Genomic DNA, 47,689 nt, shown 5'->3' with positions numbered 1-47,689 from the left:
GCGATGAGCGGGGCATTCGTCGTTCGAGCTCAGCTGTGTCTGGCCGCGCGAAGTCCGTTGACGTAAGCGGCGACAATTCGCAGATCACCTTCGGACAACCCGGAGAGATCGACGATTCCCTCGGTGGATTGCGGCCGAACCTGCTCCGTCTCGATCGGATCCAGCCCCGCCTGTGTCAGCAGCGGTTCGGCATCGAGACCGACCGCCGCCGCCATGGCCTGCAAGGTCTCGGCCGTGGTGCTGGCGGGGACCTTCTGTCCGCGCTTGTACTGGGTCCCGTTCTCGACCTGTGTCCACAGGCTCGTACTGATCCGTGCTGCTTTCGCGGCGCGGTCCATCGACATCTCGCGCTCCTTGCGAGCAAGTCGCAGGGTGGCGCTGACCTCGGCGGGGACCACCGCGCTCCGTTGTCTCACCATGCATCGAGGGTAGCAGATTGTTTGCACTGATGCATGAAGTGTATGTAGTCATCGGCTGCGAATTTGCGAATCGAAATCCTGCACCGGATGTAGACCGTAACAGCGAATGGCGAGTTTGTTTGTGGTGGTACGTGACTGGGTACAGCACTCTGCCGCCTCGGCTTGACAGACGCGTTGCAACAACGTTGCATACAACGGGTGTCCGATTGTGGGTCCCAGTAGGAGCCACTCCTGGACACCGCCCGGGGGCGCGCCACTCGATTTCGGCCGCGTAGCAGGGTACGACCGGGGCTCCGGCCCGCTATCGACCGAAGGAGCAAGTACATGGGCCCATACGATGCCGTCACGGCGTCGAACCGCATTCGTGAGGATTCATGCGGCGTGACCCCCCTGGACAGGTGGGCCGATGACAACCACCTGTACCTGGATCGGGAAGCCGCGCGGGATCTGGCCCGGATGCTCGGGGACATCCCCGACCTGGCCGAGGACCTGTCGGACGCGCGCACGCGCCAGACCCGCTTCGGCGCGGTGGACTACCGCACGCGCAATGGCTCACGGGAACAGCGACTTCCGTTCAATCCCGTCGCTGCTCGCGCGGCCGACCACCTCCAGTCGGTCTTGGTGGCCTGGGTTCGGTTGGTCTGCGAACAGCGCGGCATCGACTACACCGGGGTCGCGACCACCAGCGGCATGGCGGAATGGTTGCAGCGCAACATCGTCGCGCTGGCGATGACGGAAGGTGTGGAGGCCGCGCCCGCCGAGTTCGCCGCGGCGATCGAGGCCGCGGAAGCGGTGGTGTGTCCGCCGGTCGATCTCGCTCCCGCCGATGCGGCTCTGGTCCTGCGCGCCAGGGCGGTTCGCCTCCATGCGGCCGCGATCGGCAAACTCGCCGAAGAGTTGGGTGACGGTTTCCGCAACCTCACCGCTCGGCGGGTGCGCACACTGCGCAAGGCCGGTCTGATCAGTCCCGTCCCGGGGCCCTGGTCGCCGGACTGGCCGGAGCTCTTCATCGTGGGTGAGGTTTTGGATGCGCACCGTGCCCTTCCGGCGCGGCACCGGGCGAAAGATGCATAGCGAACAGAGTGACCCAGCGGGGCGTCGGCAGATTGTTGCCGGCGCCCCGCTGGCGTTGTGGGGACCCGAAACGGCTGGATCCGGGTGCCCGAAGTGCTTAGGCCGCATGAAGTTCGGGCTCATCTCGTCGCGTCGGTGTATCGAAATACCCACGCCTACCTGGGATTTGGCATCGTGTGAAAGTCGGTGTTGACAAGTTGTGGCCGATGACGCAAACTAGTGCCAGCGGGATTCGTCGTGCCCAAAATAATTTCGGCACACCGCGATTCGATGTCAGCGAGCGCTGATCCCGCAGATCCTGACCGGGACTCGGTTCACGTCAACGCTAGAATGGGCGCGTGCTCTCGACCGAGAGTCTCGACATTTCGGCTGCTGGGTGAGGTTCTACTTGTGTCAGGTGCATTCGATGCATTTACTCCCGATGAATCCGGTAAGCCGACCGGTGAGAGACCTACTCGCGAAGGCGAGTCCCTCTATCGAGTAGACGACTCGATACCAGGTCGAAGGAACCGTGTCGGCCATGTCGATCTCTCCGACATCTGCGTAGAAGACCTCCAGGTTGTCGCTGGTGCGGTGGATCGCTGGCGCTCGCTCCGGGCGCCGACCACGGTGACGCGTACCACCTCTCGGTGACCTGACACACGGCATCTGACACCGTCTCCGGTGGTGATGATGCGACGGGTCGTGGTCAGTTCCGAGTTGTGAGAGTTGTGTATTGCCATGGGTGATGAAGGTGAGTCGGATGCCTCGATGCCGGACCGACAAGATATCGCGGTGCAGCGCAATGGGTTCAACGCCCAAGAATCTGCGTTCAACCAGGGAATCCGGGTCGATTCGGCCGTGGTCTTCGACTTCGTGTCGTATTGGTCGGTAGTCGACCGCGCAGTCCTTATCCAGGCCGACCTGTCCGGTCATGTACGAAACGAAGTCATCGCCCACGCCGTCGCCCACATCGAGATGGCCGAATCACGCGAACTGGCAGCAGCACTCGACGGCGAGCGATGGCGGGGCCGGATCGAGATGCAGGTGCACGATGTGGTGGCACAACGCCTCATTCCCGTCGCCCACCTGCGTGACGCGCTGGAGGTGGGCGACAACCTCACCGATGTCTCCGCGCTCCTCGGGGTCACCGAGTTCCTGCTCGGTTGGCGATTGCAACACCTGGCGAACGAGGAGTTCGCGGTGATCCCGGTGCACCTGCTGAACCGCCTGGGCTGGCTGCCCGGGATGCCCTCCGAATACCCCTATCGGTGCTTGTGGCCGACATCCAGCTCAGGCGAGATGCTTCGCCAGCTGGCACCCGGCCGACACCACCGGTAGCCACCGTCTTCCTCAGCCCTCGTTCCGTGAAAACGGCACGGGGGCTTTGTCGTTGGCGCTCGCCGCCGATTCAGAACTCATGCGGCAGGCCCCCGGACACGAACACCTCGAGCCAGCGGGTTCAGAGCCCGCCGCATGCCCGCCCCTGACGCGCCCGTCTCCCGCAGCTCGCTGTGGTCGAAAGGTGTTGTCGCAGCGCAGGGGCGCATCGGTCCCGCTCCGGCGGAGCACTCCGTCGGAGCGGGACCTCCACTCACGTCCCAGAGAGGTACGAACATGTCACTGTGGTCTCCGAAAGGATCGCCCCGCACGATCGATGTACTCGTGGTCGGCGGAACCTGGAATCCTGGCGGCGACGGCGTCACAGCTGCCTTCACCGACGCGCTGAACAAGTCGATGTTCACCCCTCGGATGGTCCCGTATCCCGCCGACTACGGGTCGCAGGTGAGCTACGCCGAGAGTGTTGCCGAAGGCAAGCGCGCGCTCCTGGCGGCTGTCGACCGGTCGCCGAACCCTGTCGTGCTGGCCGGATATTCGCAGGGTGCGGCGGTTGCCGGTGACCTCGCGGCGGAGATCGGCCGCGGTGAGCATCCGGGCCGTGCGGTGATCGCCTGCGCGTTGATCGCCGATCCGCGCAGACCGGCGGGCAAGTACCTCGGCGACACCGACCCCGGCGGCTACGGCGTTGTCGGTGAGCGGCCCATCGACGGTATCCCCGCCTATTGGGCCGCGGCGCCCGGCGATCCCATCACCGCACTGCCCGCCGGCAACCCCTTGCGGACCATCGCGGATCTGAGCGCCTTCTTCAGCTTCGCCAGCGCGAACTCGGCAGTGCGCTGGGCACAGCGGATGCTCGACACCGCCACCCGAAATCAACTGCAGCGCTGGTGGTCACCGTCCAATTGGAGCCACTGGACCGGCGCCATCGCCTATGCCCGCGGCTACCTGTTCGACGGCAGGCACACCAGTGACTACGTCCGATACGGCCACGCCCGCGCACTCGCCCAGGCACTGAACCGCGATGTCGCCGAAGGGCGCATCTGAGACCCGCGAAAACCTGTGGGAAGGAACACATCATGAGAATCAGCAAAACCCCAGAGCCCGCGCTGGTCCGGTCGGTGCTCGTCGCTGTGACGGGTGTCCTCGCCTATCTGCTCGGTCGCGAGATCGATACGGCATGGATCGAAACACTGCTCACCCTGTACGGATTGGCGACGCCGCTGATCGCGGGCGTGCTCATCAGGCCCGCCGTTACCCCGCTGACCGGATCGGTGGGTGAACCGGATGGCATCGTGGTTAAGCCCTGAACTCGTACAAGCGGCAGGGATGGCCCTTGCGACAGTCATCGGCGCGGTGACAGCATGGCAGGCCCGCGAGGTCGCCAAGTTGCGTGAGCGGGTGGTCGCGCTCGAGGAACAGGCCGCCGACGATCACCTCCGATTCCGCGACGCGATCCGGCTGATCCGCGCACTGCAGCGACACATCGACGAACTGCTCGGCTTCCTGCGCCTGCACGTCCCTGGCATGGAGCCCCCGGTGGCGGACTACAAGATCCCCGCCACCCTCCAAGAAGAAATCTGACGGCGACCCCGCCGTTCCCGAACTGCATGCGGTCGGCCCCCGGAGAACACTCGATACGGTGCGGGATTCGAGCCCGCCGCATGCCGCGCTCCTGACGCGCCCGTCTCCCGCAGGTGGTCTGCGGTCGTAGACGTCGCCGCTGCGTCAGGAGTGACGGTCCCGCCCTCGGCGCTTCCCCTCGTCCACGAGGGCGGGACCCCGAACCTTCACTCACACAAGGAGATACCCATGGCCTGGACAGGCGACCCGGTATGGCTGGCCGATGTGCTGCGCGCTGCAGGGCTGGACGTCATCGAACACGAGGGCTGGCGCGACCGGGGCCACGGCGACTTCCGTGACCTGCGCGGCGTGCTCTGCCACCACACCGCGGGCGGCGGCAAGAACGACTGGCGCATCGTCCAGGACGGCCGCGCCGACCTCCCCGGCCCGCTGGCCCAGCTGGTCCTCGAACGCGACGGCACCTTCCGCGTGATCGCCGCAGGCGTGTGCTGGCACGCGGGCCGCGGCTCCTGGCCTGGCTGGCCCACCGACAACGCCAACTACCACGTGATCGGCATCGAAGCCGTCTCCCGCGGCGACGGAACCGACTGGACCCCAGCCCAACTCGACGCCTACAAGCGCGGCTGCGCGGCCATCCTGGCCCGCATCGGGCGCGACGCCGAGGACTGCGTGGCCCACCGCGAGTACTCCCACGAAGGAAAAATCGACCCCGCCGGCATCGACATGGACGAGTTCCGTCGCGAAGTGCAGGCATTCATCGACGGAGAGGACGCTCCGATGAGCGCATCCGAAGTAACCCAGATCCAGGATTTCATCACCGCGTTCTGCGGCCCGATCGGCACCGATGTCAAAGACATCCGCGAGCAGCTGTGCGGTAGCCAGCAGCGGGATGCGGGCATGTTCGCGGGCTGGGACCAGCTCGACGGGATGACCGTGGTCGACGTCCTCGCCGACATCCTGGACCGCCTGAAGGCCCTCGAAACGCCCGCATCCGAGGGGAGGTGAATCCATTGCTTCCCATCCTTCTCGAACTGCTCGAGCTGGCCATTGTGCTCGCGCCGGTAGTCCTGCCGCTGCTCGGCCTCTGACCCCACAACGGACCGCCTCGATGGCCCGCACCGCCACATCGCGAATGCGGTTGATTCCCAGCGGCATCCGTTCCCAACTCCCGGAGATCACCATGACGGAATTGACTACGTTCGCCGCGAGTTCCGCGCTCGGCGCTGAGGAAGCCACCGCGTCGGAGCCATCGGAATCCTCGACGGGCGTACTTCACGCCGCTGTCGAGATCGCCCCGGCACTCGACGACGGTGTCGCATGACCAGCCCATACGCCGGGCAGTTCCCGGACTTCGAGCAGTTCATGATCGGGCTGCTCACACCTATCGCACCGACCGTGAGTTTCCTGCCTGCGCTGGCGAGCCAAATCACGCTGCCGCTGATCTGGGTTCGTACGACGGGCGGCACGCTCGATCACAACGCGATCACCTACCAGGCGAAGGTGCGGGCGGCCGTTTTTCACAGCAGCAGGCAGCAGGCGCAGACCATGGCGATTCAGGTGCGCGATGCCTTTCTGAACGCCTCGGCCGCACGCTTCAACGGCGTGCTGGTCGATTACGTGGAGGAAATCGCTGCTGCTGAACCGCGTTTCAGTGCCCCGAATCTGCGTCGCAGCCGCGGGACGAGCGAATTCCCAGACCTCGACCCGCTGCACCAGATGGTCGAGCTCGCCTTCGCCATCGACGCTCGCCGTCAGTAGACGGCATATCACCGGCACCCACGCACATATTCGATCGCGTGGGTGCCCTTCCTTGTCCAGCCCGTTTCACCGGGCACATGAATGGAGATTGTCTTGCCTCCCATCTCGTCCACCCCGTTGACCACGCTGAAGGCCGCCCAGCGCCAGCTGCTGCTCAAGCCGCTGGATGCTGCGGTGTTCCTGGCCCCGTGGCCGAACTCGACCCCCGTCACCCCGGGCAGCATGACCGACGCCACCGGCAACCTGCTCGCGCTGCCCGCGTCGTACCAGTCGGTCGGCCTGATCGACAAGAAGTCCGGTGTCAACTTCGCGCGCGCCGTGACGGCATCGCCGATCGAGGCGTACGGCGAGATGCAGCCGGTCCGCGACGACATCACCAGCGATATCACCACCATCGAGTTCGAGCCGCAGCAGACCAACCTGCTGAATCTGGCGCTGACCAGCAACACCAACCTGGCGTCCACCCAGGCCGCGGCCAACGGTGAGGTCGGCTTCTGGCAGCCCGCGACCCCGCAGATCAACTACTATTCCGCGGTCGTGATCGGCAAGGACGGCACCGACGCCAGCCCGATCTACATCTTCAAGATCATGCCGAAGGTCGCCGTCACAAAGTGGGGTGGTGAGCAGTGGACCCCCACCAACCTGATGGGCGAGAAGCTCACCCTCACCGCCTTCAAGGACGACACCCTCGGTTACGCCGTCGCCCACGGCTTCGGCGGCACCGGCTGGCAGAAGCTGCTGTCGGCGACCGGCATCAAGTACACCGTCTCGGCGATCACGCCCGCGCCGATCAGCGTGACCCGTGGCACCACCACGTCCGCGCCGATCGTGGTGACCGACCAGTTCGGCGGCATCCTGCCGAACGCCAATTGCGCCTTCACCCCGGCCGGTGGTTCGAACATCACCGTGTCGGCGTCCGGTTTCGTGACCGCCGCCGCGAACGCCACCGTGGGCAACACCACCGTCGGCATCGTGTACACCCCGACCGGTGGCACCGCGTTGGCCTCGGTCAACTGCGTCGTCACCGTTGCGTAGTCGACGCCCATGAAACGTGGTCGCGTGCCGTGCTTCTCCGGTCGCGGCACGCGGCCACTTCTTGTCAGCTTCCGGAGAGAAAGCGGGGCTATCCCGTGTCCTTTATCCCCACCCAGTTCCCGGTCACGATGACCGATGGCACCCACGATTACCAGGTGTTCGACGCCTCGGCGTTCGGTGACGCCATGTTCGGTCTCGGCCACCGCGTCAAGGAAGACGTCAAGCAGGCCGTCGCCGCGGCCAAGCCCGCCAAGTAACTACGTTCCACCACTACGAAACCGGAGATCCCCTGATGGCAGCACCCCGCAAAACGTCAACGGCTACGAAGGTGGCCGGCGGTGACGAAGGCCGCTTCTACGAGATCCAGCGCGAGCTTGCAGCCAAGCGACGCGGCCCCTACCACCTGACCGCCGACATCGCGATCCAGCCACTGACCCGCCGTCAGGCGCGCATACTGGCCGAAACCGACGACGAAGAAGACCAGCTGCGGATCCTGCTGGGTGACGTCTACGAGGCGGTCGACGACTTGTTCGCCGACCGCCCCATCGACGAATGGGTCGCCTTCCAGAACGATCTGTACGCCCACTTCTACGGCGAAGGCGCCATGGAGCTGCCGGGGGGATCCGAGGGCTCGTAGAGTTCTGGGACAAGTTCGGTGCCGCGCTCGAATACGACCTACTCGAGCGCGGCATCGACGTCCGAGACTGCTTCGGGCCCATCGAGTTCCGCACCCGCGACTGGCGAACCATCTGGCGCTTCAAGGACCGCCTACCCCGCGGGTCGCACTACAAGACGGCCTTGGCGTTGGACCGTGAACTCGCCGAGTACTGGCTCGACATGGAGGAATCCGACCCCGATCCCGACGCCGAAGAGCCACCGACCCCGGAGGGCTACACCCTCGACACGTATCTGCTCCTGTCGATCATCGACGGGTTGCAGGGCGTCCAAGCGGCCGTGATCGCGGCAGCCGGCGCGGATCCACCCCAGGTGAAGCCGATGCCGCGTCCGCAGACAGCAATGGACGTAGTCCGCGAGGAACGGCGCCTGTCCACGATGAACAGCATCGTCGACATCTTCAAACCGGCCGCCGGCTAGTCCCGCGCCAGCGGTCGATCAGAACGCCCCGCCGGAGAAGCACTTGACGACCGGCGGCTGACCGCTGGCGTCCGCGTCCGGCATCGGAGCGCTGCTGCCGGTACTGCCACCGACCACCCCGCCGATGATCGCGCCGGGAAATGCTCCGATAGCCGAACCTGCGACAAACCCGCCGATGGCGCCCAGGCCCATGCCGATCAAGCCGTTCGTGGTGATGTTCTGGCAGTAGGCCCGTTGCTCGGGCGTCAGCGCGATCGGTGCAGCCTGAACCGGGCTGCTGGTGACTGCGCTGCGATCGAATCCAGGTGCCGGCGCGGCGTGCGCAGTACTGGCGAACGCCGCTGTTGCCGCGATCGCAAGACAGGTCGCGGCAATAAACTTCTTCAATTTTCTCGAACTCCCAGAGAGATAGCCATCAAACATTTTGTCTCCCAAAACATCTCAGCCTTGAGAGCACACGAAGCTTAAGCTGATACGGCCGCGCCGACACAACAACGTCGATCAATTGTGGGGCTCATCACGTTTACTGTGAATTATCCTCGCTACCAGCCAGTTTCGTTGTGATGCTGATGATTCAGTCGAGCGATCGTCCACGCGACCCCTGGCTGATTCCATGATGTGAGGTCGCGGCGCGGGCCACGCCAGCGCAAACCCGCGAAGTTGCACGCGGACAGTGCCTACGACATCGCCGAGTTGCGCCGCTGGGTCGCCGACCCGCAGTATCGGAGTCCGTTTCGCCCGCAGGTGAATCGAGCGTAGTGACCGCCTCGGCCGACACTGGTGGGTCGTGGAACGCACCTTCTCCTGGCTGACCGGCTACCACCGGCGCACCCTGCACTACGACCGCAAAGCCGAACACTTCTTCGGATTCCTGACCCTCGCCGCCGCGCTCACCTGCTTCAAGAAGCTAGCTAAGCCCGATCAGCGACATGAGACGCGATCTAAGGCTCCTGGTGAAGATCATCAGGCACCGAGCCAACGCGCTGAATGACCCTCAATTCTGATGTCGCCAACGCTGCCCTTCACAGGAAGTAGTATCCAATCATGCAAGTTGACGTCGCCGGTGCCATCCGTGTCGCTCGCCTAGCTGTAGATTTTGGCTGGAGCTGGACAACGGAAGATGTGCATCGCTTTTGCGATACCGCTGGCTGGCAACTGGAGCCTTTCGGCTATGACAGTGCTGACCTACGGACCAACCTCGGAACGGCGCAACCCATAGGCCGCGTCTATCGCGATCTTGAATTCTTCGAAGACGAAGGTCTTCCCGAGCAGGAAATCACGCAGATTTTGGTGCGTGTGGCTGATGATGGACCCCGTCACGCTAGTCCCGAATCGCGGGCGGACCTGTCGGATCTTTTCGCCGAACTTGCTGATGGATTCACTGGGCATTTAGGGGATCCAGCAAGGCGGTTTTCTGGCGGCACTCCAATGATAGCTTGGGAGAGGCCGGACGTTGTCATTGTTTTGCGCGCCGTGACGGAATCGATTTCGCTAAGAATTATCAATCCCATCTACCAGGCTTCTGCAAAACAATTAAGACGTGGTAGTGATGGTGAGAAGCTAGAACAACCGGTGCGGACGGTTCGCCCTTCCCAGGATAATTGGCTTGATTTCTCCACTGCATTGGCTTCGACGCTTGTTCGCATGGCTAGCGGTGGAAAGCTTCTGTTAGGTGTGCCTGAAGGGCGCGGTGCGCTTTTTTCGATGGGCTGGTTTGATTTGGAGTGCCAAATTGCTCTTGGCGAAGATTTGGCGGTGGCGAAAACAAATTTTGTCCAGCAGCGAATGAATATGACTGAGCAAGGGTGGGAGTCTCCACCTGGCACGAGTTGGTTTCGGTCAATTCGATGGCCGTCGAAATACCAAGAATATGAGTCGATGTCTGATCACGCGATAGATGCCCTTCGAGCGGTGCTTCAGGTGGCTCATCCCCATGATCTTGAAATCAGCGCCTGGCAGGAGTCGCTAGATTCTCCAAGTTCAGTTCCTGACATTACGGCATTTCGCGGCAACTGACGCAGACAATTCCAATTTCTCGTTTGTGTCAGATTGTCAATTGATCTGGCGGAGCGGTTCTCGTCGGCGTCGCGCTCGATTCCAGTAACTTCCTGGGAGATTACGCTCTGCTGGGGAATTCCCCGCTAACGACTATTAGGAGCGTGTTTCATGTGGCGGTCCGTGCCTTGGCAAGATTCTTGTAGCAGGTCAGCGTTGCTGCCAGCGTAAGGAACCCGCAGTAGTGAGTGTCCTTGCGGTCGTAGCGAATCGAGAGCCGGTGATAACCGCCGAGCCGGGCGATGGTGTGTTCGATGACCCACCGGGTTCGGCCAAGGTTTTGGCCGGACTCGATTCCTTTGCGGGCGATACGGACACCGATTCTCCGATCACGCACCCAGCTCCGCAACTTGCGGTGGCCATAGGCCTTGTCCGCGTGCAACTTTCCCGGTTCACGCCGGCGTGGACCACGCCGCGGGGATTGTGCGTACCAACGGTCGAAGGGCCTCGGCGTCGGGGGTGTTCGCGGCCGATACCGCGACCGTGATGGGTATGCCCGAACGGTCGGATAGGACGTGCAGTTTCGAGCCCGACTTGCCTCTATCGACCGGATTCGCCCCGGCTATCGGGCCTCCCTTTGCTTCGAACCTGACGCACCGTCGACCACGACGCGCGACCAGTCGAGCAACCCCTGACTGCCGAGCTCGTCGAGCACGGCGCACTGTAGTCGTCGCCATAGGCCCGCTTCGGTCCATTTCGTGAACCGGCGATGGCAGCATCCGCCACGCACATCCGCTGGTCAGCACGTACACGACTGCGGTGAACGCGGCCCGCTCGTCAGTCGGTGCGGTCCCGCCGCCCTGGCGGCGCGGTGAGAACGCCGGTGACAACGGCTCGACCAGGTCCCACAGCTCATCGGGGACCAACCGTAACGACAATTTGTCAGTCACGACCGAACATCATGCACCACAGCCGATTACAGTCAGGCCGCGACTACCCGGCTACGACGTGAGACATCCTCTAGGTGTTGTGTGCTGTGCTCGCAGATTTGATCTGCCGAGACTCTTGGACACGCAGTTGGGCCGGTAATTGCCGAAGCATCGGTTATGCGGTGGATCCCTACCGTGGGGAGCCGAGAAAGGCGCGCGATTATGCCAGCCCGGCGTTCAGATTGCGCCTTTCACCTTCGGGGTGAGACGCACGTCCCTATACCGCACACCCAATTTGGGTGAATTGCGCAATGTGATTCATAGCGCACCGCATTTGGACAAATATTGCCCGTAATTCAGTATGTAAACTATTTGCTTGTCTCGCATTCCCGCGAGACAGTGCCTGAATCGCGAATAATTGCTGACTCAAGGTATCGAGTGCATCCGCAAATAGTTCGTCGGTTTGAATGCGACGCTGCGAGCTGATCAGTTCTGGAACCTGTACAGGTCATGCGTAGGGGTCGTTGACACGGGCTTCGACTGCCTGCAATGACGGTAACGAGGCGATTCATGAATAATCCTAAACAAGATTTTCCTAGGCCAAAAAAGGCCGATAAGATCACACCTGTTGACAGAAAGGCCAACAAGGGTGATCCGGAAGAATTTGAACTCGATCCCGAGGAGGAGGAGCGGCTAAACCAGCAGATTCAAAAGAACGACAGGCGTGCAAGTGTCGCGAATAGCGAAGAGAGGCAAGACGCCCTCGCTTCCAGAGCTGGTGAGCTCAATATAAAATGGGATGCCCTGAAGGGCGTGAAGGAAAATGGAAAGGTTGATGACAAAGGCTATAGAAATACGCTTCGCGATGCGCTGATTAGGGCGCACCGGGCAGACGGCAGCACTCCGCCCGAGAACCAGGAGTTGAAGCGTTCCTGGAGAGGTAAAGATCGAGATTGGATCGCCGACACCCTCGATCTTGACGAGAATGATGGTCCAAATGTGGCAGCCGTCAAAAAATATGGACGTTCTTTCCTTAAAAACAGGGATGATAAAAATGCCAGGGCGACGGGAGGCGATCTCGTTGGTACGAGGATTGCGGAACTCTATCTTGAGAAGCTGATAAAAGATGCTGGTGGCGGCGCAATTGTTGCCACTGGCGCTCGCGGGAATGAGACCTTGGACGTTGTTGCCGTCGTTGGGACCGCAGCTACGGGCTACAAACTTGTCGTTATTGAAGCAAAAGCTGGCTCCAGTCAACTTCAACGGGCCAATGTTCACGATGACCGGGGAAGGTGGTACAAGGTCTGGCAAGGTACCCGTATCTACTTACGTTTCAAGCTTCGTCGGGATCAAGAGCTTCTACATAACCTCAAAACGAAGAATAATGGAGAGTTTAAGCATCTCTACGATGCGCTAGTTGGTGGGAAATCTGTTCCTCTCGAATATAGGCTTCTGGAGGCGCGGTATAACGACGATCGAACATTGGCGACGCCCAGCGTGTCACGATTTAATATCGGTACGAGGCTTTCCCTGATCAAGCGACCTGCCTCGATATATGCAGCGCCCAAAGGACGTCCTCGTAGTGGTGGCGGTCGTTCGCGTACGGGGGCCGTCGTTGGCGTCGTTGGCGTCGCTGGAGCGGCAGTGGCTCTGCATGCGGCTGCTTCGTTCGTCGCCCCATCTCCAGCTAACGCTGCACCCGTGGCTACCCCTCCTGAACGGACGTCATTCGAGCCGTCGACAGATTCTTTGACGGCGTTTTCTGAAATATACGTAAGTGGTTCAGTTGAAGACTCTGTCGACAATGTGATCGTCGCTGGATTGAAGGCAAGTATTGGCGAATTGTCGCGGATGGCAACGTCGTTTACCAATTATGTTCAGAGTGGTTTGAACGAGTTGGTGACAATGGTCGGGGCCGCTGTTTCGGTCGTGTCCGGTTTTGTTTCTGACGTTGTTGATTCGGTCGGAGCGCAGGCGATTATCGATAAGATTTCCGATGACTGGGCATTTGCGCAAGAGCTGTTGAATATTGCGATGTTGTTTTCGCCGGTGGGTACGGTGGCTGCGGCTATTTCGGCTGCAGTGCCGATTATTCAGTTGATCGTTGAGCATTGGGATCAGATTCGGGCCGCGTTCGATTGGGTGTTGAAGAATGTTTTGACGCCGGTGGCTGAGTACTTCATGACGGCGTTCAAGGTTTATATGACGCCGTACCGCGCGGCTTTCAACGCGGTGATGGCTGGGTTCAATGGGATGGGTGGGGTTGTCGGTACCGCAGTTGGGACGGTGCGGTCGACGGTCGTGGGAATTGTGAAGGCGATCGGCCAGATTTTCCAGCGGCTCGAGGTCAAGATCCCAGCCGTGGGGTCATTCGGGTTGAAGAGTGTCGGTGACGTGATGGTTGCTTGGGCTTCCGAGCGGATGGCCGACGGCGGCCTGGTGGGTGGGCGACGTGGGTCCGCGCCGCGTAGGACATCCGGTATCGAGGTGATGGCCGTGATTGATCGGTCGGTGCTGCGTGCCGCCCAGGCTGAGGATCGCAAGATCGGGTACGTGTATCGGCCGCCGTTCCTGCACGACGGTGCGTTGCCTCGCACGGATAGCGGGCCTGGTCCGCGCACATTTGATGTCCGGGTCGCTGATGTCGATGCGGCGTTCGCGCAGATTCGAATGTTGCAGGCCGTGCAGGATGCGCGGTTCAGTCCGGTTGGCGTGTAGCCGGGTGATGGCTATTCGGCTGACTCGGTATTGACAGTAGACGTCGGTAATTCACAAGAGATCGGAAGGTTGGAAACGATGAGTGATCCGAAACCGGAGGGTGTTCCGGACCCGTTGGCCGGCTTCGACATCGAGATCCATCCGGTCTCTTTGGACGGGCTCAACGATTCAACGGATCAGAGGCCGAAAAAGGCGGACAATACCAAGGAGCCGAGCAAGAGCAGGAGTCCTTGGCGTCGGCCTTCCGCGTCCAGACCCGCTCGGCAGCAGAAGAATCCGCCCAAGGTCGATGATCACCCCAAGGGCACAAGCCCCACGGCTCGGCCGCCGAAGAAGCCGATTCAGCCGCGTGAGAGCGGCAAGCGAGAGCGTGGCGCTGCGCCGAAGTCGCCACGCGGAGGTGGTCCGGGCGCGAACCCGCCCGGTGTCGACCGGAAGCAGCCGGCCAAGAGCCAGAAACCGGCATCCGCGAGACCGGAAAGGCCTGCGGCGCCGCCGAATAGGAGCAAGCCGGTTGACCTGGCGAAACGTCCGCCTGCTAAAACTCCGGCGGCTGGTAAGCCAGGAAGCCCGAAGGGAAGCAAACCCAAGGGCGGCAAGGTCGACACCAAAGGGCTCAAGGATGAGGCGACCGCCCTCAAGAACCTCGGCGGCGCGTTCAAGGACAACCTCGCGGCCATCAAGGATCACACGGGCGCCGGCAAGAAGATGGTCGGCAAGGTAGGCGGCGTCGCCAAGAACCTGAAGAAGTTGACCGGCGCGATTCGCACCGCGTCAACTGTGCAGAAGATCATCGGTGGGGCGTCCAAGCTGTGGTCGGTGGCGCAGACCGCGTTGAACCTGGTGTGGAACGCGTCGCCGGTCGGCTGGTTCACCCTCGCCCTGGGCGCCGCGATTCTCGCGATCACGCTCATCGTCGAGCACTGGGACGAGATCAAGGCGGCGTTCAGTGTCGTCAAGGAGAAGGTGCTCGATCCGGTCGGTAGATTCTTCCAGGACCAGTTCGGCGAGGTCCTGAAACCGTTCACCCACATCAGTACGGCCGTCTCCGGCGCGTTCAAGGCGTTGTGTTCGACCGTGGGTGGGGTGTTCCAGAAGATGGTTCACTACATCGCCGTGGTCGTCGGCAAGGTCGCCGATCTCCTCGGCAAGTTTCGGTGGTTCCCAGGCGTGGACGGCATCGCCGACGCCATGTCCCAGTGGGCGCAGGCGCATATGGCAGACGGTGGTCTTGTCGGTGCGAGCCGTGCCAAGGCACCGGCCGGCTCGACCGATGAGGTCGTCGTTGACGCCGGGAGCCCGAAGCGGACGGTGATGGCCGCGGTCGACAGTGATCACCTGCGGGTAGCCGGCACCGATACCGGCCGGTCAGCGCTGACCAAGAGTCCGCATATCGCCCCACTGCGCGGCGTGCGGCGGAGCGGCGCGACAGTTCGCGCGATCGACCATTCGACCACCATCGCGCTGAACCGAGGGAACGACACCAGTTACGCGCGGTCGCGCGCCGTGCACGCGCAACGCGCGCTCACCTACGCGGGTGGGTCGCGCTAGCCCAACCTTTCAGACACCTCAGGGAGTGGTTAGAACGATGAGCAGTAAAGGCGACGCGCAGTTCGACGCCGCATTGCGCGCGGCGCTGGCCGCGAGCGATCCACTCGATGCCGTCGACAAGAGCAGGGGTGGCGCGGCCAAGGCCGATGCGCGGGGTTCGGGGGAGTCCTCGAAAGCTGACGGGGCGCACGACCACCCGAAGGTCAGTTCGAGGGCCGAACAGCCTTCTGGCGCAGCGCAATATGAGAAAGAGCACCGCCCGGCTCCGGTCGAACCACCCAGGGGTGCGCGACCAACGACCTCACCGCCGAGCCGGTCGGTCAAGCCGCGCAGGCCATCGAGGTCGCAGGGCAGACCTCGGGGCGGGCTCGGCTCGAAGGTGCGCGGCGGCGCCGGCCTGGCCGGTGGTCTGGCGATGGGCGCGCTGGCATCGGGAGTTGACTGGCGCCAGGCCGTCGCCGACCCGAAAGCCGCGCTGAGCGGGCTCGGTAGCGCCGCCCTCGCCCAGGGCAAGGACTATCTCGCCGGAATGGCTGATCCGGCGAATCTGTCGGACGCCGTCTCGCAGGTCAGGGACACGGCGGGTGGGGCGAGGGATAAAGCGTCGCCGGGCAAGTCGAATGACGCCAAACCGATCACCGATGAGACAAAGGCGCTCAAGGATCGAACCTCAGCGCTGCGCGGCGACGTCAAGAACCTCGGCACGCACGCGGCGACCAGCCAGAAGATGACCGAGAACGTCGACAAATCGTCGAAGGGTTTCGACGATCTCGCCAAGGCGCACAAGGACTCAGCGGGTGCCCAGAAGAATGTCGAAGCCGCGTCGAACAAGTGGGACAAGTCCCAGGGCAAGCTCAACAAGGCTGTCGGCAAATCGGTGATCGGCAAGATCGTCGCGGCGATCGAGGTCGCGATTGTCGTGATCGGGCTGCTCATCGAGCATTGGGACTCCGTGAAGAAGGCCTTCGACACGGTGAAGAAGAACGTGCTCGAGCCAGTCGGCGACTACTTCAAGAAGGTGTTCGCCGCGTGCCTCGCGCCGTTCACCACGGTGATCGACGAGGTGAAAGACGCGCTCGGCAGCTTGGGGAGCGGGATCGGTGGCCTGTTCGCCGGGGTGGTCAACCAGGTGGCGGACATCGTCGCCGTGATCGGCTCGGTGGTCGCCAAGATCGAGTTCAGTCTTCCCGGTTGGCTCGGTGGCGCGACGCTCAGCCTGGCTGGGCTCGGAGGGGCGATGACGTCGTGGGCGGCGTCGGCACGGATGGCCGATGGCGGCGTGGTGCGGGGGCCAGGTGGTCCGCGCGAGGACCGGGTGCCGGTGCTGGCGTCCAACGGCGAGTTCGTGGTCAACGCCGCGGCGACGGCGCGCTACGGGCCGCTGTTGGAATCGATCAACAAAGACACCCTCAATATCGGCGGTCGGGATGCGCAAGTTGTTGCCTCGCTAGGCCGTTCGCGTGTCAAACCGGCGCAGGCGCTGCCCGATGTGGCGACCACACACCGATTCGATCGGTCAACCACGATCAACCTCACGACGACCCAGCACGACGGCGCCTACCTGCGCGCGAAAGCCGTGGCCGCGCAGCGAGATATCACCTACGAGGCCGGACGGCGGTAGCCCACGGCGACGCATGACCAAGGAGTAGACGATGGACCGATCCCTGCCCGAAGACGACCTCGACGTGGACGAAGAAGAACTCGACGATCTCGATCCCGAGGAAGACGAACTCGATGACGACGGCGACGCCGCGGCCGAAGACGAAGAGGGTGTGGCGGCGGCTGGTGGCGTCGCCGGTGCCGCGGCGCTTGCCGCAACGGCACCGATGGGTATGCGGGCGCGTCAACAGCAGTCTCCCGGGGGCGCGGCCAAGTCGACGGCCACACCTGCTCAGCCGGGTGGGAAACCGCGTGCCGCGCGTCCGGCACCGGGGGTCAAACGGCCCGGCGGAAAACAGCCGGCCGGAGCCGGCAAACCGCAAGCCCCGAAGAAGCCGCTCGGCAAGGGTGGCCCCGCGGATAAAGGTAATGGTCAGGGTGACGATGCCAAGGCGATAGCGACCGCGCAGCAGGAACTCGACGCCGCGCAAAAGGCCAGCGATGCCCTCGAGACCCCCCACACCACGGCGACGAAGAAGCTGGTCGACTCGGCGAAGGCCGCCGCGACCGGCATGTCTCCACTCGCGGCCGCGGTCAAGCACTCGAGCGGCGAGCACAAGAACGCCGCGAAGGACCACGGCGAGCACGAGAAGCAGCAAGGCGAGCTGGACAAGGCCCTGAGCGAGGGCGGTCTCGGCATGATCATGAAGATCGTCGACGACCTCAAGCCATGGATCGACAAGATCATGAACTGGCTGAACAAGCTCAAAGACGCACTGGTCAAGGCGTTCGAGAAGGCGCTCAAACCGGTCATCAACTTCTTCGAGAAGGTATGGAGCCAAACGGTTGTCCCGGCGTTCAAGAAGACCGTGCAGGTGGTCTCGGGAGCGTTCAACTCGGTTGGCGATATCGTCGGCAAGGTCTTCAACGCCCTGAAGAAGGCGTGCGCGACCGTACTCAAAGCCGTCGGCGAGGTACTGAAGAAGCTCGACTTCACCATTCCCAGTTGGGTTCCCGTCGTCGGCGGAAACAGCCTCGGCCTGGCCAAGATCGGCGACACCCTGATCGAGTGGTCGACCAAGATGCGCGATGGTGGTCTGGTCCGTGGACCGGGCGGACCGCGCGAGGACGCGGTCCCGGTGCTGATGTCCAACGGCGAGTTCGTCGTCAACGCGGCTGCCACCGCCAAGCACCGCAGTGTGCTCGAGGCGATCAACAACGAATCCAGGTCGACCACCGGGTCCGGCTACGCGGCCACCGCGCGCTCATTGCCGGCGACCGCAGGCGCCCAAGCCCGGGCACTGGCCCTCGCCGACCGCCCTCAACTGGCGATCGTCAGCCCGATCGCGCCGAGCGGCGATCGCCTCGACCGCTCCCTCTCGGTCAACATCAGCGCGCCGACGTCCGGTCACGCGCATACGCACGACACCGCGCTGGCAGCCCGAAAGGCATTGACCTACGCCGCGGTTCGGCGTTGATATCCTTGGTGCGAGCTCAGGATCGCGACGACTCTGGAATTAAGGATTGATATGGAGTTCAAGGCGCTCTGCAACATGGTGCAGGCTTCATATTTTGATGGCGTCGAACGAATTCGCCGACTTCCTACGGAGTCGTATATTCCGACGAAATGCTACAGCGAGGTTCTCGACGCCTACATTGCTGACGGATGGCGTGTCGTATACGGATACGATGGTCCTGATGCGGGTATCGATTACAACCGCACCCACCTGAAGCGCGGAAAGAGCATTCTTAGATTCAGCTGGTGGCCCTATGAAGGAGGTCGAGTGGCCGGCTCCAAGAGTGATATCGAGGAGATTTCCCGGTATATTCGCGACCGCTGAGTCAGTCGCTGTGGGTACGTTGGGCCGTCGGCCCTCTCAACTAGTTCGGGAGTCGTTTCAGTTGGAGAACATGCAGCTTGCCGCTGGGTTGGCCGGAGAGATGGTTGCTCATGCGGTGCAGTGGGTTTCGGAAGGATCGGCGGGTCCGTTCCTGGCCTACCTGGGCAAGGGCGACACCCGAGTGACGTTGATCGATCTGGCGCAGGACGGCCCCGAGTCGCCGCTGGATTACGGTCGTGGGCTCATGATCGTCAGGTCTGCTGCTCGGGCTGTCATCGTGTACGACGGAACCATCTCCAACGATGAGGGCGGTCACTACGATGCGCTGATCGGGGAGGTCTACGAATTCGAGCACTGCGAGGGCGCTTTCGACGTCCTGGTGCCCTACCGCCCGCGTAGTGAGTCGCAGAGTTTCGGTGTTTACGGACTCATCCTCGAGGACCCAGCAAGCGAGCCGGTCGACGAAGAAATTCTCGACGCGTTCCTCGACGGAACCCGCAGGGATGCCGATGTCGGGAAGTTCTGGCGTCAACACCAATTGCGGTAGCGGTCGGCGTGCGGCCCGTGCCGCAACCTATGAGGTGAGGAACTGGGATGGGCAGCTGATATTCCGGATGATCCGTTCTCGATGAAGGGCGTGACGCACACTGAGCAGGCTGCGATGGCGAGGTTTTCGTCGGCTGAGGCTGTGCTCGAGCCGGAGAACGCAACGGTGGCTGATCGGTTCCACCAGCGATGGTGAACAGTTCGATGCCCTGATCGGCGAGGTCCACGAATTCCAGTATGGCGAAAGTGCTTTCGATGTACTCGTGCCGCAACATGATATGAGAGTAGTGACAGATAGGGGGCCGGCGTGGGTCGCGTTCGCAAGGTAAGTAGGGCCAGGCTTCGGCAGCGTGAGAAGGACCAAGGCGTCCCAGAGTGGTTGGAGTGGTTGGTCGGAATGGATGCAGCGCTTGAGACCTTCTTTGCTGTGGATGTCCCGGATATGTCTGTTGAGCCGTTTACCGCGGCTGGGCTGGACCATGCTGAGCGGGCGCTGGTGGACAGGTTTTCCTCTGTTGAGCCGTTGCTTGCAGTCGATAATGCCGGAGTCGTTGACCGTTTTCAACGATTCCTTGGGGAGACATTTATTAGAAGCGGTCTCGGAGGCCACTGGAAAAATGTTCGTATCACCGACGACGACACGGATGTCGTTTTCCGCCGTCGGGGATTCGAACCGGTAGTTTGTCACCCGTTCACTCCTGCCTTTCTTGATGTGGGGTCGCTCGTGCTGGGGGCAGTGGAAGCCCGAACCTTTCACGAATGGTCGTGGGTCTACGGCAATTGTGTTGTGGATTACGGGAACTGGGTGGCTGAAGGACGGCCAAGTATTTCCTGACCGGCTCCTCTGATTTTAACTGAATATATTTTCGAGTAGAACCTCTAAAACAGATAGCCCATCGATGCCAGGCATCGATGGGCTATCTGTTTCTAGGTCCGAGACAAATTCAGGACGGCGATGTGCGCCAGTTTGGATCGGGCGTACCAATTCTTCCGGCGCCCCGGACTGTGAAATGGAGTGCGTACACATGAGTGACGGTAAGGCGTGGCTGGATGAAGATCCAGAAGACGGCCATGAACTATCTGCGACCCAGGAATCGAAATATCAGGACTATCTCAGGAAGGAAAATCCATCCGAGGGGGTCCATAGGGATAGGCGTTCATGGCTGCGTAAGAATCTTTCGTTCCGTTATGCCACGCGTTATGGTGATGACTATCGAGACGGATTGGCGATCACTCGTGGCTGGACCGCCGATAATGGCTGGGAGATTGAACAGCGCGTATCCGCAGGAACGAGCGACCGATACTATGACGCCGGTAATCGGAGAAAACCTTCAGTCGGCCGTGAAATCAAGTACGGAAAGGTCGGCCGTGGTCGTACGCTAGGTGGGCGAAGTCAACTCGCTAAGGACGAGCATGTGGTTAAACTCGGTCGCCGGGTCAACTGGCATGTTTCCGATATTTCGAAGGTGGATAAAAAGGTACTCGCCAAGCTACGCGAACTAGAGAAGAAGTACCCAGGAAGATTCACCGTTGAGCAGGTTGGTACGGCTGAGACCGAGCTTGCTTTGGCTATCGGCAAGGAAATGCGTGAACATCGTGCCGGAAATGGTAGACCATTACCGTCATATTATGCCGCGCAGCGTGAACTTGCAGAGAGGCACGCAGGCAGTATCGCAAAACTGGGCGGGAAAAATTTGGGTGCTGCCAATCGTCATACGATGGACGGTGGAAAGAGTCTTGTAGCCGAGGTCAAGGCGAGAACAAAAGCGCTCAGAGGTAAGGAATCGGCTCTCAAAGAGAGCATGAAGGCACTCCGGGATCATGCCACCGCTCACGCGAAAATGGTCGGGGGATGGGCGAAGGCGCCTAAGGGGCTCACGAATCTGACCAAGGCGATGAAGAATTCATCGACCGCGCAGAAGAATGTGCAAGGTGCCACCAAGTCGTGGATCGGCGCCCACGGCAAGATCAACGCTTCGATGATGAAGTCCCCGTTGGGCATGATCGCGCTGGGGATTACGGCGCTGATCGGCGTGGTGACGCTGATCATCGGTAATTGGGGCACGATCGAGAAAGTTTTCGAGGCCGTGCGTAAGAACACGCTCGAACCGGTGGGCAAATTCTTCCAGGACGTCTTCGCCTCGGCGACCGCTGGGCTGAGCAACGTGACGAAGGGTATCTCGGACTCGTTCAGCGGCTTGGGCTCGGGGGTCGAAGGCGTGTTCAAGACGGTGATCCACTATGTCGCGGTCGTCGTGAACGCGATCGGGTCGGTGCTCGAGCGCCTCAATATTCCGCTGCCGGACTGGCTCGGCGGCGGCAGCATCGGATACGGGTTCATCGGTGACGCGATGGTCGAATGGGCTGCGGCGCATATGGCCACCGGTGGTGTCGTGCGTGGTCCGGGTGGTCCGCGCGATGACCAGGTGCCGATTATGGCGTCCAACGGTGAGTTCGTGGTGAATGCCGCGTCTACCAGTCGGCATATCGCCTTGCTGGAAGCGATCAATAGTGACTCGCTCACCATCGGTGGTCGGGACGCGCAGGTGATCGCGGTACGGCAAGGCGCCTTCGCGGTCCCGTCCCGGGCGCTGCCGCACGTGGTCAACCGGCATCACTTCGATCACTCGACCACGGTCAACCTCACGACCAATCACCTCGACAGCGCGCATGTTCGCGCGACAACACTCGCGGCACAACGCGAAGTCGCCGCGTCGTGGGCGTAGCAGCGATGTCGCGACAACAGAGAACGGAAAACACATGATCTATTCGGCAATCCTGCCCGCGCAGGCCGCCGGCGGTGCCGACGTGATCGGCGTCGCCGGGGTGTACAGGTCGGCCTTCTATAGCGGCGACACCGTCACCGACGTAACTCTCGTGGCACCAGCCGGATTCGTCACTGTGACGGGCGCGGCGACCAACAACGCCACCTTCACAGTTCGGCACTTGCGGTCGGGAGTCGTGCAGCAGAGCTTCGCCTCGATCACGCTCACCGCCGGCACCAACCTGGCCGCCGAGATGCCGTTGACCGTGCCGATCACGGTCGCGCCGGTGCTCCAGGCCGATGACGTGATCGACGTGCGAATGCACCAGAACGGAACCGGGCTCGCGGTCGGCGCGGGCGTCATCGCGGCCGTCTATGTCAGCTGACGGCGCAACCACATTCATTGCAGCACAAGGGAAAGAGTTGAGGTGAACCAGTGGGGACTAGTCCTGCGCTGATAACGATCACCGGCGTCGATGGCTCGACGTGGACGATCAGTGGACAAGGTCGCGGCCGGGAAGGCGTCGACCTCGGGACCGCGCCGAGCGGCCTCTACGACGCGCCGGTCACGACGATCTGGAACCAGACCGCGTTCCAGAACGGCGCGACCTACGGCGGATACAGCACCAACCGACGCGAAGTGGTCTTCGGCGTCAACATCTTCGAAATCACCGGTCGCTCGTGGGAATCCGTGGACAGTGCCTGGCGCAAAGCCTGGGCCTACGACGCGGATTCGATCATGACGGTGACCACCGGCTACGGCTCGCGCTCGCTCGCGCTGCGGATGTCGCAGCAGCCCGACTTCAAACCGAACAAGGACCCGCACCTGAACCTGTGGGGTCAGGTCACTATGACCTGCACCGCAGGCCTGCCGTGGTGGGTGGAGGAACCCGCGACGAGCACCTGGGTCTCGACCATCAACACGACTAACGGCACGACCCAATCCGGCACGGTGACCGTCGCCAATCCGACCGATCAGCCGATGTACCTGCAATGGGTGTGCTCGGCGCCGGGACGCTGGACCTTGCCCGACTTCTCCTTCGGCAACAACTACCACAACCGCGCCGAAGAGGACGCGGATCGTGTTGTGGTGCTACCGAACACGGTCGTGGGTCAGGATCTGGTCGTCGACACCGACCCGGCGCGTGAAACTCTCGTCGCGGCCGACCGATCGCAGATGTGGGCGCTCATGGGTGGCCGTGGATTCGAGTACATGATCCCGCCCTACACGCCGGCAACCGTTGTGCCGGTGAAGGTGACCGGCGCGCCAGCGGGCGCCTCGGTCATGGCCGTGCAACCGCGCAGCTGGTCGCGGCCCTGGGGGCTGCAATGACAACGGTGAACGACCTGCCTGTTATCTACAAGAACGCGCTGAAAGACAAGGCGCAGCGTGAGGTGTTACGAACCAAACCGCCGCTCATTCGGTTCTGGGATGGCGACTGGCAGCTGCGCGGAACCTGCGCGGGCGAGATCAGCGCCAATTTCACCTGGATGCTGAATGAATCCGGGACCGGCGTCATCGTGCTGCCCTACGAGCATCATCTTTCGCAGTGGGCGATCTCGCGCACGCGGACCACCCAGAACATCCACATCACCGTTGACAAGGATGGCGCGCGCTGGGACGGCCGTCTGTCGAAAGCCGTTGTCAAACAAGACGAATACGGCGTCACCACGGTCGAGATGTCGTTTCTGCACTCCTATGAGGAGCTCAAGCACATCTGCGTCTGGGCTAACCCGCTGCTCCCTGCCGCCCTGCAGATTCCGCAGCACTTCATCCTGGCTGGGCCATCGGCCTCCTCGTTGAAGCTCGCTCTGTTTTTGAACGTGCTGCGGCTGGAAACCTCATTGTGGGCGCTGCCGGACAACCCGCTCGATGCGTCCGAGTGGTTCAACCTGGATATGTCCAACTGGTCGATCGTGGTGAAACCCCATGATCTGCTGACGGATTCGTCGGTGTGGACGTTGCTCAACTCCCGGTTCAAGATGTTCCACGACCTGGCGAAGGACACCCTGGCCACCGCGCAGTTGATGGTCACCACCCGGCGGTGGCTGGTCGGTGATCCGCCACCGTGGCCGGGGGCGAATCTGCGCAACGGCGCGCTGGTGGTCGACATTGTCGACAAGAGTGGATTCACCACTGGCACGAGCGAGGGCGGCAGCGTCCTGGACGGGCTGGTCTACACCGCTCAGGTGTACACCGAGGATTACCTCGGCACGACGCGGAATGTCCTGCCCGATCCCAATGCCGAGGAGTACCAGCAGCCGGGCTGGTTGGGAACGTTGTCGAAGGCGCCATGGGTGATCTTCCGACCTGACCGGAACACGGGTGTGCAGACGTCGTCGTTCACGATCACGCCGTTCACCGATGTGCAGATCCTCACGGGTGGGCATTCGCCGGAGCAGGTGAACGCCGGCGTGAAGCAGGCCATCACCTCGGCAGGTCAGCTCGCGGGCGGTTTGCTGCAGATCGCCACAGCGGGTCTGGGCGACTGGTCGGCGATCGGCGGTCAACTTGCCGAGACCTGGCTGTATCCCGGGTTCAAGGACACGTTGCTCGCCTGGGTTTCCTACAAGGATCCGATCCGCGCGGCGCAGGCCGGCTGGTCGCACTACTACGAGCATTTCCAGGACGGCGCGGACGACGCTTACAGCTTGAACTCGCTGACCGCGTTGAGCTCGGCGCTGTGGGCGACGAGGTCGTTCTACTCGCACGAACTCACCGTCGCTGATGGCCAGCCGTACTTCATCGGCGATCAGGGCCACGGCCACTTCTTCCTCGGTGATCGAGTGGGGGCCACCGTCCATGGCATGCCCCCGGACGAGATCTACATCGACCAGGTCACTCAGCTGGAACTGGCCTGGGCCCGCGACCAGACACCTGCCTGGCAAATCACCATCGGCACCAATCAGGAAGTCGAAGAGCCGCTGGTGAAGTCGATGCGCAAGATCGACGAAATCAAATCGACCATGCACGACCTCGGCGTGAAAATCAACTTCGACTAGAGACGGCGATTCCCATGTCAATTCCACAGCAGCACGAATGTGATCCGAACAATCCCGAAGAGGCCATTTCCTGGGCGTTCGTCGGTTTGCCCGGTCCGAAGAACGCCCCGATGATCGTTCATCCCATGGTACTCAAGCAGTGGTCGAAACATCTGTGGGACTTGGGGTTCCGGCATCACCCCGATGAGCAGACCAAGGAATACCACCCGCCGATCCGGGGCCACCACCATTGGCTCAACTCCGCGGGCACCTGGGTGGAGAAGGGGACACCGCAGCCCGCCCGGATCACCGCGCCCGATGTGGCGATGTTGACCCAGCAGGAGCGGGCCGACCTGGTCAGCCAGTTGCGTGAGCACGGCGACCTCAACCATCTGCTCACCCGATCCATCCAGGCGGAGGCGACCGAGCATGACCGCGCCTGACCGGAAGGTCCCAGACGGGGCTCAAGTCGTCGGCAGCTTCGGTGGACTCACCGACTCCCGTGACATCGCGTTCAGCGGCAATGAAACCCAGATCAGCAACTACAGCCAGCAAACCTTCCAGGCGATGACCAACGCCGCGGTCTCGAGCGTGGTGCGCAAGGCCGATGCCCAACTGGGTTCGTATGTCGGCGTGGCGATCGACCGCATGCTGGCCAATCTCTGCCGGGCGCTGGCCGGGGTCGAGGTGCTCGGCATCCATCCCTTGGCGTTCCTCAACGACTGGGCCACCCAGCTCGATGCGAAGGCCAGGGAGGCCTTGTCGGGCGTGGACTCGATTTCCAAAGGCATTACGGGCCCGATTACCGGAACGATTTCGGGAAATCCGGATGACGTTCTTCCTGCCATGACCCAGTTGCAGACACGATTTCAACAAATCCTGTTGCAGGGCAATGCCACTGTCATCACCGCCGACCAATATTACACGCCGACAAAGGGAATCCTCTCTCTCGACGTCATCTTGATCGGTGCCGGCGCCGGTGGTGGTGGCGGACGTTGGGACCTGAACGGGCCAGACCGAGGTGCCGGTGGTGGCGGTGGTGGCGGTGGTGAAGTGCACTACAACATCCCGGCGTCGCTGCTTCCTTCCGACGCCGAAAACAACTTCCTGCCGATCCCCATCACCGTCGGGGTCGCCGGAGTGGGCGGCCCGCCGGGCGGCTGGCACGGTTCGAACGGCACGAACACATCATTCGGTTCATGGCTGACGGCAGGCGGCGGCCTCGGCGGCCTCTGCCAGCGCGGGCACAGCGCCGGATCGGGTGGCAGGGGCGGAACCGGGATGATCCCCGGCGGCGATGGCGGGAAATGCGGCGCGAACGGGGTGGACGACCCCAACCCCGGTCCCGGCCGGGGCGGCAATTCGATCTCGTCGCATGATCTCCATGGCGGCGGGGGCGGCGGCGGAGGTGGTGCCGGTTACACCGGCGGATTGGGCCAATCCGGGGGACAGGGCGGGATCTCGCCTGGGGGCGCGGCGGGATATCCCGGGCAGTCTCCGTCGGCGGTCGTCTCGACCGGTGGTGGTGGCGGTGGCGGCGCGGTGACCGGCGCTGACTCGGGTGCTCCGGGTGCGTTTCCCGCAGGCGGTGGCGGTGGTGGCGGTGGCAACGTCGTCAGCGCCGGTAGCGGCGGAAACGGAGCCGCGGGGATCGTGTACTTGATCGAGCGGACGAGCTGATGTTCGTCGCCAACCTCCGCGTCTTCACGGCCTCGGAAACCTGGTATCCGCCGATGAACTTGTTCGCTGTCGAAGTCATCGCACGCGGTGGTGGTGGTGCGGGCAGCTCGACAGTAGGCGGCGGTGGCGGACAGGCGACGCAGACCTCCCGACGGATCCCGCTCGCGCTCCTGACCCAACCGGTGCCTGTTGTTGTCGGGGTCGCTGGCAGCAACGGCGGCGACGGAGGAACCTCGAGCTTCGGCCCCTGGCTGGCTGCGGTTGGCGGCAGCGGTGCGAACAGCGGCGGTGCCGGTGGGGGATTCGGTTTCCAGCGTGGCGGCAATGGTGGCGTGAGCGGTCAACCTGGTGAATCGGTGTCCGGTGGCGCGGTCAGCTTGCTGGCGGGTGGCGGCGGCGGTGCCGGATCCGGATCCACCGGTGGTGCGTCCGGATTGGTGCCCGCCGGTACCACCAATCCTCCCCTGTGGCAGGTGGGCCAGTCCGGCGGCGGCGGAAACTCCGGCGGCAGCGGCGGCTTCCCCGCCGGGGGTGGCGGGGCGGGCGCTGTCGGTGCGGCCGGACTGGTCACCGTCATCGAATATCTCTTCACCTATTGAACGGAATTGTGCGAAATGAACACAGCAACAGCAACTTCCATCGAAGCCACTGGTTTCGCCGGACCCGCACGGCACTACCAACTCTCAGAGCCTCTCGTGGGCAATCACCACGTGATCGTCTGGACGCAGAATGCGTTCGGCCGGCAGGCCGCCGAGGCGGTCATCGTGCCGGCGCGACCTGACGGTTCGGCAGTCACGATGACCAAACTGCCCGGCTCCTATATCCACCCTGACGCGACTCACGAAGGCGCCCTCTGGCTGGCCGGCTACGAAACAAAGGAAATGCCATGACATCACCGGTCGACCCCGGTTATCTGGGGTATCAGCCCACCGTCGAACCTCTCATCCTGACCACCGGCGCGAGCTTCGTGCAGACGATTCAGCCGTCGGGCGGTGCGGTATTTCCCACTGGCACCACCATTTCCATCGGGTTGACCGCACCGAGCGGTGTTCCGCTGGCCGCTTGGTCCGCGACCGTCACCCCGACCGCCGCCTCCTGGGCGGTATCCAGCGCCATCTGCGACGCGATTCCCGCGAATTCGCGGTACACGATGCTCGTGACCTATCCGACCACGCCCGCGACCACTTACGCGTGGTACGTGGGCTCGGTCATTCGGACATAGAGCATCCGCGTCGCTTGAAAAACGTTGAGATGCAATGTCATCTCAACGGCAAACTCACCCTCGAATATCTGAAATTAGGAGCTGTCATGGCTATCGCCGTTGCTACCACTCGCCAGGCTCTCGCCGACGCTTACAAGAACGTCGCGGGCTCGAACACTGTCTACATCAGCGTGCACATCGCCGATCCCGGCACCACTGGCGCCAACGAGGCGAGCGGCGGTTCGCCCGCCTACGCCCGCAAGCAGTCGGCCTGGACCTCCGGCACCGGTGGCGTGGTCACCGGGTCGCAGGTCACCATCGACCTTCCGGCCGGCTCGTACACCTACGTCGGTCTGTGGAAGACCCTCGCCGGTGGCCCCGCGGACTTCATCGACAAGGTCGCGATCAGCTCCACCACTCTGGGCGCCCAGGGCCAGCTGCTGATCACCCCCACTTTCACCCAGAGCTGACGGAGGGCGCCGCATGGCTACGCAACAACCGACGCGGGCCACCCTGCCGGCGCCGTCCACAGCCGCGGTGGGACTGCCCGGTGTCTCCGTCACCACATCGAGGGCGCCGGCGGTGCCGACGGTCGTTCTGCGCGCCGTTGTGCCGATCATCAAGCCGTACATCGTCGCCGGGTATGTCGGACATGGCGGCGTCGCCGCACATCTGGACAAGGTGCGAGCTCAGGTTTCGTTGTCTCCGACCGCGCTCGGTCAGGCCACCGCGGCCATCTCGCCTCGTTCCGAGGCTCTCGGCGCCGCAGGCGCTCTGGGAAAACTGGTCGCCAAGGTTGTGGTCAAATCGGGGAAGGTTCTGCTCGGGGCGGGTCTCACCGGGCTCGGTGGCTCCAGCGCGTCGCTCAACACGCACCTCCCCTTGGCCTTCCGAGCCGAAGGAACCGCAAGTACAGACCTGGTCGTGATCGGCAGCGCGGAAGCGTTGTTCGGTAGTGATGGTCGGTTCTCCGGTCTCAAACCGTTCGATCTCGCGTTCTCCGGCGGCGGCAGCCTGGGAGTCGAGGCGGCGGCAGCCGGGGCTGTGGTCGTGCCCGGCGACACTGCGGGAGAAGGCTGGTTATCGGTGTCGACGGGACAGCCGATCGCGCTCGGCGGCGGTGGGCAGCTCGCGGTATCTCAGGGCGCGCCCGTGGACACCACGGGTTCCGGTGGGCTGGTCGCGGTGACCAGTGCGAAGGCGGGCGTCGACATGGCGCATACCGGTATCGGGCAGCTGTCGATGGTCACGGTGCCGAGTTTCGCTCCCGCGGGGATGACCAAATCGACGCCGGCGTGGACGCAGATGGCCAATGACTGGTTGACGGTGGCCGGGTGGGCAGCCGATACCGGCACCTACCCCGGATCGACGGTCAATACCGACGGCATCGTCGCTCAGGCGGCGAAAGCCGCAGCGACGCTGGCAGCCTCGATCGTTTTCACCGCAGCGGGAGCGGTCACGGTCAATGTCACGTTGCGGCTGACAGTCAACGGAGTCGTTGTCGCGACAGGTACGGCGACGCCCGTTCCCGCCAGCACGTCGGCCACCGTGACTGTCTCGATGGTCCGTTCCATCGCGGCCGGCGATGTGGTCCGGGTCCAGGCAATGGGCAATCAGTTCTTGAATGTGTACAACCCGACAGCGCAGGTGAATTCGGCGTCGTACGTGCGGATCACCTGAGGCCGAGAGTTCTCGGTTGTCGGCCACATTGCTGGTGCTTCGGAAGACGAACTTCGCCGATCGGCCAGCGCCGGCGACATTCCGGCTGCTCTCATTCGACAGAAAGGAATCGAGCAATGTCGAAACTTGTTCGTATCGCAGTGAATTCCAATCCTGAATGGACGACCATTCGGGTGCCTCGGCAGGCTCGGCCGGTTAGGGCGCGGCGTGCCGGTGGCGTGGTCGTCGGCTGGCCGCCGGGCGCTGAACCTACTTCCGATGTCGTCGTTTACAGCACGTACTGGGAGGTTCCGAGTAACGCTCTGGCGGGTGAGGAGACCTATCTGATTCGTCGCGGTATTCTGCCCGACCAAGCGGCCGGCCACCCTGGTGAGCCGCCGAGCGACGAGGTGAGTGAATCCGGGATGTCCGGTGCCACCGCGTTTTTCGCGGAGGACTCCGAGTTCTTCTGGATCTATCGTGACCTGTTCCAGTCCGGTACCGGCTACCCGCCCAACCGCGTCTGACAGATCAGAATCGACAGTTTCGCGACGGAACTGGTGTGCACTGGAATCAGTGCTCGGCCCGCACCCCATGACCGGGGTGCGGGCCGTTTCGTCGTTTCCGCACCTGGAGTCGGGCGGGATCAAGAGCTGAGGTCGGTGGGGGTGGGGACGACGATGCCGTAGAGGTCGGTGATGGTGGCCAGGGCGCTGGTGTGGAGTTGAGCTGCGGGGATGTCGCCCAGGGGGCGGGTGGCGCAGGCGTTGGCGACCACGGTGGGGGTGTTGCCTCGGAGGAAGGCGCCTTCGGTGGTGAAGGTGACGCACATGTGGGTCATGAAGCCGGCGATGATGAGGTTGGTGTTGCCTGCGGCGTCGACCAATTCGGCGAGGTCGGTGTTCACGAAGGCGTTGGGGACGGATTTGACGACGGTGGGTTCGTTCGAGGTTGGGGACAGTTGGGGATGGATTCGGCCGATGTCGGTGGTGATGTCGTAGGGGGTGTCCTTGCCGCCGTCGTTGATGACGTGGATGACGGGGGTGCCCGCCGCCCTGGCCGCGGTGAGGAGTTCGGCGGCCGCGTCGAGGGCTTGCTTCCAGCCGGTCAATTCCATGACGCCCTGGGTGTAGGTGTTCTGGTAGTCGACCAGGACGAGGGTGGAGTTGGTCAGGGAGGCGGGGGTTTCGTCGAAGCCGTTGAGTGCGCGCAGGGTCGTGGAGGTCATGGGATCCACGGTATGGACGCCGCGAGATGTCGGCAATGTCATGTAACCTGCAGATTCGGACATGGAGGTGGTGGGTGGCTGAGCGGCTCGTGGTGATCGTGTTGTTCGATCGGGTGGATCTGCTCGACGTCACGGGGCCGCCGGAGGTGTTCTCGCTGTTGCAGCGGGAGATGGACGAACCGACGGGGTATCGGGTGGTGCTGGCCGCCGAGTCGATGGAGGCGGTGACCACCTCGGCGGGGGTGCGGATTCTGCCGGATGTGACGTTCGCCGAGCTGGGGCGGGTGGACACGGTGGTGGTGCCGGGGGCGGTGGAGACGGACAGTCATCGGCGGGTCAGCGCGGTGGTCGATCCGGGGGTGGTCGCGGCCGTGTCGCGGTTGGCCGAGGGTGCTCGGCGGGTGGCTTCGGTGTGCGTCGGTGCGCATATTCTGGCGGCTGCGGGGCTGCTCGACGGGAAGCGAGCGACCACGCATTGGTCGACCGCGCAGCAATTGGCCGCCGAGCATCCGGAGGTCGTCGTCGACGCGGACCCGATCTACATTCGCGACGAAAATGTCTGGACCGGAGCGGGACTCACCGCGTGCCTGGATCTCACGCTGGCCTTGGTGGCCGACGATTTCGGGGACGAATTGGCGTTGCGGGTTGCTCGCCAGCTGGTGATGTATCTGAAACGGCCGAGTGGGCAGAGTCAGTTCAGTGTGTCGCTCGAGCCGGTGTCGACCACGCGCCGGATCGAGGATCTGCGGCACTACATCGCGCGCAATATCGCGAAACCGCTCACGGTGACCGACCTCGCCGAGCAGGTCCATGTCAGTGAACGTCAGCTCACGCGCATCTTTCGCACCGAGCTCGGGATGACGCCCGCGGCCTATATCGAGTCGGCGCGGGTGGAAGTGGCGCGCCACCGGCTCGAGACGAGCGACGAAACGCTCCAACGGATCGCTGCCGCTTGCGGTTTCAACACCATCGACACGCTCGCTCGCGCTTTCCGTCGCCAGCTCGATACGACCCCCAACGAGTACCGCCGCCGATTTCGTATCGGGTGACTCACTATGATCTCTGTCGGGACGTTTGCCGGTGAGGATATGAGTAACAAGGGGTTTCGAGTATGGGAACGGGTATCGCGGAGGAATGGTCTACGGGCTCGGCTACGCCGGTGTTGTGGGGGTTGACGAACTTGATTCAGCTGGTGGCGGGCCTGTTGGCCTCCTGAGGATTTGTCTTGCCCCCCTTTCATCGGTCTTCTGGCGGGGGTTCCTTCGCTGTTAGACATCTTGTGCGGCGGAAATCCGCGGCAAATCTGAACAACGAGGGGTTCACAATGAGCAAGATTCGTGTCTTCGGTGTGGCTATGGCTGCGGCGGCGAGCATCGCCGTACTCGGTGCGGGTACGGCGTCGGCGGAAGAGCCCGCACCCAGCACCGGGTCGTCGGAGCAGCTGGCCGCGATCCTGGCCTCGCTGACCTCGGGGTCGGGCGAGGAAGCCGAAGACGTTGTCGAGGAAGAGGCCGAGACCGGGTCCGCCGACGGTCTCGCCGCGCTGCTGGAGCAGCTGACGTCCGGGTCGGGCGAGGCTGCCGAGTAACTCCCGAGGATTCGCGGGCCCCTGTCGCTGCGGCGATGGGGGCCTCGCTCTGTTTCACCGCACCGGGATCAGGCGGTACAGCCACCAGGGGCGGCTCGGGAACGCGGGGTCGTAGATGCGCAGCATCATGCGGCGCTCCAGGCCGGTGCTGCGTTCGCGCAGGCGCAGGTGGCGGCGCGCGATGTCCTGTGGGCGAACCTCGCTGGTCCAGATCGGATCCCAGTCGGGGGACTGACCGCACGATTCGGTGATGGCGGTGACGCGCTGGGTGGGGGCGAGGGGGGCGAGCATGCGGAAGGCGTGGACCAGGAGCTGGGCTTCGGTGGTCCAGTCGAGGTAGACCTTCTTCGCCACGGGGTTGAGGAACATCCACTCGAGCACGTTCACGCCGGCGCCGAGACCGGGGAAGAGGCGCTGATAGTCGGAGTTCGCGGCGAGCATGTCCATGGTGGGGAAGCGCGTGAGGCAGGCGGGGTGAGTGAGGCTGGCGAGGTCGGCGAGGTCTTCGGCCGACGGAGCGGTAGGGGCTGCGCCGGATTCGACGGCAGGTAATCCGAGAACCAGGATGGGCTTGCGATACCAGAGTGGCACGTCCAGGCCGTCGAAAAGTCGTTGCAGCATGGCGGGATTCGGGACGAGGGTCCCGGATTCGATCTGGCTGATCAGGAGTGGTGCGAGCTGTGTGCGGTGGGCGAGCTCGGTCCGCGCGAGTCCCGCGGCCAGCCGTCGTTCGCGCAAATACACACTGAGCGCCGTGCTTTCAGCCATCCCAACCCCCGAGCCTCACCCCGACCGACGGTAGATCCCAGGGTACGCCGGGTGGGTCGCCGGACGGCGGTGAACCGGCGTCCGAAGAAGCTGTTCGGTGGCGCGTCCGCCGAGCGCGTCCGCCCGCTGTGTCCGGGTGCTCACCGCGTCGAAAGCGGATTGAGCGGGCATGTTCGCTCGGCGTTCATCTCGTCAAGGTTGTACGTAACCAGCCCGTGATAGGAATGGCCGACCCACTTCGAAGGAGATTTTTCATGGATGGCCTGATGTACTTCCTCACGACGCTCGCGGCACTCGGTAGCGGCTCCGCTTAGAATCGCGCGACACCACCGTCCCGTGAGGGAGACAAAACGGGCCGGAGCTGAATGCTCCGGCCCGTTTTGCGTGGATCAGGTGAGAAACCTCAGAAGGCGGCCTCGTCCAGTTCCATGATGTCGTTGTCCAGGTTGGCGAGGATCGCGCGGGTGGCGGTCAGCTCGGGCAGGACGTTGCGGGCGAAGAACTGCGCCGAGGCGACCTTGCCGGTGTAGAAGGCGACGTCGGAGCCGGTGGCGCCGTTGTCGAGGGCGGCCAGCGCGATCTCGGCCTGGTTCAGCAGCATCCAGCCGATGAACAGGTCGCCGACCGACATCAGGAACCGCACCGAACCCAGGCCGACCTTGTACAGCTCGGTCGGCTGCTCCTGCGCGCCCATCAGGTGGCCGGTCAGGGTGGCGGCCATGGTCTGCACGTCCTCGAGCGCGGTGGCGAGCAGCTTGCGCTCGCCCTTGAGACGCTCGTTGGCCGAGTCGGACTCCAGGAACTTCTGGATCTGGCCCGCCACGTGGGCCAGGGCCACACCGCGGTCACGCGCGATCTTGCGGAAGAAGAAGTCCTGCGCCTGGATGGCGGTGGTGCCCTCGTAGAGGGAGTCGATCTTCGCGTCGCGGATGTACTGCTCGATCGGGTAGTCCTGCAGGAAGCCCGAGCCACCGAAGGTCTGCAGCGAATCGGTCAGGTACTGGTAGGCGCGCTCGGAGCCGACACCCTTCACGATCGGGAGCAGCAGGTCGTTCACGCGGAACGCGACGTCCTTGTCGGCACCCGAGACGACCTCGGCGATTTCCGGGTTCTGGTGCGCGGCGGTGTAGAGGTAGATCGCGCGCAGGCCCTCGGCGTATGCCTTCTGGGTGGCCAGCGAACGACGCACGTCCGGGTGGTGGGTGATGGTCACGCGGGGCGCGGCCTTGTCGGTCATCTGGGTCAGGTCGGCACCCTGGACGCGGGTCTTGGCGTACTCCAGCGCGTTCAGGTAACCGGTCGACAGGGTCGCGATGGCCTTGGTGCCCACCATCATGCGAGCGTTCTCGATGACGTCGAACATCTGCGCGATGCCGTTGTGCACCTCGCCGACCAGCCAGCCCTTGGCGGGCACGCCGTGGCCGCCGAAGGTGACCTCACAGGTGGCCGAGGCCTTGATGCCCATCTTGTGCTCGACGTTGGTGACGAAGACGCCGTTGCGGTCGCCGTAGGTCTCGGTCTCGAAGTCGAAGTGGGTCTTGGGCACGTAGAACAGCGACAGGCCCTTGGTGCCCGGTCCGGCGCCCTCGGGGCGAGCCAGCACCAGGTGCATGATGTTCTCGAACATGTCGTCGGAGTCGCCCGAGGTGATGAAGCGCTTGACACCCTCGATGTGCCAGGTGCCGTCTTCCTGCTTGATCGCCTTGGCGCGGCCGGCGCCGACGTCGGAACCGGCGTCGGGCTCGGTCAGCACCATGGTGGCGCCCCAGTTGCGGTCGGCGATCTTGGCCGCCCACTTCTTCTGCTCTTCGGTGCCGTTGTTGAAGAACACCTGCGCGAAGCCCGCGCCCGCGGCGTACATCTGGATGGGCGGGTTGGCGCCGAGCACCATCTCCGACAGGGCCCACGCGACGGCGGACGGGGCGCCGAGGCCACCGAGCTCCTCGTTCAGCGGGACCTTGGCCCACTCGCCGTCTTCGAGCGCCTTGTAGGACTTCTTGAAGGACTCGGGGATGGCGACGGTGTGGGTGTTCGGGTCGAACACGGGCGGGTTGCGGTCGGCGTCGGCGAAGGACTCGGCCAGCGGGCCCTCGGCCAGGCGGCGGACCTCGGAGAGCATTTCCTTGACGGTGTCGGTGTCCAGGTCGCCGAAGGCGCCTGCGTCGAGCACCTTGTCGATGCCGAGGACCTCGAAGAGGTTGAACTCGAGGTCGCGAACGTTTGCCTTGTAGTGGCCCATGTGAGTACTCACTCTCCATTGAGTTCTGGTGCGGTCGGTGGTGTGCCGTTCCCGCCCGTCGCCGGTTTTCCGCATGCTACTCGCGGGTAACTTATTCACCATATTACCGGTGGGTAATCGTCTCGGCAAAGGGGTGGGCAGCAATGTGATGTGAAAAACACGCGCGGCTGCGGAAACGTTGCTCGCCGCGACCCCGGGGCTACCGTGAGATGTGCGCATCGAGACGACTGTGGGACCGGCCGAGATCGAGCTCGACGAGGTGGGTGATCCGGCGTTCCTGCTGGTGATCACGCACGGAGCCGGTGGCGGTGTCGATGCGAAAGACATTCTGGCCGTGCGTGACTCGGCCGTCGAAGCGGGCGGGGCGGTAGCTCGGGTGGTGCAGCCCTATCGGGTTGCCGGGCGGCGGGCACCGGGGAACGCGGAGAAACAGGACGAGGCCTGGCTCGAGGTCGTCGCGGCTTTGAAGGCCCGGTTCCCTGGGGTACCGGTTGTTCAGGGGGGTCGCAGCAACGGGGCGCGGGTAGCGTGCCGGACGGCCGAGGAGGTCGGCGCACGGGGTGTGATCGCGCTGTCGTTCCCGCTCCATCCGCCGGGCAAGCCCGAGAAGAGCAGGCGCGATGAACTGCTGGCGCCTGGGGACATCGCGGTGGTGGTCATCAACGGGGGTAGCGACCCGTTCGGGGTTCCCGACGCCGCCGACGCCGCCGAAGTGCGCGTGATCCCCAAGCAGGCGCACTCGTTCCGCGCCGGATTCGACGTCATCGCGGCGACCGTTGCCCCCTGGTTCGCCCGCTGGGCGCAGTGATCAGACGGTGGGCTCTGGGACCGGGCGTTCCGCGATGAGCAGGGAATCTATGGCGTCAGGGCCTTCGGTGGGACGGAAGACCTCGTGGGCGACGGTGATGGTGACGTCGTCGCGGGCCAGGTCGTCGCGGAGGTCTTCGGGCGAGAACAGGATCTCCGGTTCCTGCGGGCCGCCGTAGCCGTCGGCGATGTTGCGAGCGGCGTGACCGAGGACCAGGAGCATGCCGCCGGGGGCGAGCATGGCGGACAGCTGGTGCAGCAGAGCGCGGCGCTCGTCGGCGGGGAGGTGGACGAACACCATGAGGATCAGCTCGAACGGGCCGGTGATGTCGGCGGCCTCGAGGTCGGTGATGTCGGCCGTCTGCCAGTGCACCCGGGAGCGGACCGATCGCGACAGGCGAGCCGCGACTGTCCGGCCCTTGTCGATCCCCACCTGGGAGAAGTCGACAGCTGTCACCTGCCACCCATGGGTGGCCAGCCAGAGGGCATGACGACCCTCGCCGCAGGCCAGATCGAGGGCACGGGGAAGCGGCGGCACCACCCCCGACTCGTCGGGCAGCAGAGAGATCCGGCGGTCCAGCCCGTAGACGTGTTCGACAACAGTGCTGTTCGGCGGTGCGCCCCAGACCAATTCACTCCGCGCGTACCGCGCATCCCAATCCGCCGCGTCCATGAGTCGAGTGTAGGACCGGCGAACGCCGTCAGAGGGTGGTGCGCATCAATACGACGTTGTACTGGGTGTGGATGGTGGTCATGAAGTACAGGTCGCGGCCGGTTTGGTACGGGAAGATCGACGGGGCGTACGCGGTGGGGAGTTCACGGGCGTCGATCAGGACTTCGGGAGCGCTCCACGGGCCCGCGGGAGAAGCCGCGCGGCGCATCACGATGGAGTTGAACGGATCGGTGGTGAGGGAGATGAACTGGCCGAGGTACTCGTTGTACATCACCGAGAGTTCGCCGACGCCGCCCATGATGGGGGCTGCCGCGTTCACGTCGTTGAGCTTCCACTCGTGGCCGTCCCAGTACTCGTAGGCGGCGAGGTTTTCGATCTGGGCTTCGGGAACGCGGGCGATGAAGGCCTCGTTGTTGCGGCCGGCGCGGGTGCCGTATTCGTAGACGAAGCCGCCGTCCTTCACGAAGCTGTTCATCTGGAAGTTGGCGTTGCCGCCCTCGTCGGGACGGCGGGTGTGGCCGAGATCGGCCCAGGTCTCCCCGTTGTCGGCCGACGCGGCCAGGCCGGAGAAGCTCGTAGTCCACTCACCGGGGGCGTCCCAGGTCTTCACCGACATCAGCGACATGTACTGCACGCCGTTGGCCGAGATGCCCGCGGTGGGGATGCGGCTGATCTCGAGGAACGGGATCTTGGGGCTGGGGATCAGGTCGCGCGCCTGGCCGATGACATCGCGCACGACACTGTCGAACATGACCCCGTCGGCCGGGTTCTGGTCGTGGCTGCGGACCAGGATGTTCGAACGCCACGCCCAGGTGCTGCCCGCGAGCAGGTTGGGGAAGCCGATGCCCGCGGTGTCGCCGAAGGCGGTGAGCATCTCGCCGCGCCCGTTGTCCCACATGATGCCGAGGTCGGTGCCGAGGACGTTGTAGTTCTGGGTGTTGTTGGGGCTGGCCATGCCCGTGACCTGGAACACCGCCTGGGTGCGCCCGTGCAGGACGGGCAGGCCGTTGGTCCCGTTGAGAACGGGAATCGGGTTGATGGCGTTCGGGTTCGCGACGGCGGGAGGTGCTGTGCTCATCAGCAAGGCCGTAGTACCTGCGAGTGCGGAGAGCAGGATGGATCCGGTCTTGTTCACAGGTGCTCGAGCCTCCGGGTCGGGCCGAAATCCGGGAACGTTCCGGGTTTGCCGTCACGTACCACTCTTCGACTGGTCAGCGATCGAAGCGATGCTAACAGCCGCTAACAGTGATGTGCGGTACATCCGGTGGGTAGCTGACATGAATTCGCAGGTCGATTGCTTGTCAGTCGCTACTACTCAGGGCTTTACGCAGCAGCAATGGCAGTTGGGCCATTCGCTCGGCGGCGAAGGTGGCGCGCGCACTGCGGTGCCACGAACGGTCGAACAGGTGCTTGGCGGCGGCCACGGCGTTGCGGTCGCGGGCGGTGACGCGGTCGGCGAGGGCTTGCGCGGCCTTCACCGGGTCGTCGGCGACATCGGTGATCAGGCCGATGCGCAACGCGTAATCGGCGTCGATCGGGTCGGCCGTCATGGCCAGCAGCATGGCCTGGTCGATGCCGATGAGCTGTGACAATGTGGCGGGGCCTGTCATATCGGGAATCAGGCCGTGGGCGGCTTCCATCACCGAGAATTCGGTCGTGGGGGCGGCGATCCGGAAGTCGGCGGCCAGTGCGATCTGGAGGCCGCCACCGAAGCAGCGCCCATGGACCGCGGCGATCACCGGGACGTCGAGGCGGCGCCAGGCCCAGCAGGCTTCCTGGAAGGTGTTGGTGCCGCGCAACGGCCGCGGAAGGAATTCTCTGACGATAGCCACCGGATTGCGGGTGGCGGCCGCGATATCGAGTCCGCTACTGAAACTCGGGCCGTTCCCGGTGATGATGACGGCGCGGGTTGTCTTGTGGTCGGCCACCTTTCGGGCCGCGTCGACAAGATCGCGGAGCATTTCCAAAGTAAGCCCGTTGTGTTTGCCGGGCCTGTTCAGCTCGACATAGGCGCGGTTGTTGTCGAAGCGGACGGTGATGTGGTCTCCCATATCGCTATCTTACTCGTGAGTCAGTTCGAGTGGGTGGCCACGCGGACGATGGTGCGGCATGATCCGAACCGCATCGCGCGTCGTCGGCGCGCGACGATCGAGAGGACTCACCGAATGCGGATCTGTCTGATGGCCGCGGCGCTGCTCGCGCTGCCCGTGCTGGCGGCCTGTGGCAGTAGCGACGAAGCACCGGCGGTTACTCAGGCCGAGCTGTCGAAATCGTTGCAGGACAAGGGTTTGAGCAATCCCGCGCTGGCCGACTGCGCCGCGCAGGTGTTCCTCGACTCCGGGATGTCGCAGGACGGGCTGCGGGTGATGGTGTCGAACGCGAAGTCCGACGATCCGGCCAAGCTGCTCAGTGAGGGCGACGCGGCCAAGGTGAGTGCGGCGCAGTCGAAGATCGCGGCGGACTGCGTGCGCGTGGGCAGCTGACCCGCGCCCGTATCGATCGCGCCGATTCAAACCCTCGTCGGGGTCGGCTGCCGGTGTTGCACTGGAACAGCCGACGACGAGGAGGAACTGCCCGTGACCACGGAGAGAATCGCCGACCAGGTCTCGTTCGCCTACTGGGTACCCAACGTCAGTGGCGGACTGGTGACCAGCGATATCGAGCAGCGCACCAGCTGGGACTTCGACTACAACAAGAAGCTCGCCCAGACCGCGGAGCGCAACGGTTTCGACTACGCGCTCACCCAGGTGCGCTACACCGCTTCCTACGGTGCCGAGTTCCAGCACGAGTCGACCTCGTTCAGCCTCGCGCTGCTCGCCGCCACCGAGCGGCTCAAGGTGATCGCCGCCATCCACCCCGGGCTGTGGCATCCGGCGGTACTGGCCAAGTTCGGTGCCACGGCCGACCATCTGTCCGGCGGGCGGTTCGCGATCAACGTGGTGTCGGGGTGGTTCGCCGGCGAGTTCAAGGCGCTCGGTGAGCCGTGGCTCGAACACGACGAGCGGTACCGGCGCAGCGCCGAGTTCCTCGAGGTGATCCGCAAGATCTGGACCGAGGACGCGGTGAACTTCGGCGGCGACTTCTACCGGATCCGGGACTTCACCTTGAAGCCGAAGCCGCTCAACACCCCCGAACGCCCCAATCCCGAACTCTTCCAAGGCGGTAACTCGACGGCGGCCCGGCGCAACGGCGGCCGCCATGCCGACTGGTACTTCTCCAACGGCAAGGACTTCGACGGCGTCACCGAGCAATTGGACGATCTGCGCGCGGTGGCCAGGGAAAACGATCGCGAGGTGAAGTTCGGGCTCAACGGGTTCATCATCGCCCGCGACACCGAGAAGGAAGCGCGCGACACCCTGCGCGAGATCGTCGAGAAGGCGAACAAGCCCGCGGTGCAAGGGTTCCGCGACGCGGTGCAGCAGGCAGGCGCGTCCACCGGTGACCGCAAGGGCATGTGGGCCGACTCCACCTTCGAGGACCTGGTCCAGTACAACGACGGATTCCGGACCGGGCTGATCGGCACGCCCGAACAGATCGCCGAGCGGATCGTGGCCTACCGGGCGCTCGGCGTCGACCTGATCCTGGCCGGCTTCCTGCACTTCCAGGAAGAGGTCGAGTACTTCGGCGCCAAGGTGCTGCCACTGGTGCGTGAACTGGAGGCCGCCGCGACGCCGGTCGCGGCGGGACGCTGATGACGGTGGTGACCGCCGAGCGGATCACCACGGCAGACCAGGCGGTGCGGATCGCGACCGAGTTGGCCGAGCTGTTCGCCGCCGGCGCCGCCGAGCGAGATCTCTCGCGTCGGCTGCCGCACGAAGAGCTCGATCAGCTTTCGGCCAGTGGGTTGCTCGCGATCACGGTGCCCGCCGAGTTCGGCGGGGCGGACCTGCCGCCGAGCGTGGTCGCCGAAGTGGTGCGAATCCTGGCCGCGGCCGATCCGAACATCGCGCAGGTGCCGCACAGTCACTTCGTGTATCTGAACCTGTTGCGACTGGCCGGAACTCGGGCCCTGCAACGCGACTACTTCGGCAAGGTGCTCGCGGGTGCGCGGATCGCCAATGCGCAGTCCGAGCGGAGTGGGGCGACGGTGGCCGACATTTCGACGGTGCTGCGGCTGGACGACGAGACGAGCGCGGGCGATGCCGAGTCGTCGCGGGCCGTTGTCACGGGCGGTGCCGATGCGGCGCGTATCGAGGCTCGGCGGTTCGTGGTCGAGGGGACGAAGTACTACTGCACGGGTTCTCTGTTCGCCGACGTGCTCGCCGTATTGACCAGACTCGACGACCCGCAGGGTATTTCGGGGCTGGAGCCCGGGGAGTATGTGGCATTCGTGCCCGCGCTCGAACCAGGGGTGCGGATCGTCGACGACTGGGATGCGCTGGGGCAGCGGACAACCGGCAGTGGGACGGTCGAGTTCGCTGCGGTGAGGGTCGGGCACGAGCAACTGGTTTCGCGGGCATCCGCGGTGAACGCGCCGACCGGATACGGGGCGTTCGCGCAGCTCCTGCACGCCGCGATCGACGCGGGTATCGCGCGCGGTGCGCTGGCGGCAGCGGCCGAGTTCGTGCGCACGCGCAGTAGGCCGTGGTTCGAGGCCGAGGTCGCGCACGCGGCTGACGATCCGCTGGTCGTTCAGCGGTTCGGGGAATTGGCTGTCGCTGTCGCGGCCGCGGAATCGACGTTGATCGTCGCGGGTGCGGCGGTGGACGCGGCGGTCCGGCCGAGGGCGGCGGCAGAAGCGGCGGACGCCCATCCCGATGCTTCCATCGATGGTGGCGCACACGCGTCGATCGCGGTCGCGACGGCCAAGATCCTCGCCGATCGTGCTGCGAACGAGGTGTCCGCGGCGATATTCGAAGTAGGCGGCACCCGCAGCGCCGCGGCCGGCCATCGACTCGACCACTTCTGGCGCAACGCGCGCACCCACACGCTGCACGACCCCGTTCGCTGGAAATACCAGCACATCGGGCGGGCCGTCCTGCACAACCGGCCGCCGCCGTTGCACGGCGTCATCTAGAACCACCATGCGAGACAAGGACAGCCCATGACAGTGACGGTCGTCGTCGGAAACCCGAAACCCGCCTCGCGCACCCTCGCCGCGGCGGTGCAGGTCGCGCGGGCGCTTCGCCCTGATGCCGAGCCGCAGGTGATCGACCTGGTCACCCTCGGGCCCGGCCTGCTCGGCTGGGGTGACCCGGCGGTCGCGGCCGCCGCGCGCAGCGTCGCGTCGTCCGAGCTCGTCGTGTTCGCCAGCCCGACCTTCAAGGCCACCTACACCGGACTGCTGAAACTGTTCCTCGAACAGTTCGACGGCGGCACCGGGCTGGCCGGTGTGGTGACCGTGCCGGTGATGCTCGGCGCGGGTCCGGCCCACGCGCTCGCGCCCGATCTACTGCTCAAGCCCGTGCTGGTGGAAATCGGTGGCACCGCCGCGCTGCCCGGGCTCTATCTGTCCGACCGGACTTTCGGTGAGGACGGCGTCATCGAGGAATACGCCCGGCGATGGGGACCCGTCGTCGCGGCACTGACAGACCCGGCCGTGCGGCCGGTGGAGGCAACGAATCATGCATGAGCTCTTGGACTTTCCCGCCGACGGCAACGGCTTACGCCGCGCCTTCGCCAACTTCCCCAGCGGTGTGGTGGCCGTGTGCGCAGAGATCGACGGCGTACCACACGGTTTGGCGGTGAGCACCTTCGTTCCCGTCTCCCTCGACCCGCCGCTCGTCTCGTTCTGCGTCCAGAACTCGTCGTCGACCTGGCCGAAGCTGGCCGGCGCCGGCCACCTCGGGCTCAGCCTGCTCGGCACCGATCAGCAAGCCGCGGCCAAGGCACTCGGCGCCCGCAACGGCGACCGCTTCCGGGAAACGGCGCTACATCGCGGAACCGGCGAGGCGGTGTTCATCGACGGCGCGACGGCCTGGATCGAAGGGGTGCCGGAAACGCAGGTCAGCGCAGGCGACCATCTCGTGGTGATCCTGCGCGTGAACCGGGTCGCCGCACGTGAGGACATCGACCCGCTGGTGTTCCACGGCAGCAAGTTCCGGACTCTGCACACCGGCTGAACCCGCCGCGACGACGGTGCGGGAGCGAGCCTGATCGGCGCTTGCGAGCACCTCGACCAGACCGACAGAAACAACAAAACCCCCAGGATGACCTGGGGGTTTTGTCGTTGAGCCGATGACGGGAATCGAACCCGCGCCATCTGCTTGGGAAGCAGAAGTTCTACCATTGAACTACATCGGCACTGCGCCACTGGGGGCGTTCGCGACTCTATCAGAAGTCGTGCCGTGCGATGCAAGTGTTGATCGTGCCCGTGCTGGTGGCCGGGGTGACGCGGGAACGGGTCGGGTGTCGTAGGGGTGGGGGTTCTACCTGGGCTGTAGCTGCCTACACTGGGCCGGTGCTGCTCTCCGATCGTGACATCAGGGCCGAGATCGCCGCTGGGCGTCTCGGTGTCGAACCGATGCTCGAGTCGATGGTTCAGCCGTCGAGCATCGACGTGCGCCTCGACGGGCTGTTCCGGGTGTTCGACAACAGCCGCTACACCCATATCGATCCGGCGCAGCAGCAGGACGAGCTGACCAGCCTGGTCGAGCCGAAGCCGGGTGAGCCGTTCGTGCTGCATCCGGGGGAGTTCGTGCTCGGGTCCACGCTCGAGGTGTGCTCGTTGCCCGACGATCTGGCGGGGCGGCTGGAGGGCAAGTCGAGTCTGGGGCGGCTCGGGCTGCTCACGCATTCGACGGCGGGGTTCATCGATCCGGGGTTCAGCGGGCACATCACCCTGGAGCTGTCGAATGTGGCGAATCTGCCGATCACGCTGTGGCCGGGGATGAAGATCGGGCAGCTGTGCCTGATCCGGCTGTCCAGCCCGGCCGAGCACCCGTACGGCAGCGCCAAGGCCGGGTCGAAGTATCAGGGTCAGCGGGGGCCGACGCCGTCGCGGTCGTACCTCAACTTTCCTCTCTCGCCGGATTCCCTGAGCGCGGTCGAGACCCGCTGAGGGCCCGCCGCCACGGCGATGCTCAGCACCAGCGACAGCGCGGGCAGGGTGTCGCCGCCCCCGGACGGCGGCCGCACCCAGTGACAGCCCTCGCGACTCCAGCGGCCCAGGTTGGTCGGCAGCATCACGGCGCTGCCGGTGCCGGGGATATCGATATCGAGCCCCGCGAGCTCGGCGGCCTCTTCCTCGGAGGGCCGGGCGTCGGGTACGGCGAGCACGCTCCAGCGGATCTGACGCGCCAGCACCGGACCCTCACAGCGTTGCTCGCGCAGCGCCATGAGCACCTTCTCGGCGCGTGTGGTCGGTAGATGCACCACGCACAGCCGGTCGGTGATCGGCAGCATCACAAAGCCGCCGCGCTCGCGGACGGGCAGCCGGAATTCACGCTGGTAACACCGCACCCAGTCGTCGACAGTTCTGGCTTCCACGCTTCCAGAATCGCGCACGCACGTGCGCGTGACCACTGCCCCGCACCGCCCTTTCACTGCCTCTGGCAACCGATTCCACGAACTTGTGGCGTGTCTCACTGTCACGCTCGTACTCTGGGGGGAGTTGTCCGTCGGATGAGGTGACGCCGTGGTCGGGGAGTGGACAGGGAGAGAGGCCAGAGCTCTTCGCGATGCCAAACGAATGAGCATCCGGGAGTTCGCGGCTCATCTCGGTGTGCACGAACGATTGGTGTCGAAGTGGGAGGCGGGCGGGGTGCGGGTTCGCCCGCGTCCGGTGAATCAGGCCGCGCTGGATACGTCACTGGCCCGATCCGATGATGTTGTGCGCGCACGATTCTCGACCCTGCTGGCGCCCGCGGGTGATGCCGACCTGCTCGCGTTCGTCGATGCGGGAACTGTCAAAGGTGCTGTGCCCGAGGTGTTGTCGGAGAGGGAGTTGATCATGGCGGCTGCGCACGAGGCCAGCGAACACGCGGCCGCCGCGGAGGGCACCAATGTGGGGGCCACGACGCTGGCCCAGCTCGACGCCGACGTGCGGCGCATCGCCAACGAATACGTCCACGCCGCACCGGCACCGATGATGGTGGAGATGCTGCGGGTGCGCAGGCGGGTGTATCGACTACTCGACGGGCAGCAGAAGCCGGTCGACACCAGCCACCTATACCTGCTGGCGGGGACACTGTCCGGGCTGCTGGCCAACGCGAGCACCGACCTCGGCTACCTCGACGCCGCGGGCGAACAGATCAGGGCCGCTTGGGCTTACGCGGAACTGAGCGGGCACAACGGGTTGCGCGCGTGGACGCGCGGCATGCACGCGCTGATCGAGAACTGGTCCGACCGGCCGCGCAACGCCGTCCAATTAGCGCGCAGCGGTCAGGAATTCGCCGGGCCGGGACTGGGGCGGGTGCGGCTGCTCAATATCGAGGCGAGGGTGTGGGCGCGGCTCGGCAGTGATGCCGAGACCGACCGGTGCCTGCGCGCGGCCGAGGTGGCGGCCGGTGACCGCCGCGACGAACTGCACGACGAGATCGGCGGGGTGTTCGGCTTCGGCCCGCCCAAGGCCGCCTACTACGCGGGCGCCACCTGCATCCAGCTCGGCCGCGCCGAACAGGCACTGGCCGCCACCGAACGCGCGATCACCCTCTACTCGAGCGGCCCGCCGCTGCAACGTTCCTACGGCGCCGAATCGCTGGCCCGCGTCGACAACGCGGCCGCCCACCTGATCAACGGCAGCATCGACGGCGCCGCCGACGCCCTGCGCCCGGTCCTCGACCTGCCCGAGGACAAACGCATCGCCCAGCTCGGCGAACGCCTCGTCGGCCTGCGCCGCCGCATCGCCGCCCCGACCTATCGCGACGCGGTGGAAGCGCGCGGCTTGGACGAACGCATCGAAGAATTCTGTGTGGCGACCGCGGCGCTCGGCAGCCACCCCCGACCGTAGCTGATCACGTAACGCCTGGTCACCCACGAACATGGAAAACTCGCCGGGTACGAGCCGGCTGCCCGTCAGCCGTCAACACGCGTCTCACCGGCCCAGGTCCGGCCGATAGCCGCGGGGAGGCGGAAAGAGTTTGCCCCGGATGGCAACATGGACGCGTGAGTCCTCAATCGCCGCATGTGCCCCCGCGCGTTCTCGAGCAGTCGACGAAACTGCAGAACGTGGTCTACGAGATCCGTGGGCCGGTTCACGCACAGGCAGCACGCCTGGAGGCCGAGGGCCACCGCATTCTCAAGCTCAACATCGGCAATCCCGCCCCGTTCGGGTTCGAGGCCCCCGATGTGATCATGCGCGACATCATCGCCGCGCTGCCGTATGCCCAGGGGTATTCCGAGTCCAAGGGGATCCTGTCGGCGCGGCGTGCCATCGTCACCCGGTACGAGCTGGTGCCGGGCTTCCCCGAGCTCGATGTGGACGACGTCTACCTCGGCAACGGGGTGTCCGAGCTGATCACCGTCACCATGCAGGCGCTGCTCGACAACGGCGACGAGGTGCTGATCCCGGCCCCCGATTACCCGCTGTGGACGGCCATGACCAGCCTGGCCGGCGGTACTCCGGTGCACTACCTGTGCGACGAGGAGAACGGCTGGCAGCCCGATATCGCCGATATCGAATCGAAGATCACCGACAAGACCAAGGCCCTGCTGGTGATCAACCCGAACAATCCGACGGGTGCGGTGTACTCGGCGGAGGTGTTGCAGCAGATCGTCGACCTGGCGCGCAAGCACCGGTTGCTGCTGCTGGCCGACGAGATCTACGACAAGATCCTCTACGACGACGCCAAGCACATCTCGCTGGCTTCGCTCGCTCCCGATCTGCTGTGCCTGACGTTCAACGGTCTGTCGAAGGCGTACCGGGTGGCCGGTTACCGCTCGGGCTGGCTCGCGATCACCGGGCCGAAGGACCACGCGGCCGGTTTCCTGGAGGGGATCGACCTGCTCGCGTCCTCGCGGCTGTGCCCGAACGTGCCCGCCCAGCACGCCATTCAGGTGGCGCTCGGCGGCCATCAGAGCATCGACGATCTGATCCTGCCCGGCGGGCGCTTGCTCGAGCAGCGCGATGTGGCGTGGGAGCGGCTCAACATGATCCCCGGTGTGTCGTGCGTGAAGCCGCGTGGCGCGCTGTACGCGTTCCCGCGGTTGGATCCGAACGTGCACGAGATCCACGACGACGGGAAGCTCGTGCTGGATCTGCTGTTGCAGGAGAAGATCCTGATGGTGCAGGGGACCGGCTTCAACTGGCCTGCGAACGACCATCTGCGAATCGTGACGCTGCCGTGGGCGCGGGATCTGGCCGTGGCGATCGAGCGGTTCGGTAATTTCCTGTCCAGTTACCGGCAGTAGAGTTACAGGCGATGCTCACCTGTCACGGCTTTGACCAGTGAGTTTATGGGCTCTGGGCAGGATGGTCATCCTGGTATGCCAGGAAAAACAGACTGTGAGTTCGGAATGTTGGATGTTTTGAAGATCTACTAGTGCAAAAGTCCATCTTTTGTGTACAGTAGACCTCGGCGCTTCGGCGCCCTGGCCCGGTTGTCTACCCCCCCTGGACAACCGAGAGCCTTAGGTACGCGCGCCTACCCCCCTGGGCGCCTGCCTCCGGCGGCGGAGACACCCCCCTGCTCTCCGCCGCCCACAAACCCGCCTCCCCGGGTCCAGGTCAGACCTGGACCCCGGGAGGCTTTTTTGTGCG

Annotated in this window: 55 protein-coding genes and 1 tRNA gene; 44 read left to right on the top strand and 12 right to left on the bottom strand. The window is 64.3% G+C overall.

The window, feature by feature from the left end:
• Positions 1-29 precede the first annotated feature (29 nt).
• A complete protein-coding gene (locus ACWGCN_RS31505; protein WP_378989183.1) occupies positions 30-419 on the bottom strand; it encodes a helix-turn-helix domain-containing protein in 390 nt (129 codons plus the stop codon).
• A 381-nt stretch (positions 420-800) separates the two neighbouring features.
• Here ACWGCN_RS31505 and ACWGCN_RS31500 point away from each other — a divergent pair, with 381 nt between their 5' ends.
• From ACWGCN_RS31500 to ACWGCN_RS31445, 12 genes are all read left to right on the top strand, one after another.
• Positions 801-1,493, top strand: coding sequence for a hypothetical protein (locus tag ACWGCN_RS31500; protein WP_378989182.1), 693 nt, complete (start codon positions 801-803; stop codon positions 1,491-1,493).
• A gap of 750 nt (positions 1,494-2,243) precedes the next feature.
• Positions 2,244-2,813, top strand: a complete 570-nt coding sequence (locus ACWGCN_RS31495; protein ID WP_379316974.1) for an ImmA/IrrE family metallo-endopeptidase — start codon at positions 2,244-2,246, stop codon at positions 2,811-2,813.
• 276 nt (positions 2,814-3,089) lie between these two features.
• Complete coding sequence (locus tag ACWGCN_RS31490) at positions 3,090-3,857, top strand: alpha/beta fold hydrolase (protein WP_387446140.1); 768 nt, start codon at positions 3,090-3,092, stop codon at positions 3,855-3,857.
• Between the two features lie 32 nt (positions 3,858-3,889).
• Complete coding sequence (locus tag ACWGCN_RS31485; protein WP_449966368.1) at positions 3,890-4,120, top strand: hypothetical protein; 231 nt, start codon at positions 3,890-3,892, stop codon at positions 4,118-4,120.
• Positions 4,121-4,139: 19 nt separating this feature from the next.
• Entirely contained in the window at positions 4,140-4,394 is a 255-nt protein-coding gene (locus ACWGCN_RS31480) for a hypothetical protein (protein WP_063005185.1), read from the top strand.
• Positions 4,395-4,622: 228 nt separating this feature from the next.
• Positions 4,623-5,399, top strand: coding sequence for a peptidoglycan recognition protein family protein (locus ACWGCN_RS31475; RefSeq protein ID WP_452460013.1), 777 nt, complete (start codon positions 4,623-4,625; stop codon positions 5,397-5,399).
• A 175-nt stretch (positions 5,400-5,574) separates the two neighbouring features.
• Positions 5,575-5,715, top strand: a complete 141-nt coding sequence (locus ACWGCN_RS31470; protein ID WP_378870702.1) for a hypothetical protein — start codon at positions 5,575-5,577, stop codon at positions 5,713-5,715.
• Entirely contained in the window at positions 5,712-6,152 is a 441-nt protein-coding gene (locus tag ACWGCN_RS31465) for a hypothetical protein (protein ID WP_378989177.1), read from the top strand. Before ACWGCN_RS31470 ends, ACWGCN_RS31465 begins: the two co-directional genes overlap by 4 nt.
• Before the next feature lie 93 nt (positions 6,153-6,245).
• Positions 6,246-7,187, top strand: a complete 942-nt coding sequence (locus ACWGCN_RS31460) for a hypothetical protein (protein WP_378989176.1) — start codon at positions 6,246-6,248, stop codon at positions 7,185-7,187.
• A gap of 95 nt (positions 7,188-7,282) precedes the next feature.
• Positions 7,283-7,444 carry a hypothetical protein gene (locus ACWGCN_RS31455; protein ID WP_378989175.1) on the top strand — a complete coding sequence of 54 codons (162 nt, stop codon included), beginning with the start codon at positions 7,283-7,285 and terminating at the stop codon, positions 7,442-7,444.
• Between the two features lie 35 nt (positions 7,445-7,479).
• Complete coding sequence (locus ACWGCN_RS31450) at positions 7,480-7,824, top strand: hypothetical protein (RefSeq protein WP_378989174.1); 345 nt, start codon at positions 7,480-7,482, stop codon at positions 7,822-7,824.
• 161 nt (positions 7,825-7,985) lie between these two features.
• Positions 7,986-8,282: a hypothetical protein gene (locus ACWGCN_RS31445; protein ID WP_378989173.1), complete on the top strand. Its 297-nt coding sequence runs from the start codon at positions 7,986-7,988 to the stop codon at positions 8,280-8,282.
• An 18-nt stretch (positions 8,283-8,300) separates the two neighbouring features.
• Here the strand turns inward: ACWGCN_RS31445 and ACWGCN_RS31440 are convergent, their stop codons facing one another.
• The gene (locus ACWGCN_RS31440; RefSeq protein ID WP_379314741.1) at positions 8,301-8,705 is read right to left on the bottom strand and encodes a hypothetical protein; all 405 of its coding nucleotides are present in this window, start codon (positions 8,703-8,705) and stop codon (positions 8,301-8,303) included.
• A gap of 364 nt (positions 8,706-9,069) precedes the next feature.
• Here ACWGCN_RS31440 and ACWGCN_RS31435 point away from each other — a divergent pair, with 364 nt between their 5' ends.
• Positions 9,070-9,273, top strand: coding sequence for a transposase (locus ACWGCN_RS31435; RefSeq protein WP_378989171.1), 204 nt, complete (start codon positions 9,070-9,072; stop codon positions 9,271-9,273).
• 53 nt (positions 9,274-9,326) lie between these two features.
• The gene (locus ACWGCN_RS31430) at positions 9,327-10,298 is read left to right on the top strand and encodes a DUF6301 family protein (protein WP_449966354.1); all 972 of its coding nucleotides are present in this window, start codon (positions 9,327-9,329) and stop codon (positions 10,296-10,298) included.
• Positions 10,299-10,446: 148 nt separating this feature from the next.
• Here ACWGCN_RS31430 and ACWGCN_RS31425 read toward each other — a convergent pair whose 3' ends face one another.
• The gene (locus tag ACWGCN_RS31425; protein WP_378989529.1) at positions 10,447-10,686 is read right to left on the bottom strand and encodes a transposase; all 240 of its coding nucleotides are present in this window, start codon (positions 10,684-10,686) and stop codon (positions 10,447-10,449) included.
• Between the two features lie 43 nt (positions 10,687-10,729).
• Positions 10,730-11,227, bottom strand: a complete 498-nt coding sequence (locus ACWGCN_RS31420) for a transposase (RefSeq protein ID WP_452460012.1) — start codon at positions 11,225-11,227, stop codon at positions 10,730-10,732.
• Positions 11,228-11,776: 549 nt separating this feature from the next.
• On the opposite strand from ACWGCN_RS31420, the gene ACWGCN_RS31415 reads away from it, so the two are divergent.
• The 19 genes from ACWGCN_RS31415 (at position 11,777) to ACWGCN_RS31325 (ending at position 30,274) form a co-directional block, all read left to right on the top strand.
• Complete coding sequence (locus ACWGCN_RS31415; RefSeq protein WP_452460011.1) at positions 11,777-13,924, top strand: hypothetical protein; 2,148 nt, start codon at positions 11,777-11,779, stop codon at positions 13,922-13,924.
• A 114-nt stretch (positions 13,925-14,038) separates the two neighbouring features.
• Positions 14,039-15,475, top strand: coding sequence for a hypothetical protein (locus ACWGCN_RS31410; RefSeq protein WP_452460010.1), 1,437 nt, complete (start codon positions 14,039-14,041; stop codon positions 15,473-15,475).
• Entirely contained in the window at positions 15,462-17,096 is a 1,635-nt protein-coding gene (locus tag ACWGCN_RS31405; RefSeq protein ID WP_452460009.1) for a hypothetical protein, read from the top strand. The genes ACWGCN_RS31410 and ACWGCN_RS31405 overlap by 14 nt, the downstream gene beginning before the upstream one ends.
• 31 nt (positions 17,097-17,127) lie before the next feature.
• Positions 17,128-18,552: a hypothetical protein gene (locus ACWGCN_RS31400; RefSeq protein ID WP_452460008.1), complete on the top strand. Its 1,425-nt coding sequence runs from the start codon at positions 17,128-17,130 to the stop codon at positions 18,550-18,552.
• A gap of 51 nt (positions 18,553-18,603) precedes the next feature.
• On the top strand, positions 18,604-18,915 hold the full coding sequence (locus ACWGCN_RS31395) for a hypothetical protein (RefSeq protein ID WP_452460007.1): 312 nt from the start codon (positions 18,604-18,606) through the stop codon (positions 18,913-18,915).
• A gap of 70 nt (positions 18,916-18,985) precedes the next feature.
• Positions 18,986-19,462: a hypothetical protein gene (locus ACWGCN_RS31390; protein ID WP_452529156.1), complete on the top strand. Its 477-nt coding sequence runs from the start codon at positions 18,986-18,988 to the stop codon at positions 19,460-19,462.
• 396 nt (positions 19,463-19,858) lie between these two features.
• Positions 19,859-20,296, top strand: a complete 438-nt coding sequence (locus ACWGCN_RS31385; protein ID WP_452460005.1) for a hypothetical protein — start codon at positions 19,859-19,861, stop codon at positions 20,294-20,296.
• Positions 20,297-20,486: 190 nt separating this feature from the next.
• Complete coding sequence (locus ACWGCN_RS31380) at positions 20,487-22,187, top strand: hypothetical protein (protein WP_452459641.1); 1,701 nt, start codon at positions 20,487-20,489, stop codon at positions 22,185-22,187.
• 34 nt (positions 22,188-22,221) lie between these two features.
• The gene (locus ACWGCN_RS31375; RefSeq protein ID WP_379296074.1) at positions 22,222-22,611 is read left to right on the top strand and encodes a hypothetical protein; all 390 of its coding nucleotides are present in this window, start codon (positions 22,222-22,224) and stop codon (positions 22,609-22,611) included.
• A 50-nt stretch (positions 22,612-22,661) separates the two neighbouring features.
• The gene (locus ACWGCN_RS31370; protein WP_452459640.1) at positions 22,662-23,558 is read left to right on the top strand and encodes a phage tail protein; all 897 of its coding nucleotides are present in this window, start codon (positions 22,662-22,664) and stop codon (positions 23,556-23,558) included.
• On the top strand, positions 23,555-25,228 hold the full coding sequence (locus tag ACWGCN_RS31365; RefSeq protein ID WP_452459642.1) for a Gp37-like protein: 1,674 nt from the start codon (positions 23,555-23,557) through the stop codon (positions 25,226-25,228). Before ACWGCN_RS31370 ends, ACWGCN_RS31365 begins: the two co-directional genes overlap by 4 nt.
• A 14-nt stretch (positions 25,229-25,242) precedes the next feature.
• Complete coding sequence (locus tag ACWGCN_RS31360; RefSeq protein WP_379315208.1) at positions 25,243-25,650, top strand: phage gene 29 protein family protein; 408 nt, start codon at positions 25,243-25,245, stop codon at positions 25,648-25,650.
• Positions 25,637-26,887: a glycine-rich domain-containing protein gene (locus tag ACWGCN_RS31355; protein ID WP_449966323.1), complete on the top strand. Its 1,251-nt coding sequence runs from the start codon at positions 25,637-25,639 to the stop codon at positions 26,885-26,887. The genes ACWGCN_RS31360 and ACWGCN_RS31355 overlap by 14 nt, the downstream gene beginning before the upstream one ends.
• Entirely contained in the window at positions 26,887-27,486 is a 600-nt protein-coding gene (locus tag ACWGCN_RS31350; RefSeq protein ID WP_452459639.1) for a hypothetical protein, read from the top strand. The genes ACWGCN_RS31355 and ACWGCN_RS31350 overlap by 1 nt, the downstream gene beginning before the upstream one ends.
• Before the next feature lie 15 nt (positions 27,487-27,501).
• Complete coding sequence (locus tag ACWGCN_RS31345) at positions 27,502-27,777, top strand: hypothetical protein (protein ID WP_452459638.1); 276 nt, start codon at positions 27,502-27,504, stop codon at positions 27,775-27,777.
• Complete coding sequence (locus ACWGCN_RS31340; RefSeq protein WP_364714266.1) at positions 27,774-28,109, top strand: LtfC-like domain-containing protein; 336 nt, start codon at positions 27,774-27,776, stop codon at positions 28,107-28,109. Before ACWGCN_RS31345 ends, ACWGCN_RS31340 begins: the two co-directional genes overlap by 4 nt.
• An 86-nt stretch (positions 28,110-28,195) precedes the next feature.
• Complete coding sequence (locus ACWGCN_RS31335; RefSeq protein WP_378989152.1) at positions 28,196-28,558, top strand: phage tail fiber protein; 363 nt, start codon at positions 28,196-28,198, stop codon at positions 28,556-28,558.
• Positions 28,559-28,571: 13 nt separating this feature from the next.
• Positions 28,572-29,768 (top strand): hypothetical protein, encoded by a 1,197-nt coding sequence (locus tag ACWGCN_RS31330; RefSeq protein WP_378989151.1) that lies wholly within the window; start codon positions 28,572-28,574, stop codon positions 29,766-29,768.
• A 116-nt stretch (positions 29,769-29,884) separates the two neighbouring features.
• Entirely contained in the window at positions 29,885-30,274 is a 390-nt protein-coding gene (locus tag ACWGCN_RS31325) for a hypothetical protein (RefSeq protein WP_452529154.1), read from the top strand.
• Positions 30,275-30,393: 119 nt separating this feature from the next.
• Here the strand turns inward: ACWGCN_RS31325 and ACWGCN_RS31320 are convergent, their stop codons facing one another.
• Positions 30,394-30,975, bottom strand: a complete 582-nt coding sequence (locus ACWGCN_RS31320; protein WP_449966310.1) for a cysteine hydrolase family protein — start codon at positions 30,973-30,975, stop codon at positions 30,394-30,396.
• A gap of 74 nt (positions 30,976-31,049) precedes the next feature.
• On the opposite strand from ACWGCN_RS31320, the gene ACWGCN_RS31315 reads away from it, so the two are divergent.
• The gene (locus tag ACWGCN_RS31315) at positions 31,050-32,024 is read left to right on the top strand and encodes a GlxA family transcriptional regulator (RefSeq protein ID WP_387446156.1); all 975 of its coding nucleotides are present in this window, start codon (positions 31,050-31,052) and stop codon (positions 32,022-32,024) included.
• A gap of 275 nt (positions 32,025-32,299) precedes the next feature.
• Positions 32,300-32,563, top strand: coding sequence for a hypothetical protein (locus ACWGCN_RS31310; protein ID WP_194829395.1), 264 nt, complete (start codon positions 32,300-32,302; stop codon positions 32,561-32,563).
• Positions 32,564-32,617: 54 nt separating this feature from the next.
• On the opposite strand, the gene ACWGCN_RS31305 is transcribed toward ACWGCN_RS31310, so the two are convergent.
• Positions 32,618-33,331 (bottom strand): helix-turn-helix domain-containing protein, encoded by a 714-nt coding sequence (locus tag ACWGCN_RS31305; RefSeq protein WP_378989147.1) that lies wholly within the window; start codon positions 33,329-33,331, stop codon positions 32,618-32,620.
• Between the two features lie 403 nt (positions 33,332-33,734).
• Positions 33,735-35,570: an acyl-CoA dehydrogenase gene (locus ACWGCN_RS31300; protein ID WP_378989528.1), complete on the bottom strand. Its 1,836-nt coding sequence runs from the start codon at positions 35,568-35,570 to the stop codon at positions 33,735-33,737.
• Between the two features lie 211 nt (positions 35,571-35,781).
• On the opposite strand from ACWGCN_RS31300, the gene ACWGCN_RS31295 reads away from it, so the two are divergent.
• Positions 35,782-36,378, top strand: coding sequence for an alpha/beta hydrolase family protein (locus tag ACWGCN_RS31295; RefSeq protein WP_452459636.1), 597 nt, complete (start codon positions 35,782-35,784; stop codon positions 36,376-36,378).
• On the opposite strand, the gene ACWGCN_RS31290 is transcribed toward ACWGCN_RS31295, so the two are convergent.
• From ACWGCN_RS31290 to ACWGCN_RS31280, 3 genes are all read right to left on the bottom strand, one after another.
• Positions 36,379-37,050 (bottom strand): class I SAM-dependent methyltransferase, encoded by a 672-nt coding sequence (locus ACWGCN_RS31290; RefSeq protein WP_378989145.1) that lies wholly within the window; start codon positions 37,048-37,050, stop codon positions 36,379-36,381.
• 28 nt (positions 37,051-37,078) lie between these two features.
• Positions 37,079-38,128: a DUF4185 domain-containing protein gene (locus ACWGCN_RS31285; RefSeq protein WP_378989144.1), complete on the bottom strand. Its 1,050-nt coding sequence runs from the start codon at positions 38,126-38,128 to the stop codon at positions 37,079-37,081.
• Positions 38,129-38,351: 223 nt separating this feature from the next.
• Positions 38,352-39,101 (bottom strand): crotonase/enoyl-CoA hydratase family protein, encoded by a 750-nt coding sequence (locus tag ACWGCN_RS31280; protein WP_387446160.1) that lies wholly within the window; start codon positions 39,099-39,101, stop codon positions 38,352-38,354.
• A gap of 114 nt (positions 39,102-39,215) precedes the next feature.
• Between ACWGCN_RS31280 and ACWGCN_RS31275 the strand changes: the two genes are divergently transcribed.
• From ACWGCN_RS31275 to ACWGCN_RS31255, 5 genes are all read left to right on the top strand, one after another.
• Positions 39,216-39,533 (top strand): hypothetical protein, encoded by a 318-nt coding sequence (locus tag ACWGCN_RS31275; RefSeq protein WP_378989142.1) that lies wholly within the window; start codon positions 39,216-39,218, stop codon positions 39,531-39,533.
• Positions 39,534-39,626: 93 nt separating this feature from the next.
• On the top strand, positions 39,627-40,742 hold the full coding sequence (gene sfnG, locus ACWGCN_RS31270; protein ID WP_358067178.1) for a dimethylsulfone monooxygenase SfnG: 1,116 nt from the start codon (positions 39,627-39,629) through the stop codon (positions 40,740-40,742).
• The gene (locus ACWGCN_RS31265; RefSeq protein ID WP_452459635.1) at positions 40,742-42,067 is read left to right on the top strand and encodes an acyl-CoA dehydrogenase family protein; all 1,326 of its coding nucleotides are present in this window, start codon (positions 40,742-40,744) and stop codon (positions 42,065-42,067) included. The genes sfnG and ACWGCN_RS31265 overlap by 1 nt, the downstream gene beginning before the upstream one ends.
• A 27-nt stretch (positions 42,068-42,094) precedes the next feature.
• The gene (locus ACWGCN_RS31260; protein ID WP_378989139.1) at positions 42,095-42,622 is read left to right on the top strand and encodes an NADPH-dependent FMN reductase; all 528 of its coding nucleotides are present in this window, start codon (positions 42,095-42,097) and stop codon (positions 42,620-42,622) included.
• Positions 42,615-43,112 carry a flavin reductase family protein gene (locus tag ACWGCN_RS31255; protein WP_194829384.1) on the top strand — a complete coding sequence of 166 codons (498 nt, stop codon included), beginning with the start codon at positions 42,615-42,617 and terminating at the stop codon, positions 43,110-43,112. Before ACWGCN_RS31260 ends, ACWGCN_RS31255 begins: the two co-directional genes overlap by 8 nt.
• Positions 43,113-43,222: 110 nt before the next feature.
• On the opposite strand, the gene ACWGCN_RS31250 is transcribed toward ACWGCN_RS31255, so the two are convergent.
• A tRNA-Gly gene (locus ACWGCN_RS31250) sits at positions 43,223-43,293 on the bottom strand.
• 157 nt (positions 43,294-43,450) lie between these two features.
• Here ACWGCN_RS31250 and dcd point away from each other — a divergent pair.
• A complete protein-coding gene (gene dcd, locus ACWGCN_RS31245) occupies positions 43,451-44,050 on the top strand; it encodes a dCTP deaminase (protein ID WP_067455312.1) in 600 nt (199 codons plus the stop codon).
• On the opposite strand, the gene ACWGCN_RS31240 is transcribed toward dcd, so the two are convergent.
• Entirely contained in the window at positions 43,969-44,478 is a 510-nt protein-coding gene (locus ACWGCN_RS31240) for a hypothetical protein (protein ID WP_378635220.1), read from the bottom strand. The genes dcd and ACWGCN_RS31240 overlap by 82 nt on opposite strands.
• 202 nt (positions 44,479-44,680) lie before the next feature.
• On the opposite strand from ACWGCN_RS31240, the gene ACWGCN_RS31235 reads away from it, so the two are divergent.
• Entirely contained in the window at positions 44,681-45,940 is a 1,260-nt protein-coding gene (locus ACWGCN_RS31235) for a helix-turn-helix domain-containing protein (protein ID WP_378996910.1), read from the top strand.
• A 155-nt stretch (positions 45,941-46,095) separates the two neighbouring features.
• Positions 46,096-47,340 carry a pyridoxal phosphate-dependent aminotransferase gene (locus tag ACWGCN_RS31230; protein ID WP_378996913.1) on the top strand — a complete coding sequence of 415 codons (1,245 nt, stop codon included), beginning with the start codon at positions 46,096-46,098 and terminating at the stop codon, positions 47,338-47,340.
• Positions 47,341-47,689: the final 349 nt, after the last annotated feature.

The organism is Nocardia sp. NPDC055050, assembly GCF_053608345.1.
This window is presented reverse-complemented; position numbering and strand designations above follow the sequence as displayed.

Coding starts and splice junctions, on each gene's coding strand:
- ACWGCN_RS31480 (WP_063005185.1), top strand. CDS start 4,140: ATGGCCCTTGCGACAGTCATCGGCGCGGTGACAGCATGGCAGGCCCGC.
- ACWGCN_RS31450 (WP_378989174.1), top strand. CDS start 7,480: ATGGCAGCACCCCGCAAAACGTCAACGGCTACGAAGGTGGCCGGCGGT.
- ACWGCN_RS31265 (WP_452459635.1), top strand. CDS start 40,742: ATGACGGTGGTGACCGCCGAGCGGATCACCACGGCAGACCAGGCGGTG.
- ACWGCN_RS31290 (WP_378989145.1), bottom strand. CDS start 37,050: ATGGACGCGGCGGATTGGGATGCGCGGTACGCGCGGAGTGAATTGGTC.
- ACWGCN_RS31430 (WP_449966354.1), top strand. CDS start 9,327: ATGCAAGTTGACGTCGCCGGTGCCATCCGTGTCGCTCGCCTAGCTGTA.
- ACWGCN_RS31390 (WP_452529156.1), top strand. CDS start 18,986: ATGCAGCTTGCCGCTGGGTTGGCCGGAGAGATGGTTGCTCATGCGGTG.
- ACWGCN_RS31415 (WP_452460011.1), top strand. CDS start 11,777: ATGAATAATCCTAAACAAGATTTTCCTAGGCCAAAAAAGGCCGATAAG.
- ACWGCN_RS31365 (WP_452459642.1), top strand. CDS start 23,555: ATGACAACGGTGAACGACCTGCCTGTTATCTACAAGAACGCGCTGAAA.
- ACWGCN_RS31340 (WP_364714266.1), top strand. CDS start 27,774: ATGACATCACCGGTCGACCCCGGTTATCTGGGGTATCAGCCCACCGTC.
- ACWGCN_RS31395 (WP_452460007.1), top strand. CDS start 18,604: ATGGAGTTCAAGGCGCTCTGCAACATGGTGCAGGCTTCATATTTTGAT.
- ACWGCN_RS31285 (WP_378989144.1), bottom strand. CDS start 38,128: ATGAGCACAGCACCTCCCGCCGTCGCGAACCCGAACGCCATCAACCCG.
- ACWGCN_RS31345 (WP_452459638.1), top strand. CDS start 27,502: ATGAACACAGCAACAGCAACTTCCATCGAAGCCACTGGTTTCGCCGGA.
- ACWGCN_RS31320 (WP_449966310.1), bottom strand. CDS start 30,975: ATGACCTCCACGACCCTGCGCGCACTCAACGGCTTCGACGAAACCCCC.
- ACWGCN_RS31495 (WP_379316974.1), top strand. CDS start 2,244: ATGCCGGACCGACAAGATATCGCGGTGCAGCGCAATGGGTTCAACGCC.
- ACWGCN_RS31350 (WP_452459639.1), top strand. CDS start 26,887: ATGTTCGTCGCCAACCTCCGCGTCTTCACGGCCTCGGAAACCTGGTAT.
- ACWGCN_RS31380 (WP_452459641.1), top strand. CDS start 20,487: ATGAGTGACGGTAAGGCGTGGCTGGATGAAGATCCAGAAGACGGCCAT.
- ACWGCN_RS31260 (WP_378989139.1), top strand. CDS start 42,095: ATGACAGTGACGGTCGTCGTCGGAAACCCGAAACCCGCCTCGCGCACC.
- ACWGCN_RS31440 (WP_379314741.1), bottom strand. CDS start 8,705: ATGTTTGATGGCTATCTCTCTGGGAGTTCGAGAAAATTGAAGAAGTTT.
- ACWGCN_RS31275 (WP_378989142.1), top strand. CDS start 39,216: ATGCGGATCTGTCTGATGGCCGCGGCGCTGCTCGCGCTGCCCGTGCTG.
- ACWGCN_RS31255 (WP_194829384.1), top strand. CDS start 42,615: ATGCATGAGCTCTTGGACTTTCCCGCCGACGGCAACGGCTTACGCCGC.
- ACWGCN_RS31470 (WP_378870702.1), top strand. CDS start 5,575: ATGACGGAATTGACTACGTTCGCCGCGAGTTCCGCGCTCGGCGCTGAG.
- ACWGCN_RS31310 (WP_194829395.1), top strand. CDS start 32,300: ATGAGCAAGATTCGTGTCTTCGGTGTGGCTATGGCTGCGGCGGCGAGC.
- ACWGCN_RS31360 (WP_379315208.1), top strand. CDS start 25,243: ATGTCAATTCCACAGCAGCACGAATGTGATCCGAACAATCCCGAAGAG.
- ACWGCN_RS31375 (WP_379296074.1), top strand. CDS start 22,222: ATGATCTATTCGGCAATCCTGCCCGCGCAGGCCGCCGGCGGTGCCGAC.
- ACWGCN_RS31235 (WP_378996910.1), top strand. CDS start 44,681: ATGAGCATCCGGGAGTTCGCGGCTCATCTCGGTGTGCACGAACGATTG.
- ACWGCN_RS31505 (WP_378989183.1), bottom strand. CDS start 419: ATGGTGAGACAACGGAGCGCGGTGGTCCCCGCCGAGGTCAGCGCCACC.
- ACWGCN_RS31490 (WP_387446140.1), top strand. CDS start 3,090: ATGTCACTGTGGTCTCCGAAAGGATCGCCCCGCACGATCGATGTACTC.
- ACWGCN_RS31335 (WP_378989152.1), top strand. CDS start 28,196: ATGGCTATCGCCGTTGCTACCACTCGCCAGGCTCTCGCCGACGCTTAC.
- ACWGCN_RS31280 (WP_387446160.1), bottom strand. CDS start 39,101: ATGGGAGACCACATCACCGTCCGCTTCGACAACAACCGCGCCTATGTC.
- ACWGCN_RS31385 (WP_452460005.1), top strand. CDS start 19,859: ATGGATGCAGCGCTTGAGACCTTCTTTGCTGTGGATGTCCCGGATATG.
- ACWGCN_RS31305 (WP_378989147.1), bottom strand. CDS start 33,331: ATGGCTGAAAGCACGGCGCTCAGTGTGTATTTGCGCGAACGACGGCTG.
- ACWGCN_RS31300 (WP_378989528.1), bottom strand. CDS start 35,570: ATGGGCCACTACAAGGCAAACGTTCGCGACCTCGAGTTCAACCTCTTC.
- ACWGCN_RS31465 (WP_378989177.1), top strand. CDS start 5,712: ATGACCAGCCCATACGCCGGGCAGTTCCCGGACTTCGAGCAGTTCATG.
- ACWGCN_RS31355 (WP_449966323.1), top strand. CDS start 25,637: ATGACCGCGCCTGACCGGAAGGTCCCAGACGGGGCTCAAGTCGTCGGC.
- ACWGCN_RS31400 (WP_452460008.1), top strand. CDS start 17,128: ATGGACCGATCCCTGCCCGAAGACGACCTCGACGTGGACGAAGAAGAA.
- ACWGCN_RS31330 (WP_378989151.1), top strand. CDS start 28,572: ATGGCTACGCAACAACCGACGCGGGCCACCCTGCCGGCGCCGTCCACA.
- ACWGCN_RS31475 (WP_452460013.1), top strand. CDS start 4,623: ATGGCCTGGACAGGCGACCCGGTATGGCTGGCCGATGTGCTGCGCGCT.
- ACWGCN_RS31485 (WP_449966368.1), top strand. CDS start 3,890: ATGAGAATCAGCAAAACCCCAGAGCCCGCGCTGGTCCGGTCGGTGCTC.
- ACWGCN_RS31325 (WP_452529154.1), top strand. CDS start 29,885: ATGTCGAAACTTGTTCGTATCGCAGTGAATTCCAATCCTGAATGGACG.